The sequence below is a fragment of the Shewanella sp. SP1S2-4 genome (assembly GCF_031932075.1).
Taxonomy (GTDB): Bacteria; Pseudomonadota; Gammaproteobacteria; order Enterobacterales; family Shewanellaceae; genus Shewanella; species Shewanella baltica.
Genome location: NZ_JAUOET010000027.1, coordinates 1 through 57,671, shown reverse-complemented (window position 1 = coordinate 57,671; position 57,671 = coordinate 1). Strand labels below are relative to the sequence as shown.

General features: G+C 46.5%; 47 protein-coding genes (1 of these 47 running past the window's edge). 28 read left to right on the top strand and 19 right to left on the bottom strand.

What is annotated here, in order from left to right:
* From Q4Q52_RS18665 to Q4Q52_RS18650, 4 genes are all read right to left on the bottom strand, one after another.
* Positions 1–177: part of a hypothetical protein coding region (locus tag Q4Q52_RS18665; RefSeq protein WP_311991322.1), annotated on the bottom strand (this coding region is incomplete at its 3' end). The annotated region extends 472 nt beyond the left edge of the window; the window shows 177 of its 649 annotated nt.
* Between the two features lie 390 nt (positions 178–567).
* Positions 568–1,296, bottom strand: a complete 729-nt coding sequence (locus Q4Q52_RS18660; RefSeq protein WP_311991321.1) for a 23S rRNA pseudouridine(2604) synthase RluF — start codon at positions 1,294–1,296, stop codon at positions 568–570.
* Positions 1,297–1,304: 8 nt separating this feature from the next.
* Complete coding sequence (locus Q4Q52_RS18655) at positions 1,305–2,147, bottom strand: hypothetical protein (RefSeq protein ID WP_311991320.1); 843 nt, start codon at positions 2,145–2,147, stop codon at positions 1,305–1,307.
* Positions 2,148–2,185: 38 nt separating this feature from the next.
* Positions 2,186–3,520 carry a Na+/H+ antiporter NhaC family protein gene (locus Q4Q52_RS18650; RefSeq protein WP_063884109.1) on the bottom strand — a complete coding sequence of 445 codons (1,335 nt, stop codon included), beginning with the start codon at positions 3,518–3,520 and terminating at the stop codon, positions 2,186–2,188.
* A gap of 724 nt (positions 3,521–4,244) precedes the next feature.
* Between Q4Q52_RS18650 and Q4Q52_RS18645 the strand changes: the two genes are divergently transcribed.
* A complete protein-coding gene (locus tag Q4Q52_RS18645; RefSeq protein ID WP_311991323.1) occupies positions 4,245–5,090 on the top strand; it encodes an FAD:protein FMN transferase in 846 nt (281 codons plus the stop codon).
* A gap of 287 nt (positions 5,091–5,377) precedes the next feature.
* Here Q4Q52_RS18645 and Q4Q52_RS18640 read toward each other — a convergent pair whose 3' ends face one another.
* Complete coding sequence (locus Q4Q52_RS18640; protein WP_311991319.1) at positions 5,378–7,009, bottom strand: methyl-accepting chemotaxis protein; 1,632 nt, start codon at positions 7,007–7,009, stop codon at positions 5,378–5,380.
* 163 nt (positions 7,010–7,172) lie between these two features.
* Positions 7,173–8,063 carry a DMT family transporter gene (locus Q4Q52_RS18635; protein ID WP_311991318.1) on the bottom strand — a complete coding sequence of 297 codons (891 nt, stop codon included), beginning with the start codon at positions 8,061–8,063 and terminating at the stop codon, positions 7,173–7,175.
* Between the two features lie 348 nt (positions 8,064–8,411).
* On the opposite strand from Q4Q52_RS18635, the gene Q4Q52_RS18630 reads away from it, so the two are divergent.
* The gene (locus Q4Q52_RS18630; RefSeq protein ID WP_311991317.1) at positions 8,412–9,188 is read left to right on the top strand and encodes a helix-turn-helix transcriptional regulator; all 777 of its coding nucleotides are present in this window, start codon (positions 8,412–8,414) and stop codon (positions 9,186–9,188) included.
* Between the two features lie 777 nt (positions 9,189–9,965).
* On the opposite strand, the gene Q4Q52_RS18625 is transcribed toward Q4Q52_RS18630, so the two are convergent.
* The 4 genes from Q4Q52_RS18625 to Q4Q52_RS18610 form a co-directional block, all read right to left on the bottom strand.
* Positions 9,966–10,367: a GreA/GreB family elongation factor gene (locus Q4Q52_RS18625; RefSeq protein ID WP_311991316.1), complete on the bottom strand. Its 402-nt coding sequence runs from the start codon at positions 10,365–10,367 to the stop codon at positions 9,966–9,968.
* 728 nt (positions 10,368–11,095) lie between these two features.
* A complete protein-coding gene (locus Q4Q52_RS18620) occupies positions 11,096–11,230 on the bottom strand; it encodes a DUF2474 domain-containing protein (protein WP_311991315.1) in 135 nt (44 codons plus the stop codon).
* A 101-nt stretch (positions 11,231–11,331) separates the two neighbouring features.
* Complete coding sequence (gene cydB / locus Q4Q52_RS18615) at positions 11,332–12,339, bottom strand: cytochrome d ubiquinol oxidase subunit II (RefSeq protein WP_311991314.1); 1,008 nt, start codon at positions 12,337–12,339, stop codon at positions 11,332–11,334.
* 60 nt (positions 12,340–12,399) lie between these two features.
* On the bottom strand, positions 12,400–13,734 hold the full coding sequence (locus Q4Q52_RS18610) for a cytochrome ubiquinol oxidase subunit I (RefSeq protein WP_311991313.1): 1,335 nt from the start codon (positions 13,732–13,734) through the stop codon (positions 12,400–12,402).
* A 157-nt stretch (positions 13,735–13,891) separates the two neighbouring features.
* Between Q4Q52_RS18610 and Q4Q52_RS18605 the strand changes: the two genes are divergently transcribed.
* Both Q4Q52_RS18605 and Q4Q52_RS18600 read left to right on the top strand, forming a co-directional pair.
* Positions 13,892–15,304, top strand: a complete 1,413-nt coding sequence (locus tag Q4Q52_RS18605; protein WP_311991312.1) for a PLP-dependent aminotransferase family protein — start codon at positions 13,892–13,894, stop codon at positions 15,302–15,304.
* Between the two features lie 197 nt (positions 15,305–15,501).
* Positions 15,502–16,800, top strand: coding sequence for an O-acetylhomoserine aminocarboxypropyltransferase/cysteine synthase family protein (locus tag Q4Q52_RS18600; protein WP_012090043.1), 1,299 nt, complete (start codon positions 15,502–15,504; stop codon positions 16,798–16,800).
* 120 nt (positions 16,801–16,920) lie between these two features.
* Here the strand turns inward: Q4Q52_RS18600 and Q4Q52_RS18595 are convergent, their stop codons facing one another.
* Together Q4Q52_RS18595 and Q4Q52_RS18590 are read right to left on the bottom strand one after the other, a co-directional pair.
* A complete protein-coding gene (locus tag Q4Q52_RS18595; protein WP_311991311.1) occupies positions 16,921–20,118 on the bottom strand; it encodes a DUF2339 domain-containing protein in 3,198 nt (1,065 codons plus the stop codon).
* Between the two features lie 227 nt (positions 20,119–20,345).
* Positions 20,346–21,482, bottom strand: a complete 1,137-nt coding sequence (locus Q4Q52_RS18590; RefSeq protein WP_311991310.1) for a methyltransferase — start codon at positions 21,480–21,482, stop codon at positions 20,346–20,348.
* A gap of 184 nt (positions 21,483–21,666) precedes the next feature.
* Here Q4Q52_RS18590 and Q4Q52_RS18585 point away from each other — a divergent pair, with 184 nt between their 5' ends.
* The 17 genes from Q4Q52_RS18585 (at position 21,667) to dinB (ending at position 39,589) form a co-directional block, all read left to right on the top strand.
* Positions 21,667–22,392, top strand: coding sequence for an alpha-ketoglutarate-dependent dioxygenase AlkB (locus Q4Q52_RS18585; RefSeq protein ID WP_311991309.1), 726 nt, complete (start codon positions 21,667–21,669; stop codon positions 22,390–22,392).
* Between the two features lie 184 nt (positions 22,393–22,576).
* Positions 22,577–22,897, top strand: coding sequence for a BolA family transcriptional regulator (locus Q4Q52_RS18580; protein WP_006080458.1), 321 nt, complete (start codon positions 22,577–22,579; stop codon positions 22,895–22,897).
* A gap of 252 nt (positions 22,898–23,149) precedes the next feature.
* Positions 23,150–24,268 (top strand): TRAP transporter substrate-binding protein, encoded by a 1,119-nt coding sequence (locus Q4Q52_RS18575; RefSeq protein WP_311991308.1) that lies wholly within the window; start codon positions 23,150–23,152, stop codon positions 24,266–24,268.
* 168 nt (positions 24,269–24,436) lie between these two features.
* Complete coding sequence (gene luxS / locus Q4Q52_RS18570; RefSeq protein ID WP_311991307.1) at positions 24,437–24,946, top strand: S-ribosylhomocysteine lyase; 510 nt, start codon at positions 24,437–24,439, stop codon at positions 24,944–24,946.
* Positions 24,947–25,111: 165 nt separating this feature from the next.
* Positions 25,112–27,166 carry a TonB-dependent receptor domain-containing protein gene (locus tag Q4Q52_RS18565; RefSeq protein ID WP_311991306.1) on the top strand — a complete coding sequence of 685 codons (2,055 nt, stop codon included), beginning with the start codon at positions 25,112–25,114 and terminating at the stop codon, positions 27,164–27,166.
* A gap of 401 nt (positions 27,167–27,567) precedes the next feature.
* Complete coding sequence (locus tag Q4Q52_RS18560) at positions 27,568–28,902, top strand: Na(+)-translocating NADH-quinone reductase subunit A (RefSeq protein ID WP_006080462.1); 1,335 nt, start codon at positions 27,568–27,570, stop codon at positions 28,900–28,902.
* Complete coding sequence (locus Q4Q52_RS18555; RefSeq protein ID WP_006083936.1) at positions 28,902–30,101, top strand: NADH:ubiquinone reductase (Na(+)-transporting) subunit B; 1,200 nt, start codon at positions 28,902–28,904, stop codon at positions 30,099–30,101. Before Q4Q52_RS18560 ends, Q4Q52_RS18555 begins: the two co-directional genes overlap by 1 nt.
* Positions 30,094–30,882, top strand: a complete 789-nt coding sequence (locus Q4Q52_RS18550) for a Na(+)-translocating NADH-quinone reductase subunit C (protein WP_220590973.1) — start codon at positions 30,094–30,096, stop codon at positions 30,880–30,882. The genes Q4Q52_RS18555 and Q4Q52_RS18550 overlap by 8 nt, the downstream gene beginning before the upstream one ends.
* On the top strand, positions 30,882–31,514 hold the full coding sequence (locus Q4Q52_RS18545; protein ID WP_006080467.1) for an NADH:ubiquinone reductase (Na(+)-transporting) subunit D: 633 nt from the start codon (positions 30,882–30,884) through the stop codon (positions 31,512–31,514). The genes Q4Q52_RS18550 and Q4Q52_RS18545 overlap by 1 nt, the downstream gene beginning before the upstream one ends.
* 5 nt (positions 31,515–31,519) lie before the next feature.
* Complete coding sequence (nqrE, locus tag Q4Q52_RS18540; protein WP_006080469.1) at positions 31,520–32,128, top strand: NADH:ubiquinone reductase (Na(+)-transporting) subunit E; 609 nt, start codon at positions 31,520–31,522, stop codon at positions 32,126–32,128.
* 46 nt (positions 32,129–32,174) lie between these two features.
* Positions 32,175–33,431, top strand: a complete 1,257-nt coding sequence (gene nqrF, locus Q4Q52_RS18535) for an NADH:ubiquinone reductase (Na(+)-transporting) subunit F (RefSeq protein WP_006080471.1) — start codon at positions 32,175–32,177, stop codon at positions 33,429–33,431.
* A gap of 98 nt (positions 33,432–33,529) precedes the next feature.
* On the top strand, positions 33,530–34,576 hold the full coding sequence (locus Q4Q52_RS18530) for an FAD:protein FMN transferase (RefSeq protein WP_311991305.1): 1,047 nt from the start codon (positions 33,530–33,532) through the stop codon (positions 34,574–34,576).
* An 11-nt stretch (positions 34,577–34,587) separates the two neighbouring features.
* Positions 34,588–34,812 carry a (Na+)-NQR maturation NqrM gene (nqrM, locus tag Q4Q52_RS18525; protein WP_063884096.1) on the top strand — a complete coding sequence of 75 codons (225 nt, stop codon included), beginning with the start codon at positions 34,588–34,590 and terminating at the stop codon, positions 34,810–34,812.
* 260 nt (positions 34,813–35,072) lie between these two features.
* The gene (bfr, locus tag Q4Q52_RS18520) at positions 35,073–35,546 is read left to right on the top strand and encodes a bacterioferritin (protein ID WP_106651431.1); all 474 of its coding nucleotides are present in this window, start codon (positions 35,073–35,075) and stop codon (positions 35,544–35,546) included.
* 9 nt (positions 35,547–35,555) lie between these two features.
* The gene (gene bfr, locus Q4Q52_RS18515; RefSeq protein ID WP_006080476.1) at positions 35,556–36,023 is read left to right on the top strand and encodes a bacterioferritin; all 468 of its coding nucleotides are present in this window, start codon (positions 35,556–35,558) and stop codon (positions 36,021–36,023) included.
* Between the two features lie 296 nt (positions 36,024–36,319).
* Positions 36,320–38,323: a methyl-accepting chemotaxis protein gene (locus Q4Q52_RS18510; RefSeq protein ID WP_311991304.1), complete on the top strand. Its 2,004-nt coding sequence runs from the start codon at positions 36,320–36,322 to the stop codon at positions 38,321–38,323.
* A 189-nt stretch (positions 38,324–38,512) separates the two neighbouring features.
* Complete coding sequence (gene dinB, locus Q4Q52_RS18505) at positions 38,513–39,589, top strand: DNA polymerase IV (RefSeq protein ID WP_259573136.1); 1,077 nt, start codon at positions 38,513–38,515, stop codon at positions 39,587–39,589.
* A 43-nt stretch (positions 39,590–39,632) separates the two neighbouring features.
* On the opposite strand, the gene Q4Q52_RS18500 is transcribed toward dinB, so the two are convergent.
* A complete protein-coding gene (locus Q4Q52_RS18500) occupies positions 39,633–40,532 on the bottom strand; it encodes a LysR family transcriptional regulator (RefSeq protein ID WP_311906537.1) in 900 nt (299 codons plus the stop codon).
* A 92-nt stretch (positions 40,533–40,624) separates the two neighbouring features.
* On the opposite strand from Q4Q52_RS18500, the gene Q4Q52_RS18495 reads away from it, so the two are divergent.
* Positions 40,625–41,557, top strand: a complete 933-nt coding sequence (locus Q4Q52_RS18495; protein ID WP_311906536.1) for a DMT family transporter — start codon at positions 40,625–40,627, stop codon at positions 41,555–41,557.
* Positions 41,558–41,710: 153 nt separating this feature from the next.
* On the opposite strand, the gene Q4Q52_RS18490 is transcribed toward Q4Q52_RS18495, so the two are convergent.
* The 3 genes from Q4Q52_RS18490 to Q4Q52_RS18480 all read right to left on the bottom strand — a co-directional run bounded on the left by Q4Q52_RS18490 (position 41,711) and on the right by Q4Q52_RS18480 (position 45,725).
* Positions 41,711–43,357, bottom strand: coding sequence for a methyl-accepting chemotaxis protein (locus Q4Q52_RS18490; RefSeq protein WP_311991303.1), 1,647 nt, complete (start codon positions 43,355–43,357; stop codon positions 41,711–41,713).
* Positions 43,358–43,452: 95 nt separating this feature from the next.
* The gene (locus Q4Q52_RS18485) at positions 43,453–44,007 is read right to left on the bottom strand and encodes a cache domain-containing protein (RefSeq protein WP_006080485.1); all 555 of its coding nucleotides are present in this window, start codon (positions 44,005–44,007) and stop codon (positions 43,453–43,455) included.
* Between the two features lie 257 nt (positions 44,008–44,264).
* A complete protein-coding gene (locus Q4Q52_RS18480) occupies positions 44,265–45,725 on the bottom strand; it encodes an aminoacyl-histidine dipeptidase (protein ID WP_311991302.1) in 1,461 nt (486 codons plus the stop codon).
* Positions 45,726–45,944: 219 nt separating this feature from the next.
* On the opposite strand from Q4Q52_RS18480, the gene Q4Q52_RS18475 reads away from it, so the two are divergent.
* The 4 genes from Q4Q52_RS18475 (at position 45,945) to Q4Q52_RS18460 (ending at position 52,637) form a co-directional block, all read left to right on the top strand.
* Positions 45,945–47,483 (top strand): leucyl aminopeptidase family protein, encoded by a 1,539-nt coding sequence (locus Q4Q52_RS18475; RefSeq protein WP_311889864.1) that lies wholly within the window; start codon positions 45,945–45,947, stop codon positions 47,481–47,483.
* A gap of 1,245 nt (positions 47,484–48,728) precedes the next feature.
* Positions 48,729–50,018, top strand: a complete 1,290-nt coding sequence (locus Q4Q52_RS18470; protein ID WP_311991301.1) for an NCS2 family permease — start codon at positions 48,729–48,731, stop codon at positions 50,016–50,018.
* A 210-nt stretch (positions 50,019–50,228) separates the two neighbouring features.
* The gene (proB, locus tag Q4Q52_RS18465) at positions 50,229–51,347 is read left to right on the top strand and encodes a glutamate 5-kinase (protein ID WP_311889866.1); all 1,119 of its coding nucleotides are present in this window, start codon (positions 50,229–50,231) and stop codon (positions 51,345–51,347) included.
* Between the two features lie 12 nt (positions 51,348–51,359).
* Complete coding sequence (locus Q4Q52_RS18460; protein WP_311991300.1) at positions 51,360–52,637, top strand: glutamate-5-semialdehyde dehydrogenase; 1,278 nt, start codon at positions 51,360–51,362, stop codon at positions 52,635–52,637.
* A 132-nt stretch (positions 52,638–52,769) separates the two neighbouring features.
* Here Q4Q52_RS18460 and Q4Q52_RS18455 read toward each other — a convergent pair whose 3' ends face one another.
* The 3 genes from Q4Q52_RS18455 to Q4Q52_RS18445 form a co-directional block, all read right to left on the bottom strand.
* Entirely contained in the window at positions 52,770–53,072 is a 303-nt protein-coding gene (locus tag Q4Q52_RS18455) for a hypothetical protein (RefSeq protein ID WP_107948823.1), read from the bottom strand.
* A gap of 210 nt (positions 53,073–53,282) precedes the next feature.
* On the bottom strand, positions 53,283–53,759 hold the full coding sequence (gene ybaK, locus Q4Q52_RS18450) for a Cys-tRNA(Pro) deacylase (RefSeq protein WP_311991299.1): 477 nt from the start codon (positions 53,757–53,759) through the stop codon (positions 53,283–53,285).
* A gap of 164 nt (positions 53,760–53,923) precedes the next feature.
* Entirely contained in the window at positions 53,924–54,850 is a 927-nt protein-coding gene (locus Q4Q52_RS18445; RefSeq protein WP_311991298.1) for a DMT family transporter, read from the bottom strand.
* A gap of 288 nt (positions 54,851–55,138) precedes the next feature.
* Between Q4Q52_RS18445 and dnaK the strand changes: the two genes are divergently transcribed.
* Together dnaK and Q4Q52_RS18435 are read left to right on the top strand one after the other, a co-directional pair.
* Entirely contained in the window at positions 55,139–57,058 is a 1,920-nt protein-coding gene (gene dnaK / locus Q4Q52_RS18440; protein ID WP_311991297.1) for a molecular chaperone DnaK, read from the top strand.
* A 110-nt stretch (positions 57,059–57,168) separates the two neighbouring features.
* Positions 57,169–57,671: DnaJ domain-containing protein (locus Q4Q52_RS18435; protein WP_311991296.1), on the top strand; the 503-nt coding region annotated here is incomplete at its 3' end.

Sequence of the window (57,671 nt, the reverse complement as noted above, 5' to 3'; positions counted from 1 at the left end):
GGTGGTGCCATTACGCACCACAGTTAAGGGTTTGTTTTGGTCATCGTAAGTTAAGGTCGCCCCATCGCCAATTAACCGATTACCATTGTTATCATAAGTAAAGTTGTAGGTTGTACCGCCGCGAATAAACTGTCTTATCGCGTTGGGGCCTGCATTACCCCCTAAACCTTTACCCACATTGCCATACAGATAACCGCTGCCGTAATCATCTTTGACCAGAATATTCCCCGCGGCATCATAGTCAATATCTTTTTAGCTAAACGAGCAGCGAGGGGGTTAGTTAAGATTGGCATTGTTGCACCAGTGACCGTTGGCGGCATGGCCGCTCTTTCACATCCATGTGAACGCGGCATTTACACTTCGGTGTGCTACAGATGTCGCCGTCGAGCCTATATGGATATATTCACGGCGTGTCACTGGGGAAGCAATGTCAATTAATGCGTAATGCGCGTAGCTCAACTGTCTTGCTTTGGGGCATAAGAGAGTTAACTGCAGATGGCTGCTATTGGCTGAAACCAGAAGGTCTAATGCAGATTTTCCATCCGTAATTATCTTCGTTTTTTTAGTTTACGCTGTAACCAGTGCCGTTTTAAGCGCTGTGGTTTCCTGTGGTGTTAGTTGCCGCATTTGACCTTCTTGTAACTCACCAGATGCTAATTCGCGTAAATTCAGCGCCATTATGGCGACGCGCTCAAGATCGATAACGCGATATCCGAGTGCCTTGGCCATACGCCGAATTTGGCGATTTAGTCCCTGAGTTAGCACGATTTCAAAGCTGTCCGAACTGAGGCGGCGGACTTGGCAGGGCAAGGTTTGCACATCTTTATAACGCACTCCACTGGCCATTTGTTCAACAAACTCATCAGTGAATGGCCTATCGAGGCGCACATGGTAGGTTTTACTGTGGGCAAAACTGGGGTGCATGAGTTTATGGGTTAGCTCACCATCATTAGTTAACAGCAGTAGGCCGCGGGAATCTTTATCGAGCCTGCCGACGGGATAGAGTCTTGGCGCTTTGGGGAGCAAGTGTACAAGACTCGTTTCATCCTGCTCCAGCAGGCGGCAATCCGTGCCTACGGCTTTGTTAAATGCCCAGTAGGCGAGGGTTTCGGTTTGAGTGATAGGTGCGCCATCAAGCTCAATACGGTCGAGGCAGTTTAATAATTCGTCCAAACGGATGGGATCTGTGTGGCGGGCGATATGGCCATTGAGTGTGATGCGCCCGGCCTCAATTAAACGGCAGGCTTCACGGCGTGAGCCTATGCCACACTGGGCGAGGTATTTTGCTAAGCGCATGGATTACCCTAAAGTATTTGGCGTTCTTGGGCGCGATGATACAGTATTTTTGATAGGCGCCGCATTGCAAAGGCTAGGCTTAAACACCAAATGATACTCAAGTTAGTTTGGAGCCACATATTGGCTGAAACAGTACAAAAGTGTGTTTGGGGCACACAGGGAGGGAAATCCAATATTGTCCAATCTAATTGCAGGGTTAAACTCACGGCACTACAAAAGCTTATCAGACTTAAATAGAACAGTGGCTTTGGGCAAATAAACCGAGGCACTATTCCCGCTATAATCACAAGGCTGTGTAAGATGAGGGTGCTTAATAGATAACTCGTTGAAACTATTCTGTGTATGCTCAAAAAATTAATGGGGAATATTCCCATCAAAATCACAGAGATTCCTACCCAGGCACCTGTTAGTGCTATCCATTGGCTAAACGTATCTAGTTTTAGTAAGTAGAGTCCAGCCATTGAAATAAGTATGCAAAGCCCTGCGGCTAATAAGCTTAAATTAAACACATAAGCGAGAGGTGAGTTGATATAGTTACCTAAAAAATCAGCGCGTATTTGTAAGACTTGAACTCCAACGTTTTGATATTCAGCATAAATAGCAATTAAAACTCCAGAAGTACTAATAAAGGCTGCGCCTACAATCAACCATGTAATAAGACGATGTAGATCGTATTGACTTGGTTCTTGGTGATAAAGAGGATTCATGGAGACTAAAACATACTGATGGGAAATGACCACACTGAATGCGGTAACTTGCCTGAATTGTTTAATGAAGGCAAGCGAGTTTATGCTTTGTTGCCAAAAGAGAGCTTTAAAATGATCAGGAACGCCTAGTGCGTTCCTGATCATAAAGGTTAGATTTTACTCGTACGACTCAAACACATTGTTTAGTGTCGTTTGCGGAAAATCACAATCGCAACGGCCACGACGGCTAAAATCATACAGTACCAAGCGTGTGATACCGCAGCCAATGGGGTGATGCTAAAGGTCGAGGCGATCAGCAAGGCTTGTGCGCCATACGGGATCAAACCTTGGATAATACAGGCGAAAATATCGAGGACGCTGGCGGCACGTTTTGGGCTCACGCCATGTTTCTCGGCTAAGTCTTTGGCAATATCACCGGTCACAACAATAGAAACCGTATTGTTGGCCACACAAGTGTTAGTCACTGCGACTATGCCAGCCATACCCAGTTCTGCGGCGCGGCATGAGGCTTCACCTTGTGCCTTTGAAAAACGCGTGATCAGCTTTTCAATCTGTTTGCTCACAAAGGCGAGACCACCTTGTTGCTGCATAAGTGCCGCTAAACCACCGACCAGCATAGACAGAATGAAAATCTCCTGCATATTGCTAAAGCCAGCATAAATATCTTTACCAAATTGGATTACGCCGTAATCCATGGTAAACAGACCCGTAGCGCCCGCTAATAAGATACCTAAGGTCAAGACCACAAATACGTTCAGACCCGCCACAGCTAAGATCAAAATGGTCAGATAAGGAATGACCTTAATGAGATCTATGTTCTGCGACGCTAATTCTGCTTGGCCTTGGCCTGCAAATACAAAGGCAATCAAGGTTAGCAGTGATGCGGGAATAGCGAAAATCAGGTTTTCACGGAATTTATCTTTCATATCACAGCCTTGAGTGCGCGTAGCTGCAATCGTGGTATCGGAAATAATCGATAAGTTGTCACCGAATAGGGCGCCAGACATCACAGCACCTGCCATCAGGGCATAGTCGATTTGCGCTTGGTCGGCCACGCCGAGGGCGATGGGTGCGACAGCAGCTATGGTGCCCATTGAGGTTCCCATGGCTGTTGCGATAAAGGCCGCAATCACGAAGAAACCGGGTAACAACAAGTTTGATGGGATCAGTGATAAACCCAGAGCAACAGTGGCATCGACACCGCCTGTGGCTTTAGCGACCGCTGCGAAGGCGCCTGCTAATAAATAAATCAAACACATAGCAATAATGTTGCTGTGACCAATACCGCCAATGAAGGTATCAATCGATTGATTCAATTTCTGTTTTGATAAAATCAACGCCAGAATAATCGCAGGTAAAATGGCGATAACACTCGGTAATTGATAGAAGGCGAAGTCGACACCTTGGCTTTGGAAATACACACCCGCGCCAATGAAAAGACCAAGGAAAACAAATAATGGCAACAGGGCAATGAAAGATGCCGGGCTGTGCTGTGTTGCTGGTGTTGGATTGCTCAAATGTTATCTCTCTTTCGCTTAGAGTTCTTTCCGCAGGTTCCTTAGCAGTCAAACTCGCTTAAATTTAGTGTCACTTCGGCATCGTATCCTAGCAACTTGAGGCAAAGCATATTTGATCCCCGCCAACCTGTCAATTTAGACGTCTAGATGTTTTTACTTCCGTTGTGATCGCTAGGTTATTAATAGGTTGTATAAGATGAAGCTCAGTCTACATTTGAATTTATAATCAATGTTTTATCAGTTTGCATTCAGGTTAAGTTAGCGGGTTTTTATCTGATTTAGAGTGTATTGCAACAGAATGGAATAGCGTGAAATTTAAGCTAATGACTGGTGTGATGGAGTAAGCTGGCTATTTATCGCCCCATTGAGCTTGAGTTGTTGATGGGTAAGTCAGCATAAATAACGTAAATGATGAGTGGCATTAATCAATAGGGCTCATTTGAGGACGTATTGACTGAGTTCGCTTGTGTAGCTTTGCTATAGCAATTGCACGTCAAATAACTTTAACAAAGCCTTAATAAGCAATCTATTGTTTTTAAATGTAAAACGGTGTTAACCATCTAAAATCCCCATAAAAAATAATGATAACAATTTGTATTGAAGTAGAGACTTTAATAGAATCCGCACAAATTATGTTAATTACTCTTAGTGCTTTGTTTAAATTTAACGGGATGAAGTGTTTATTGCTGATCCCTCAGATCTTCCTACTACAGTGGGTTTTATCATGATACGTCGCGCTAAGCCATTACTCGGAACACTGGTGGAAATTGCCGCCGAGTCACTGCCAGATCAAGGCGGTGTGATCCCACTTGGGGATAAAACCTTAGAAGCCGCGATCACAGCGGCTTTTTCGCGTGTGGCGCATATTGGGCGGTTGCTGAGTTTTCATCAGCAGGACAGTGAGTTAAATCAGTTAAATCGCCAGCCGGGAACATGGATTAGTGTAAGCCAAGACAGTTTACGGGTGCTCAAGTTAGCTAAGTGGCTAGGCAAGGCGAGTAATAATTTGTTCAATTGTACTGTCGGCGGGGAAATGATGTCCCGCGGCGCTTTGCCTGCTTATCTTGGTATGCCTTTACTGTTGCAAGGCGAGTGGCAGGATATTGAAATAAAAGGCAATCAAGTGCGATTAGCTAGACCACTCATTTTAACCTTAGATGGTATAGCCAAAGGTTATGCGGTCGATATGGCGGTGAGTGAGTTGCGCCGCGCGGGCGTTGGCGGTGGTTGGGTCAATGCCGGTGGGGATTTAAAAGTCTTTGGCAGTGCCTCTTTAAATGTACTCTGCCGCGGCCAAAAGGGATTGAGCCAAAAGATCTGCGTGAGCAATATGGCGCTGGCAAGCTCGCGAGTATCACAAACTTTAAGCCATGATTATCCGGCGTTATTACTGCCAACGGGCAATGTTACTGATGTAAATGTCGATACTGAAACTGAGCGCATTGTCAGTGTGAGTGCGCCCTTTGCTTGGCGTGCCGATGCCTTGACTAAGGTTGCGGGTTACTTAAGTTCTGACTCCGTCACTGATAGAATTGCCCACTTAGGTGGTCGATTAGTCAGTTTTGAGTGATGTATCTTTTGGCTGTTTTACAGCTTTTGCAGATGATTGAATTAGAAATTCAATCATTACTGTGAATTAACATTAAACAGTTAGTACTGTTATTCGCACTTTAACGGGTGAATCGATACAACTTGGGTTCAGTATCGTTACCGTTATTTGCAATTTGCATACGGCAGTGGAGCTTTTATTATCTTCAGGCTTTGTTTTGCAGGATTCCTATTAAATTGTTTCTATTAAAAAGAGTGCCTTTATTGGGCACTCTTTTCGTTTCAATAGCTTATCGCTAACCATTTATCTTAAGCGACTTTAAATCGCGCCACTTCTTTTTGTAGATTGTTGCAAATAGCCTTAGTGTTGACGACGATTTGCTGAGTCTCTTGAATGACTAAGTTGCAGTATCTTGTTTTATCGGATAATTCAGTCAAGTTACGGTTAATTTCTTCGGTTACATGGGTTTGCTCTTCGGTCGCCGTTGCCGTTTGAGTGGACATCTCGCTGACCTTAGAGGTGGAGTTTAGGATTTCATCCAATGCATCTTGGGTTTGGCTGGCGAGGGTGACGGTTGATGTGGTCAGGCTGGCGCCCGATTCAATGCTTTTAACCGCGTCATTTACGCCGCGTTGTAACTCTTCAATCATACGCTGAATATCTTGGGTCGAGGTTTCGGTGCGACTCGCTAGTGTACGCACTTCGTCGGCGACCACGGCAAAGCCGCGGCCCTGTTCACCAGCGCGCGCCGCTTCAATTGCTGCGTTAAGGGCGAGCAGGTTAGTTTGCTCGGCAATAGAGCGGATCACATCGAGCACTGAGGCAATATTGGCTGAATTGACTGAGAGCTTTTCGATAACCGTTACGGCATTCTTAACCGATTCAGACAGTTGCTGAATATGATTAACGGACTGGGCGAGGATATTTTTACCTTCCACCGTTTGGTCGTTCACCTTAGTGATTTCGGTTGCCGTGTGCAGGGCATTGCTGGCGACTTCTCTTACGGCCGCACTCATTTCATTGACTGCTGTGACTATGGTATCGACAAACTGCTCTTGTTCATGGCTGATGTTGATTGTGGTGGTGGACTTAGTCGCAAGGCTTTCAACGGTTTGGCTTACATCCTTGGTTTGACCAATAATCGAGATCACCATCTGCTGCAGTTGTTCCACAAACAAGTTAAAGGCCTCGGCAAGCTCACCGATTTCATCCTGACGTTTGATGGGGATCCGCTGAGTTAAGTTACCGTCACCATCAACAATGTCATTGATCCTGCTGGTGATATCTTTAATCGCGTTAACGATGATTTTAGGGCCAAAGTAGGCAATCAACAGGGCGACTATGGCCACTAAGCTGGCTATGGTGAGGGATATTTGGGTTTGGGTGGTTGCCTGTTCAGTTGCTTGTAAGTCTAGCTCTTTTACGCGGTTATCGGCCGCTTCCCCCGCCGCATTGTAGATGCTTCTTAAAGCTTTAAATTCTTGCTTGGATTTGGTCTCGTGAAGCTGTTTCGCCCGTTCAAAGTCATTACTTTTGACGGCATTAATGACTTCAGATGAGGCTTGATACCAAAGGGAAAATTGCGCTTCAAAGCCATTGGTGGATTGCAGTACCAGCAGATGGTCTTTAAGGATTTTTTTAAACTCGCCCATTCGGTCACGGGCTTGGTCGACGTTTTCTTGCCAGTTATCAATCTCACTCTTGCGATTCTCGGCTGATAATTCTTCCCTTAATAACACTTCTTCACTGAGCTGTGCTTGGTAAAGATCGCGGTCTGCATTGAGAATTGCCGAAATCGCAGGATTAAATAACTGACTGAACTCTTGCATCTGTTTTACCGTCGCACGGCTTTGCATGGCGTCGGTGACGGCCATAACAATGAGCGCAGTCGCCATAATGGCAAACATCAGTGAAAACTTAACGCGAATACTGTTAAACATAGGAGTATCTCCATTAATAACCTAATAAATAGCTTAGCCGTTATTTATAGAATTGCTTTTACATGCAGTAAATTGCGATGGGATTCTGGGCGAAGTTTTGTGCCCATAGAAAGAAGATGAATAGCCCCGACTGTGCAGCCAGGGCTTAGGTGTTTAGCTTAAATTATTCGGGGCAAGCTAAGGTGGAGATGGCTTTTGGCTTAGGTTTTATCTGCACTAGCATGACGCCAATAATGACCATAGAGCCGCCAATGTAATGATAAATGGCCAAGGTTTCATCTAGGATAATGGCCGCCAGTATCGCCGCAATAATCGGCATTAAATTAAAGAACACGCTGGTGCGATCGGCGCCGAGTTTGCTGATGCCATTGATCCAAGCCCACGGCGCGAGCAGCGAGGCCGCAATTGCAGCATACAGTATTAGTGGTGCCGATTGTGTGCTAATTGCCATACTCGGGCTACTGAACAGCAGTGGTGTCAGCATAAATACGGCTATGAGTCCTTGAATATAAACCGATTCCCAAGTGGGCAGTGGTAATTGCCAGCGTTTTAGTAATACACCATAGAGTGCATACACAAAGGCGCTGAACAGCAATAACAAGTCACCTTGGGTGACGCCGATGGCAAGATTCATCATATCGCCGTGACTTAACATAAAAATTAAGCCAACGAGCGAGATCAGTGTGCCACCAAAGGCTAACGGCGACAGCTTCTGTTTGAGTAAGGGAACGGCTAAAAACAGGCTGATCATAGGCACGAGTGAGGTGATCAATGCCATATTCGTCGCCGTGGTGGTGGCCGCGGCAAAATAGGCCAGACTCTGGTTGAGCACCATACCTAGCATGGCCAAAGTCGCGAACTTAGGTAACAGCGGCAAGATCACTCGGCGCTTTTGCCACACGCGATCCGCGACAAAGGGCGTTAATAGCAACATTGCAAAAAACCAACGGTAAAACGCTATGGCTTCAGGATCGATAATCCCAAATGAGAGTTTATTAACTATCGAGTTACCCGCCCAAATGAAAACGGCTAATAGGGGAAACAAATACAACATGATCTTGCCTTTCGATAATGGTTTACGTGGCTGGACATGAGTGAATAGGCATAAGCGACTGAGTCTACATGGCTAAAGCTGAGTAACTCATAATGAGACTCTGCTTACTACGTATTACTTATACATCCAGATAATCATTGCAGGCAATTATCCATGGTCGGTTATGATATAGATATCGCTTATCAGACAAGGTCAGTTCCTCGGCGGACAGAGTGCTATGGGATGGCAAAATCGCTTGAGCGCGATTAAACCAGTGCGATTAAATCTGGATTGCTTGAGTGCTATTAACCAGTTGAGTGCTATTGAATCAGAGAGTGTATTGAGCTAGAAGGCTTTAAGGACAGACAAATGCGTACGGTTTATCATCCCCTTACGGCAGAGCAAGAGCCAGTTACGGATATTTTCTTTAACTATGAAGCTTTCTTGCCAAATACGGTAACGCCAAAACATCAACATGTTTGGGGACAACTACAGTTAATCAGCGGTGGAATTATGGAATTACATGCTGCAGGGCAACGGTTTTTATCGCCATCGCAATATGCAATTTGGGTTCCTGCGGGGATAGAGCATGAAAGTTTCACTCGGCGTAGTATCCATTATTGTTCGATGAATATCGTTGCCGAGCGGGCTGCGGCGTTTCCCCTAGAGACCTGTTTGTTAGCTGTGACACCTATTGCCCAATCTATCGTAAACGATCTGCGGGAGCGGCAAGTTAGAGTGGCAAACTCGGCGGCGGATAAACGGCTTGTTGAGGTTTTGCTCGATCAGCTCACTATCGGCCAAGCTCTGCCGCAATTTTTGCCCACAGTCTCAGATAAACTGTTACAGCCGTTGTTGCTGGCACTTGAAGCCGACCCTGCGAGTCCTAAGACCTTTAAATCTTGGGCCAATGAATTACACACTACAGAGCGTACCTTAGCCCGTCGTTGCCAAGAGGCGCTGGGGATGAGTTTTACCGAGTTAAGGCAAAGGCATAAGTTTATCTATTCATTACAATTGCTGCGTCAGGGGCTAGCTATTAAAGAGGTGGCATTAACGCTCGGCTACAACCAAACCTCACCTTATATCGTTATGTTTAAAAAGTATGCCCAGTGTTCGCCGGAGCAGTATCGCCGTCGATTATGATGGCGCATAAGTTTAGTGTGATGGCATATAAGCTTAGTGTGTTGAAAAATGACCTGTTGTTAATTCGAACGCTAGCGGATGTTGTGAGGCGATAAGCGGATAAAACCGAGAAATAAAATAGGGTGCCAAAGCATTTAGCACCCTATTTTCGGCCTATTTAAAGAAAGGATTTAAGGTTTTTTTACATTGATGGATAAATTAGTCGGATGCTTTTTGGCGGTTCCGTTTATCCTGACGCTTCTCTTTTAAGGTTTTCATTGGCGGTTTTTTGTTTTTTTCTTTACTCATAGATATAGACTCCAAAGTGAAGGTCACTATCCGGTTCCGCGCCGCAATTCGGTTCCGATAGTTGGGCTCAATTTTTATTTCAGGCTTAAATTGAGTCGGTTTATTTATAAAGGACACATAAAACGTAATTTAACGATGAGGTGCCGAACCTAAACCTCTTAACCCCTTTGCTTTTTTTACCTTAAAGCGCTGCCATGACTTAGTGTAAATAGTGGCAAAAGGCGTTAATTTCAGTGTTAAATTAATTTAATGCCTGTCTTTAATAAATAACGCGGCCAGTTAATGACTTCAAAATAACATTCCTTCTTATCCTATTATGTTGAAAGTACCGCTAGAAGCCGCCGCTAATAGCGAGTTGAAGTATGTTGTCACGGAGTAGAACACACTATATCTTTAATTACGCCATCTAAAATGGCTTAACACTTGAGTAGATTCAGTCAACATAAATCACTAAAAGCCATTAGAAATAACGCTGCTTAAATCAGCTGGCTACTTAGCTTTTTTAGGTTTTTTCGCTAGACTGACATCTTTAATCATAAACAGCACTGGCTTGCCTAAAATACTCACTTCAGCCAACTCGCCCTTTGACCGCCCAAGTAGGCTAACGCCTAAATCGGATATAACAGAGAAGCGTCCTGCACTGGGTTTATGCTTTGGTGGATACACGAGCTCAATTTGATACTCCTGTTGATCCTGCAGATTAACTAAGCGGACCTCCCGCCCCACAGTCACTTTATCACTCGCCACATCATGCTTGAGCTGCTCAAGTTTGCTAATCACGCCTGCCAAAGCAGTTGGGCGCAGGGAGGCATTAAAACTGTTCTGTAAATAATAGGTTTCGGTTTTTAGTATAAAATTCTGAAATAAACCGCTAAAAAAGGAATATGCCATTTCCGCCTCTGAAATAACCAAGTAAAAGTGCAAGCAAAGAATTTAAAAAAGAGGAATAACTGGATTCAGTGCTTATTTAACAAGAGTATTAAAGTTCTGCCGAGCGCGAATGACGCTCGGCTTAGACTGGGAATTTGAGTGAGAAGCGGAATGATTTAGCCAAGCAGCAGGTTAAACTAAGAGTGCTCGCTAATACATGGGGAAATAGTGATGAAAATGCAGTGCTAAACATAGTTTTACATCTCCAGTCAAAAGTGTGTTATGGGTTGCTTTTTTAAGCGCTCAATATGGCAAATAATGTAAAGTGCTAACTAAGTAAAGTGCTAATTAAATAATTCATGTTTACTTGGTTGATACCATAGGCCAAGTGAAAAAATAATGCAAGCCCAACCAGGTTCATATTGCTGAATATACTTATCTACAGAAATATTCATTTAACACTAAATTAACTTTGTTGGTGTTGATGCCAATCTTAGTCAATTTAATCCTAGCACGCGTAAAATAAATCGAGCACTGATGGGTATAGCGATGAAATACCCATTAAGTAAATAGCGCACTAATTCACTAAAGTTGCTCATTCAAATAAAGTACTCATTCAATAATGTACACTCGAATAATCCCTTAGCTCGGTGATTATAATACTTAAGTATATTTTAACGCTATGCTATGCAAGCTAACTGAATTAAGCCTTAATGTGTGCGTTTAAATGGTAAATATCGGGTATCCACTTAGGTGGTTAATCCCGCGCCTTTCAACAGTATTTTAATGCACATGGAGACGAGGAACACGCAACTGACGCTCGTGCACCAAATGAGCACTAACCAGCCGAGTCGATAGCTGAGGGATTTAGTTGGGGTCGTCATGTTTATCTCCAGCATGTGTAAAGTTATCTAAAGTGAATTAGCGACCTAAGCCAAATTAGCTTAGGTCGCGTTTTGGGAAGCCTCTTTTACCTGAGTCATGGCTAGTGATAGCCTGCATCTTTAGTGACTTTGCCGCGGAACACGTAGTAGCTCCAAAAGGTGTAAACCAAAATCAGCGGGATGATCATCAGCGCGCCGACGAGCATAAAGCTTAAGCTGCTATCGGGCGCGGCCGCCTGCCAAAGGCTGATGTTGGGTGGAATAATGTGTGGCCAGATACTGATCCCGAGTCCACTAAAACCTAAAAAAACCAGGCATAGCGTGAGCATGGATGGCTGATAGTTATCATCGCGGTGCAAGGATTTCATCAAGGCCCAGCCGCAGGCTAATACCAGTATGGGCACTGGGGCAAAGTAGAATAAATTCGGTAAACTAAACCAGCGCAGGGCAATATTGGGCTGCACAAAAGGCGTCCATAAACTGACTAAGCCTATGGTCATAAGCAGGCATAAGGTCAGTGCTCTGCCGAGTTGTTGCATGGTCGTTTTAAGCTCGCCTTGGCATTTTTTCACCAGCCAAGTCGCGCCGAGCAAAGCATAGGCCAGCATAAGGCCAAATCCACAGAAGAGTGAAAAGGGCGATAACCAATCGAAACTTCCACCGCTAAATTGTTGGTTACTCACCGAAATACCTGAGATAAACGCCCCCAGTACTACGCCCTGTGAAAAGGTGGCAGTGATAGAGCCGAACATAAACGCTTTATCCCAGAATGGTTTAGCTTCTGCGCCCGACTTAAATCTAAACTCAAACGCCACGCCGCGAAATATCAGTGCCAGCAACATAATAAGCAGCGGTATGGTCAGCGCTTCGAGCACTATGGCGTAGGCGAGGGGAAAGGCACCGAGCAGGCTAGCGCCGCCGAGCACTAACCAGGTTTCATTACCATCCCAAACGGGGGCGACGGTATTGACCATAATGTCCCTGTCATCCTCGTCGTGGATAAAGGGAAACAGTATGCCGATGCCGAGATCAAAGCCATCCATCACGATATACATCAAGGTGGCAAAAATGATGATCCCGAACCAAATCAAGGGTAGATCGAATTCCATGGTGAGCCCTTAAATATGTTTAAGATTAAATAAGTAAAACTAGATTTATTGACTTTAAAATTAATGGCTTGTTGCTGCGATATCTGGCCCTTTGCGGATGAGTCGCATCATATAGCGATAACCCACACCGAAGATGCCGCAGTAACTGACAATGAAAATCCCTAGGCTGATACTCAGGTGGGTAACGCTATGGGAAGACACGGCATCTTGCGTGCGCATCAACCCTTGGATCACCCATGGTTGGTGCCCAAGTTCGGTGGTAAACCAGCCCGCTAGTGTCGCGAGCAGTCCTGCAGGGCCGAGCACCAGTACAAATCGCAGAAAGTGTTTGTTGCTGTAGAGCTTGCCTTTGCGTCTGAGGTAAGCGCTCCACAGTCCGGCAAAAATCATCAATAGGCCTAAGCCGACCATGACCCTAAAACTCCAAAACACTAACAACACATTGGGTCTGTCTTCCGCGGGATACTCAGTCAAGGCGGGCACTTGTTTGTTTAAATCGTGCTTTAAAATCAGACTCGCCAGCCCTGGAATTTCAAGGCTGAAGTGGTTTTTCTCTGCGTCCATATCAGGAATGGCAAACAAGATCAGCGGTGTGGGTTTATCGCCCTCATTACGCCAATGGCCTTCCATTGCCGCGACTTTTACAGGTTGATATTCAAGGGTATTTAAACCATGAAAATCACCAATCACAGCTTGCAGCGGCGCGACGATTAACGCCATCCACATCGCCATAGACAACATTTTACGAATTGCGGGCGTATCGTTCCCTTTGAGTAAATGCCACGCCGCCGATGCGCCGACAAAGAAAGCCGACGAAATAAACGCCGCCACTGTCATGTGGGCTAAACGATAGGGAAATGACGGGTTAAACACTATCTGAAACCAATCCACAGGAATGACGCGATTGTTTACAATTTCAAAACCTTGGGGCGTCTGCATCCAACTGTTTGAAGCTAAGATCCAGAAGGTCGAGATAATCGTGCCCGTGGCGACCATGCAAGTGGCGAAGAAATGTAGGTTTTTGCCGACCTTCTGCTGACCAAATAGCATGACTCCCAGAAATCCCGCTTCGAGAAAAAACGCGGTAAGCACTTCATAGGTGAGAAGTGGCCCAGTCACACTGCCGGCGAAGGCGGAAAACGCGCTCCAATGGGTACCAAATTGATAGGCCATCACTATGCCAGAGACCACGCCCATGCCGAAGTTAATCGCAAAAATCTTTGACCAAAATTGATAGAGTTGCTGGTACACCTGATTCGCCGTTTTCAGCCATAAGCCTTCTAATACCGCTAGATAAGTGGCGAGGCCGATAGTGATGGCGGGGAAAATAATGTGAAAAGAGATGGTAAAAGCAAATTGGATCCTAGCAAGTACAGTGGCATCAAAATCAAACATAATTTCCTCGAGAGATAAGAGTCTCGTTACAAAGGCATTCATTAATGCTTTGTCCGCTAAGCCCTAAATCGGCTCGACGGTGAAAGCTTGTGCGCCATTAGACCATGGGATAAGCTGGCTATAACAGACACAGAATATATTGATTTAGCTATAACAGATGGCGAAATACGAGCAGTTAGCGCAGGAATTAAAGACACGAATAGCCCAAGGCGTCTGGCAGGCGGGGGACAAGTTGCCGTCGCTGCGCCAAACGGTGGCCGATTCGGGTTTGAGTTTGATGACAGTGCTTAATGCCTATCAGCTATTGGAAAGCCAAGGCGTGATTACGGCGCAGGCAAAATCGGCTTATTTAGTGGCGCCGCAGCCAGAAACCTTTCGCTATCCCGACCGTCAGCGGCAGATTTATCTCTCTGATAAAGTGGATATTAACGAGTTCGTATTCTCTGTTTTGCAGGCGTCAAAACAGGCGGGCATAGTGCCCTTTGGCTCAGGTTTTCCCGATCCCAGTTTATTCCCGCAGCAAGCGTTGGCGCGCTCGTTAGTCAAGGTTACTCGGCACATGTCACCGTCTTTTGCTGCCGATAATTTACCGCCAGGCAATGCGGGGCTGCGTAAGGCGATTTCCCAACGTTATGCCAAATTGGGTATGAGCATTTCACCCGATGAAATCATCATTACCTCGGGCGCCATGGAGGCGCTGAACTTAAGTTTATCGACCCTAACTCAAGCGGGGGATTGGGTAGTCATTGAATCCCCGACCTTTTATGGCGCGATGCAAGCCATTGAGCGGCTTAAGCTTAAGGCGATTGCGGTCGCGACCGATCCACAACAGGGGATTGATCTCGAGGCGCTAGCGGAAGTGTTAAAAACTTACCCAGTAAAAGCCTGCTGGCTGATGAGCCAACATCAAAACCCCTTAGGTTGCAGCTTGTCAGATACTAAAAAACAGGCGCTTTATCAGTTACTAAATGAGCATAAGGTTAGTCTGATTGAAGATGATGTTTATCAAGAGCTTTATGTCGACGCTAGCGCGCCAAGGCCAGTAAAAGCCTTCGATACCGAAGGACGAGTGTTGCACTGTGGCTCATTTTCTAAGTCTTTGATTGCAGGTTATCGTGTCGGCTGGGTGGCGGCGGGGCGCTATGCACCTCAGTTACAACGATTACAGTTAATGTCGACGCTATCGACCAGCGCGCCCATGCAGCTTGCCATCGCCGACTTTATTCAGTCGGCACAATATGAGCGTCATTTGAAGCAGTTACGTAAAAAGTTAGCCGATCGCAAATTGGCCATGTACCAGTTATTGCGCGCGCATCTGCCCGAGTCTGTGGGGGTTAACTTTGCACAAGGCGGCTATTTTCTTTGGTTAGCGCTGCCAGCACACATGGATGCGACACAAATTTATTCTCAGGCGATAGCGCGCGGGATTAGTATTGCTCCCGGCAATCTCTTTAGTAATCAGGTCGAGTTCCGCCATTTTATGCGTTTGAATGCCTCATACGAGTGCTCGCCAGAGATAGTCTCTGCTGCTGTAGTGCTGGCCGAACTTATCCGCAACTATTCGCACTAGCTCATTATGCTAGCTCGTTATGTGAGCCTGTTATGTTAGCCCGCTTTGTTGTTTGAGGTATGGGGACAGAAGTTAAATGCTGAGGTTAAAAAGTTTTAGACTTCCAGATGTCTATCTGTTAGCTTGTTGAACATGCACAAATCTTGTGCAATCCTTTGGGTTCGAACAAGGACAGCACTCTGTTGAAGGAAGGCAAAATGAAGCTTGAATCACTGGCATTACACTACGGTTATGAGTCAGAAGCGACCACAAAAGCGGCCGCGGTACCTATCTATCAAACCACCTCTTATACCTTCGATGATACCCAGCATGGTGCTGATTTATTTGACTTAAAAGTCGCAGGTAACATTTATACGCGGATCATGAATCCTACTACTAGCGTGCTAGAGCAGCGACTCGCAGCTATAGAAGGCGGCATAGGTGCACTGGCCGTGGCATCGGGTATGGCGGCGATTACCTATGCGATTCAAGCCTTGACTCAAGTTGGCGATAATATTGTCAGCACCAGTCAGCTCTATGGCGGCACTTATAATCTGTTTGCCCATACGTTGCCGCGCCAAGGCGTAGAAGTGCGTATGGCGGCCTTCGATGATTTTGAAGGCCTCGATGAGCTGATCGACGACAAAACTAAGGCCTTGTTCTGCGAATCAATTGGTAATCCCGCGGGCAATATTGTCGATTTACAGCGTTTAGCCGAGATTGCCCATAAGCATGGCGTGCCTTTAATTGTCGATAATACGGTCGCAACCCCAGTGTTATGTCGCCCGTTTGAGCATGGCGCCGATATCGTTATCCACTCTTTAACCAAATACATAGGTGGCCATGGCACGACGATTGGCGGGGTGATTATCGATTCTGGCAAGTTTGATTGGGTGGCGAATAAGGAAAGATTTGCCTTGCTTAACCAAGCCGATCCTTCTTATCACGGCGTGGTTTATACCGAAGCCTTTGGTCCTGCGGCATTTATTGGTCGTTGCCGTGTGGTACCGCTGCGTAATACCGGCGCCGCACTGTCACCGCACAGTGCATTTTTACTGTTGCAAGGCCTTGAAACCTTAAGCCTTAGAATGGAGCGCCATTGCTCGAACGCGCTAGCATTAGCCGAATATTTGGTGTTGCATCCGGCGGTGAGTTGGGTGAACTACGGCGCGTTGCCGAGCAGCCCTTATCAGGATAATTGCCACAAGATCACTGGCGGAAAAGCCTCTGGGATCATTAGCTTTGGGATTAAAGCGGCCACGCCTGAAGAGGGTAAAATTGCCGGCGGACGTTTTATCGATGCGCTGCAGATGATCCTGCGTTTAGTGAACATCGGCGATGCGAAATCCTTGGCCTGTCACCCTGCGAGTACCACGCACAGACAGCTCGATGCCGATGAACTGGCACGGGCGGGCGTGTCAGAAGATCTTATCCGTATCTCGGTTGGGATTGAGCATATTGACGACATCATTAATGATGTGGCGCAGGCGCTCGATAAGGCACTGGTGAGCAAGTAGTTCTTATTAAGTAGCCCATATCGAATAGCAGATACCTCATCAATTTATTAAATCATTAACAGTAAAAAGCCGCCATCGATTCAATTCGATGGCGGTTTTTTTAGTGCTTTAAAAACGATGTTAATCTTGCTGCAATCGATTTCTCGCCTTCTGATAGAAGTAAGACACTGTCAGCAAAATAACCCCGATCAGCATAAAAGCAATGACCTTTTGCACTAGCTCGAAGGACGCCATATCCAGTAATAGCACCTTGAGGGTCGATAGGATAAATAGCCCTGCGGCGAGGCGGATCATATCGGCATTTTGTGGTTTTAAGCTGATAAACATCAACACACTGCCATGGATAACTAATAAAATCGCGCTGAGTGGGGCGGCAATCATGTTATCGAAACTATAACTCCACATGAAGTAACTCAAGGCAAGTAACAGATGCCAACCCCACTTAAGTCCTTGTAATGGCATGATACGTCTATGCAAGCGTATTGCTGCGCCGTGCTGCAAGATAAGCCTTGCTAGGAGTGCCAGCGATAAAAACTCGATTAACACAAACGAGGCATTATCACGATTAAGCCCAAGCGTGATCTCAAAATGCAACATGATGGGCAACAGGGCTAAGCCTAACGTTAGGCCGTAGGCGAGATGGTAGCTTTCCTTTATTGCGGCTTGAATTTCGGCGACTAGGATTAATTTCATGCTATGTGAGGCTTGGCTTACAGGCCTTTGGCTTACACCTCTTTGGATAAGCAAGGCAAAATAACCACTTAAGGCTAGCGCTGTCATCGCTATTCCTACTAGCTCTGAATGATTAAAGCCATAAACGATCACGGCCAATACCAGTGCAAAGTAATAAGGGCTCAGTTGCCATTGTAGCTGCAGCAAGGGGCGCCATGTCTCGGGTAATTGGCGATAACGAAGCAGGGTGAAGCCCATAAACAGGGCGCCAACGGTCAGCGCCGCGAGTCCTTGCCAAACGTGAATAAGACATAGCGAGGCGGTCATCATAACCGCTAGCCAAGTGAGGATTTTGGCCTCTATGTTCAAACTCTTATGCTTAACAAAATAGGCTAAACCTAGGCTCATAAAGGTGCTCAGCCAAAGGGCGATAGCGGTATATTCCCAATAGTTGCGGATAACTTTGGGCAGTAAAATAAGCGGCAGCAGCAAGTAACAGCAGATTTGCACGCTGTAAGCGGCTTTAGCAAATAGGGCATCTTTATAGTGGCGGCGATACCAATAATGGGCCAAAAGTAAGGCGGTAAATAACTCAATCCGTGCCAGTTTTGCCATGAGCGGCTGGGCGCTAAAGCTAAAACTGTCCGCGAGTGTTATGCCTTCAACGACCTTAAAGAGCAGCGGTAATAGCAAGATCCAAGCGGCAAATTCGCTGATAACGAGTTTGTCCTTTGCGCTTAAATACAGCAGTAATAGGCTGACCAGTGGCAAAATGGCGAGGTAGTAATCGCTGCTCAAAAGGTAAGCCGCGAGGATAATTGTCGCCACATAAAAACCGCTTAATAGTTCTTTTAGTATTCTGCAAAGCTGATGTTCTAACGCAGAAAGTGGCGCATGGGTGAATGTTAATAGTCGAATGGCAAAGACTAAGGCGGCGCAACTTAAGGCCAGCGCTATCAGCGAAAAGCCAAAGGCCGACAAAGGTGAAATCGCTAAGGCATCTAACATGCTGGATTCTAACAGTGCCATACTATCTAGCACGCTAAACGCATTCAATCCTAAACCCATCAGCAGTAATACATAGGCTTCGGCGCGCACTGAAACCAGCTCTTCCTTGGTGCCAATCCATAGCAGTAATAAGGCTTCGAGCAGTAAGACTAAGCCGAGGAAATCATGGCTGAGTAAATACAGCGCCGCGAATCCGGCAAAACTTCCAGCAAAGACTAACAATAAGCCGCTGCGGGCTTTTTCTAAGCGGCTTTTTAGCTGCCAATAGAGGGCTGCACAAATCAGAGCGTTGGCTGCAAAAATTTCCCCTGCTAACTCAGTAAATTGCGTTAATTCGAATAGCACAAAGGCGAGCAATGCTATCGGAAGGGCGAGTATTCGATGGCTCAGCGTATTGCTTGGTTGTTTATCTTGATGGGTAAATTGATGGGGAAATATTAGGCCGGTGATGCCGTAGAGATAAAAGGTCGCATTAATACTGATAAGCGCCAGCAGACTGCCGCCGCCAAAGTCGGTGAGTGGCAATGGCACAAAATAACTAAAGGCTTCGATGCAGCCAATGTGCAGCAGGGCGGTGATTTCCACTAATAGCGGCCACTTTAACTTACGACTCTGGGCAAGGGCGCCGGCACCAATAAGCAGTAAATAAGGAGGATACAGTAGCGGCGCATAGCTTTGGGATAACAGCATCATAGGCGCGGTCGAGCCGCCGACTAAGGCAATGACGGCAATGACTTTGGCATCTAAGCGCATTGACAGGCCATAACCTGCCAAAGTGATCAATAACAGTAAGATAAAACTCGCGCTATTGGGGATGATTTCAAAATATGGCCCAATAAAGTAAGCGCAGAGAAAGTTTAGGATAAGGCCTAATCCGACTATCCCTGAGCCAAAGTCCGCCATGCCCGCGCGTTTTTGGCGAATAAAAATCCCGCCGGCTATGATAGCGTTCGCACTGGCAAACCCGAGTAGGGCTTTGCCCAGTTCAGAGAACCAATGGTTGATGGAATATTGCAGTAAATAACCAAAGCCTAAGGTCAGGGTGATGATCCCTGCAACTGTCATCAAGAAGACTGGCCCTAATCCCTTAGCTTGATAATGATGGTAGAAGGATTTGATTTGTTCGGTAATTGCGCCAAAGGGCGCCATGATGGCCGCTAATCCTTGGGATAGCAGATCATCAAATTGACTCGCCACTTGCACGCTTGCCTGTAATTTGACTTCATCACTCAGTTGTTGGCCCTGCGCCTGGTATTTGGTTTTAGCGACTTGTTCTGCTGAGGTATTTTTTGTGTTTCTTTGCCAAGGGTCTTCTTGCAAAGCGTTTTGCTGCCATGGGTTGGGTTCTGCTTGAGCAGGCGCTACGGGAGCGGACTCAAGGATTGGTGTGTGTGCCGCATAGGTTAATGCGGGCGTGTTATCTGCGGCAGGGAGCACAGCCGCAATCGATACTGCATCTGCCGCCATACTGACAGTGGTATCAAAGGCGTCTTCAGTCGCAATTTGCTGACTTAAGGTATCGAGCTTAGTTGAAAATTCTGCCAATTGACGGCTGAGCGAAGATTGCTGCGATAAATGCAGCGACTGTAATTGTGCCAGCTCAGCTTTTAGTTGGGCAACGTCATCCTTTAACGGCATATCTCAATCCTAGTTAAGTGCCTAATAGCTTAAAAACATTCAGCGCTTAAAAATTTAAGGACTTAAGCGCCTTTGCAATTGGATTGTACTTGCGACAGGGGATTTCGGCTAGCCATAGCGAATGTGGAAAAATGCTGATAGTGGTGTAGAACAATATTTTAGCGGGTTTAGTTCAACAAAGAGCCAGACATTGCTGGCTCTGATTAAAGTACTAAATAGTGGCAGGGTTATTTCTTTTGCGCCTGCAGGATCACAAATTTACCGTTGGAGGCGACTGTGGTGCAGTTTTTAAATAAGCGCTGCAATTTCACATGATAAGCCAGATGGCGGTTGCCGACGATATGTAAAATACCTCCGTCTTTTAAGCGGCTGCGAGCATCTAAAAACATCTGCCAGGCGATATGATCGGTAATGGCTTCGCCTTGATGGAAGGGCGGATTACATAGCACCAGATCCGGTTGCACTTCTTCTGGCAGATGCGTCATGCAGTCATCCCAATAGAAGTGGCCTTTATCTGCTGGCAATTGATTACGCGCCCAGTTTGCCTTGGCTGATGCGACCGCCATTTCAGAATCGTCGATAAAGTGGATATCAGCTTCTGGGAATAACTGAGCGGTTCGCAATCCCAGCACGCCATTGCCACAACCTAGATCGACAATCGACTTGAAATCCCCTTTCGGCAGATTTTCGAGCATGATACGTGCGCCAATATCGAGTTTGTTGGCGGCAAACACATTACTTAAGTTGCTGATCTCAAGTTGATATTCTGGTACGGTCCAAGTCACTTCTTTGGCTAATGGTCTGGGTTTACCATCGCTGACACAGGTAATTACTCGGGTGTTTTTCCACGCTAAACTGGCGCTTGCTGGGCCTAAATGCTTAGCAAAGATATCGAGCAAGGCGCCATTTATCGATTTGGCTTTGGCTGCCACTAATACACGAATGCCAGCGGGTAACACTTGCGATAAGCGTGTTAGCTGGTGGGCAAAGTAGCTTAAGTTTTTAGGCAACTTCATCAATACTAAGGCTAAGTTTTCTGGCAAGGTATCGCGGCTGGTAAACCATTGCAGGTTATCCAGCGGCAACTGATTGCGGCCATGGTTTTGCTCTGCGCCTAAAAAGCTGGTTCTGGCATCGGTTTCAACACACAGTGGCCAACTTGGATTCAGTTTTGATACACCACAGCTTAAGGCGCCGAAACTGTCGTTGATAATGGCGGTTGGCACGGCGGCTTGCTCTGACTCAATAAGGCTTTTGAGTAAGTGTTCATCGGCGGCATCCCAAGCTTGAAGATTAGATTCCTGCTGAGCCGGATACCGTAAAAGTTCGAGTTCAACACCCGCTACTGAAAATTGTGTTGTCATGTGCCACACTGCGCCAATAAATTAAGGCGCAGATTATCGCAGATTTCATGGCGCAGTGCGACGGCTCTGCATTAAGGATGTCTAGCCCTAATATATAGGCCTAATGTATCGTCCTAAATGCAGCCCTGCTGTGGACGAAGCGATAATTAAACTGCCGGATAGGAGAGGGTGCTGAACAAGCAAGATGATGACTAAAGATAATGATCTGACTAACAATCAAGGTGGCGGCCAAAGGGTTGACTTGTTTTCTGAACTTGAGCTTGAGTTTGATGCAGCGGCGGATCATGATTTGCAGTTAAGTTTGAGCATGGTCGAACAAGGTTCGAAAAAAGCTGAGCAACCCATACCGCCCATCACCTTAGTGCGGGGTTATCTTAATGCTGAGCAGCAACTTGCGTTGATGACAGAAGCGCAGACTTATCCCTTAAGTCGCCCCGAAATCCAAGTATTTGGTCAGTTTCACGCAATTCCTCGCCAGCAAGTGTGGTTTGGCGATTTGGGCTGTGACTATTTATATTCAGGACTGTTTATCCGCGCCTTACCTTGGCCTAAATATGCCCAGAAGTTGAGGGATAAGTTAACGCGGGATTATGGTTTGGCGAGTAATGGAGTATTAGTCAATCGTTACGCCGATGGTAAAGATTGTATGGGTGCCCATAGCGATGATGAATCGGAAATTGCACGTGGCAGCCATATTGCTTCTATTAGCTTAGGCGCCACGCGGGATTTTGTGCTTAAGCATAAACACTGCCAAACCAAGCACTGCATCAGTTTGCACAGCGGTGATCTGCTAATCATGCACTGGCCTATGCAAAACGATTGGCTGCACAGCTTACCTAAACGTTTGAAAGTAAAAGAGCCCCGTTGGAATTACACCTTTAGGCAACTCATCGTAAATTTCCATGGCTAAATGCCCGTTGTTAAATGACAGCTATTCATTGCCTCCTGTTTATTACTGGTGGCGGTGAACGGCCTGCTAAATAAGATGACTTATAAAGTGGTTATTGAGCAGCAAACAGACTAAGTGAATTTGATCTTTTCTGTCTGAAGCAGTACTCTGCGGCCACTGGATTTCCCCATTCTGAGACTCGAATATGTCCAATACTCATGCGCAGGGCACAGTGGCTAACACTATCACGCAGAAGTTAACTGAAGGCTTCTCGCCGACTCACTTAGAAGTGATCAACGAAAGTAATCGTCACCATGTGCCACCGAATTCGGAAACCCATTTCAAAGTAGTGCTCGTGAGTGAGCAGTTTGATGGTTTACGTCTCTTGGCACGGCATCGATTGGTTAATACTCACTTAGCCCATGAGCTAGCGAATGGCGTGCATGCCTTGTCGATCCACACATTCACTCAAAGTGAATGGGATGCGAATGCACAAGTGCCTAATACGCCAAATTGTCGCGGTTAATTCATCGCTTTCCAATACTTTTAGCTTAGATTTCAAAGCCACTCTCCATCGAGTGGCTTTTTGTTTTAGGTCAAACTAAGGTCATTTTCTGGTTTCTGTGCCCGAGTTTCTGGTTTCCCTATAGGCGTTTCTGTGTTAACAATATGTTCTATTTTAAGGGTTTGGGTGATGCGATTGCGGAGCTCTGTCCTGAGAGCATGTTCACGTCTGTTAGAACCATGGGCTCGTTTGATGTCAGGGAGGGTATTAAAAATGCGTAAGTTTGGGAGTGTACTCGTCTTAATGCTGCTGATGGGACTGAGCGGTTGTAATCCCGCAGCCAGTGATGCGCAAAGCGTAGCCGTTTCCCATGCCGCAACGGATGACCCCCAAGCTATTCCCGCTATTGAATGGCGCCTTGCAACCTCTTGGCCGAAAAACTTCCCCGGTTTAGGCATGGCTCCTGAGAGTTTTGCCCATTTAGTCGATGAAATGTCTAACGGTCGGTTAAAGATCCAGGTTTATGGCGCGGGTGAGTTAATGCCAGCGTTTGCCGTATTTGATGGTGTGAGTCAGGGCAAAATTCAAATGGCCCATGCCGCCTCTTATTATTGGAAAGGCAAGGCACCCGCGGCGCAGTTTTTTTCATCGATTCCCTTTGGTATGACGGCGCAGGAAATGAACGGCTGGCTGCACTACGGCGGTGGCATGGCGTTGTGGGATGAAGTGTATCGCCCCTTTGGCATCATTCCCCTCGCGGGTGGCAATACTGGGATGCAAATGGGCGGCTGGTTCAATAAACGGATTAATACGATTGCTGATTTTAAGGGATTGAAGATCCGCATGCCGGGCTTGGGCGGCGAAGTATTAAAGCGTGTCGGTGCTATTCCTGTGAATATGGCGGGGCGTGAACTCTATGGTGCGCTACAAACTGGCTCGATTGATGCGGCTGAGTGGGTGGGGCCATTGAACGACCTTGCCTTCGGTCTACATAAAGTGGCGAAGTACTACTATTATCCTGGTTGGCATGAGCCGGGTTCCAATATGGAATTCTTGATTAATAAAGCCGCCTTCGAGAGTTTACCTCAAGATTTACAAGCCATAGTTAAAGTCGCGGCGAGAGCCATTAATCAAGATATGCTCGACGAATACACGACCCGTAATGTAGCCGCCCTTGAAGCCTTAGTGAATGATGAAGGGGTGGTGCTTAAAGCGTTCCCACCTAAAGTGTTGTTGGAACTTGAGAAAATCTCTAAACAAGTGATTGAAGAACAAGCCAATCAAGATCCCTTAATGCGTAAAGTGTACGCCGCCTATCACGCCTACGAGCAAGGTGTGCGCCAGTATCATAAAATATCTGAGGATGCTTACAGCCAACAGCGCCAACATTAAATGCGTGCTGTTTTTAGCACTCACTGTCACATTAACAGCTGATTTATATGAGATGATTTCATCTTAAATTATCTTGTTATCGGCGTAATTCATTTGGTGTTATGCTTGCAAGCCATAAATAGACAGTTACAGTGGCGTTGATGTCGCCCTGAGAATTTGGAGATCCCTATGCCATTACTTGATAGCTTTACCGTCGATCATACTCGAATGAATGCCCCAGCAGTTCGTGTTGCTAAGCACATGAGCACGCCAAAGGGCGATGCGATTACGGTATTTGATTTACGTTTTTGCGCACCGAATAAAGAGATCCTCAGTGAGCGTGGTATTCATACTCTAGAGCATTTATTCGCGGGTTTTATGCGTGACCATTTAAATGGCAGCGATGTTGAGATCATTGATATTTCGCCAATGGGATGTCGTACCGGTTTTTATATGAGTTTGATTGGTGAACCCATAGAGCGCCAAGTGGCCGATGCGTGGTTAGCCGCGATGGAAGATGTGCTTAAAGTGGTTGAGCAGTCTGAAATCCCTGAGCTGAACGAATACCAATGTGGTACGTATGAGATGCATTCATTAGATCAGGCACAAGATATCGCCCGTAATATTATTGCGGCTGGCGTAAGTGTGAATCGCAATGATGATTTGAAATTAAGCGACGAAATTCTAGGTAATCTGTAACGGTTTGCACTCTTACTTGTATAAGATTGCCTAGCCAGTAAATTCAGTTTCCTGAAGTTAATGAGAGAAAGCGACGAGAGTCGCTTTTTTTTTCAAACAAATTCAGCTATTTTACAAGTTAATAACAAAAACGCCGTACGCTAACAAAATTTTTGGGAGCTTGGTATGCCTAGTCGTTACTTCACAGTATCACTCTGTGCAATTTCTGTATCTCTTGCCTGTTCTAACACAACGTTCGCCGATGATTTCCACAGTCAAATGCTTGAACTGAATCAGCTCAATGACACATTCCACTCCACTGCTGACAGTTTAGCGTTAGGCCAGTTAACGGCTTTGACGGTTTTACCTGCGGATCTTAACGGAAATCCAGCAAGCATTAGTATGCGCAGCGCGAGTCAAGGCGTGGCCGTATTGCAAGATAGAGTGTATTTCTCACCTGCGCCTTATTCTGCACCGCAATTACAACTATTACCCAATCTGCTGCAACAACAGAGTGTCACTGTCACGCCAATGGCGAATATGGCGGTTGGTGGGCAAGGGGCGTTTGGGGTGGTGAGTTATCAAACCTTACCTGTAGCCGAGCAAGCGGAAAACAGTAAGGTAACGCTCGAAGGCAATACGGATGCTGACTACAGTGTCGATGTGAATTGGGGCGTGAAGCAAAAAGAATACGGCATGATACTCGCGGTTAACTACAGCGATGGTAGCGGCGCCGATCACTTGCTCAATGGTCAAGATACTGACCGCCAAACCACTGATATCTTATTTAAAATCAACGCCGCGAGTTTATTAGGTGCCCGAAGTCCGCAGGTGACTGAGTTTACCTACCAGTTCCTCGATGATGATAGCTATCGCTCCCAACTCGGCTTAACGCAGGCCGATTGGCAACAAGACCCGATGAGTTTGTATTCGGCCACGGCGGCAGATAAGCATCAAGGGCGACACCATAAGTATCAACTATCGCACCAAGTTGCGCTTAGTGGTGGGCATAAGGTTATCACTGACTTTTACTATCAATCCTATTCGCAGCAATTAAATCAACTCAATCAATTTGATGGGCAAATGCTCGATACCCAGAGTTTAGCAGCGCTGGCCGCATTTGAACGGCAGCCGACAGTCGATGGCGTCGCGGTCGCTTCGTTACAACAAGACAATGATTTTAGCTCCTTTGGGGTACAAACTGAGTCCGTGAATCAATATGGCGCCCATCAAATTAGTTTGAGTGCCCGTTACCATACGGATAAAGCTGAGATGCACCTTGGTGAACAGCAAAGTCTATGGCAGCAGGACTTGAGTGTAGTGAGTGATGCACCCAATGCGCTGTTGGCTTATACCGATGATGCGACCGCATTCACCTCGGCCATCGATTCCTTGTTTAATTGGGACGGATTGCAGCTCAAACTCGCGCTTGCTTATGAAAAAGTGGACGTCAATCGCGAGGTCAATCTAGCCTACGCCGGACTCGAAGCGGCGGATTTTTCTGATAGCGATTGGATGCCACAGCTTGGCGTTTTATATCATGCTGGAGATTGGCGCTTTAGTACGGATATTCGACGTTCATGGACCGCCGCGAGTGCGGGGAATCTTGAGCAAGAGGCACAAGTGTCGCTGCAATATCAAGTCAGCGCCCAATATGCCAGCGAGCATTTTAGTGCTGACATCAAAACCTACGTCCAAGATTTTGATAATCTGCATGTCAATTGTGATGCGTATACCCAATGTGCCGACAGTCGTTTGTGGATTCAAGGCAATGTCGTGGATGTGCTGACCAAAGGAGTTGAGCTGAATCTTGGCTATCAGTGGGAACTGGGCAGCGTGCAGTTACCTTTAGCCTTGAATTATCAGTATTCAAATGCCGAGTATCAAACCAATAGCTGCAATGAAATCCAAGGCTGTGTTGTGGCTGGCGATAGGGTGGCATGGTTACCTGAGCGGCAACTGCAGTTGAGTGCTGGGATGAAATACGCAGAATATGAACTGCATGCGAATGTCTTTTATCAATCGGAGCGCGAAATGGGCCAATTCGGCGCCCAATTACAGCCTGTCGCCGCACAATGGCGGGTAGATTTAGCGGCGAATTATCATTTTAACCGTCACCATGAGATTTATTTTCGGATAGAAAACCTCTTAGATGAGACATTAATCACAACAGCATCAAATAGCGGAATTCGATCGGAAAATGGACGTATTAGCTATTTAGGTTATCAATGGCGCTTTTAAGTTGAATTTTATTTCGTTTGAATTTAAATCAATTGAAACAAATAAGATCGATTTAAGCCGTGTTTAGTGGATGTTTCGACTTTTTGCTAAATTAAATCTTTAATTATTAATGCTATAGTATCCAGTGGCCGTAATATTCTCTCTTTCTGATCCGTCACTAGGTCGGAAGGCGAACGCTGTAGCGCATGATTCTTTTCAATCCATTTTTTAGGTTTGAAATCACCTATAATTTTCGTGGCGATGCCAAGTCAATTGGGGTAAAATGCGCGCGACCAGCGTGATTGCGATCGCATTTCTGTGATAAATCTGCGCTAGCTCAATGCAGTAGGTTTTGTTTAAAACCTAAGTATTTAGCAGGAACGCGGCGCATTGTCTTTCCTTCAAACGTAGTGCTTGTGGATATGATTACAATTAAGAAAGGATTGGAACTGCCTATAGCAGGCGGACCAGAGCAAGTTATCCATAATGGCCCAGCCATTAAACATGTAGCTACTTTGGGTGAAGAGTATATTGGCTTACGTCCAACGATGAAAATCAAAGTGGGCGATAAAGTACAAAAAGGCCAGGTTCTTTTTGAAGATAAGAAGAATTTAGGCGTTAAATATACGGCTTTAGCCAGTGGTACTATATTAGACATTAACCGGGGCGCCCAGCGTGTTCTGCAGTCTGTTGTCATTGAAGTGGAAGGAAACGAAAGCGTTGCCTTTGCTAAATATGATGCCACTGCACTCGATACGCTCGACTCGCAGTTAGTCCGTGATAATCTGATCGAATCAGGTTTATGGACTGCTTTGCGTACTCGTCCTTTTAGCAAAGTTCCTGCTGTAGACTCTTCTGCTGCTGGTATTTTTGTAACCGCAATAGATACTCAACCTCTTGCCGCTGATCCCGTTGTGGTGATCCGTGAGCATAAAGAAGATTTTGCTAATGGTCTTAAGGTCTTAGCAAGACTTACTGACGGTAAAGTTTACCTTTGTAAAGCGCCTGGCGCTGATATTCCTGCCGCAAACGCCCAAGTTGAAGAATTTGCCGGTGTGCACCCTGCAGGATTAGTCGGTACTCATATTCACTTCTTATTGTCTGCCTCTGCAAAACGTACCGTTTGGCATATTGGTTACCAAGATGTAATAGCAATTGGTCAGCTATTTACGACGGGTGAACTCAATACCGAACGTGTTATTGCGATCGCAGGCCCTAAAGCGGCTAAGCCAAGACTCGTACGCACTGTTGTGGGCGCGAGTATGACTGAATTAACCGCAGGTGAAGCTTTAGATGGCAATGTTCGTCTGATTTCAGGCTCTGTTCTGAATGGTCGTACAGCCGTTGGCCCACAAGGGTATTTAGGTCGTTACCATGTTCAAGTAAGTCTGTTAGAAGAAGGTACAGAGAAAGAATTTTTAGGCTGGGTATTACCAGGCTCAGACAAATATTCTATCACTCGTGCATTCTTAGGACATCTTGCTCCCTCTCGTCTGTTCAGTATGACGACCAGTACAGGTGGTTCAGACCGCGCTATGGTGCCAATTGGTAACTATGAGCGTGTAATGCCATTGGACATTCTTCCTACTATGTTGTTGCGTGACTTGATTTCAGGTGACTTTGACGGTGCTGCTACGTTAGGCGCGTTAGAGTTAGATGAAGAAGATCTCGCACTGTGTACGTTCGTATGTCCAGGCAAGTATGACTACGGTTCATATCTGCGTGACTGTCTAGATACGATCGAGAGGGAAGGCTAATGAGCTTGAAAGATTTTTTCGAACGTATTGAACCCGACTTTGAAAAAGGCGGTAAATACGAAAAGTTTTATGCCCTATTCGAAGCGGCATACACAATTTTTTATACCCCAGGTAAAGTGAACAAGGGCAAAACCCACGTTCGCGATAACCTCGACCTAAAACGTATGATGATTACGGTTTGGGCTTGTGCTTTCCCTGCGATGTTCGTGGGTATGTACAACGTAGGTTTACAAGCTCAATTAGCTTTAGTGGCTGGTTTTGCTACCCCTGACGTATGGCAAGTGAGCTTGTTCAGCATGTTCGGTACCGAACTGACGGCAAACTCTGGCTGGCCTGCGCTAATGTGGTATGGCGCCTGTTTCTTCCTACCTATCTACGCGGTGACCTTCGCCGTCGGTGGTATCTGGGAAGTGCTGTTTGCCTCTATCCGCGGTCATGAAGTCAACGAAGGTTTCTTCGTTACCTCTATCCTGTTCGCTTTAACGCTGCCAGCAACTATCCCATTATGGATGGTGGCGCTGGGTATCACCTTCGGTGTGGTCGTGGCGAAAGAAGTGTTCGGTGGTACAGGGCGTAACTTCTTAAACCCAGCGCTAGCGGGTCGTGCCTTCCTGTTCTTCGCTTATCCGTTGAACATGTCGGGTGATACCTCATGGGTTGTGGCTGACGGCTACTCAGGTGCGACTGCACTGAGCCAAGCAGCAGCGGGCACATTAGATTATGCAATTAACCAAAACTGGTGGGATTCGTTCTTCGGATTCATTCCTGGTTCTGTTGGTGAAGTGTCTACATTAGCGATTCTGTTAGGTGGTTTGGTCATCATCTACACCCGTATCGCTTCATGGCGCATTGTTGGCGGTGTAATGGTCGGTATGATTGCCATTTCTACTCTGCTTAACTTTGTCGGTAGCGACACTAACCCAATGTTTGCAATGCCTTGGTACTGGCACTTAGTGTTAGGTGGTTTTGCGTTTGGCATGATGTTTATGGCGACAGACCCTGTGTCAGCGTCATTCACTAACCAAGCTAAATGGGCATACGGTATCTTGATCGGTGCAATGGCTGTGTTTATCCGCGTGATTAACCCTGCATTCCCTGAAGGCATGATGTTGGCAATTCTGTTTGCTAACTTGTTCGCGCCATTGTTCGACCACTTCGTGGTTCAGGCAAATATCAAGCGGAGGATTGCCCGTGGCTAGTAATAAAGATTCGTTCGGCAGAACCTTATTTATCGTCGTTGGCCTATGTCTGATTTGTGCGATATTTGTGTCTACTGCAGCAGTGTTACTGAGACCGACTCAAGCAGAAAATAAACTGCTCGATAAGCAAAAGTACATTCTGGAAGCCGCTGGTCTTATCGATACTAAAGCGGGCAAGGTCACCAAAGCGCAAATTCTGGATACTTACGGCAAACACATCGAAGCTAAATTGGTCGATTTAAAAACGGGTGCTTGGGTTGATGGTGTTAATGCTGACACTTTTGATCAACGTAAAGCGTCTCGTGATGTGAAAACCTCATTTGTACCTGAGAACGACATTGCTTCAGTGAAACGTGTAGCGGATAACGCTGTGGTTTATCTTGTTCGTGATGAACAAGGCAAATTAACGAGTGTGATCCTGCCAATCCATGGTTATGGCCTTTGGTCTACTATGTATGCCTTCCTTGCTATGGATGCTGATCTAAACACAGTGCAAAGCTTAGTCTACTATGAGCAAGGCGAAACGCCGGGCTTAGGTGGCGAAGTGCAAAATGCTCAGTGGAAAGCGAAATGGCATGGCAAAAAGTTATTTGATGAGCAAGGTAACATTGCTATCAGCGTAACTAAAAACCCAGCTGTTGCTAGCACTGAATACGGTGTAGACGCATTATCTGGCGCAACCTTAACGAGTAATGGTGTGCAACATTCACTGACATTCTGGTTAGGGAAAGAAGGTTTTGCGAGTTTCATTGAAAAAGCACGCAATGGAGGTCTCAACTAATGTCTGACGCTAAAGAACTGAAACAGGTTCTGACCGGACCTATAGTCAACAACAACCCGATTGCTTTACAAGTACTTGGTGTATGTAGTGCATTAGCGGTAACGAGCAAGCTCGAAACTGCACTGGTAATGGCGTTGGCGTTAACTGCGGTAACCGCGTTTTCGAACCTGTTTATCTCAATGATCCGTAATCATATTCCAAGCAGTGTGCGTATTATCGTACAGATGACCATTATTGCCTCTTTGGTAATCGTGGTTGACCAATTGCTGCAGGCTTATGCTTATCAGATCTCTAAGCAGCTGTCGGTATTCGTCGGTCTGATTATTACGAACTGTATCGTAATGGGTCGTGCCGAAGCTTACGCGATGAAAACACCGCCAATGATGAGCTTTATGGATGGTATCGGTAACGGTTTAGGTTACGGTGCGATTCTGTTAGCTGTTGGCTTCGTACGTGAACTGTTTGGTAACGGTTCTCTGTTCGGTGTTGAAATCCTGCACAAGATCTCTGATGGCGGCTGGTACCAACCAAACGGTCTGCTACTACTGCCTCCGAGTGCGTTCTTCCTGATCGGTGTTCTGATTTGGATTATTCGTACCTATAAGCCAGAGCAAGTTGAAGCAAAAGGGTAAGTGCGATGGAACATTATATTAGCCTGTTAATTCGCTCTGTTTTCATTGAAAACATGGCACTGGCCTTCTTCCTAGGTATGTGTACTTTCTTGGCTGTGTCTAAGAAAGTCACCACAGCCATGGGCCTAGGGATTGCGGTAGTTGTAGTGTTAACTATCTCTGTCCCAGCAAACCAAGTTATATATCAAGGGCTGCTAGCTCCTGGTGCACTTGCTTGGGCTGGCGCACCTGAAGCTGACTTAAGCTTCTTGAAATTCATTACCTTTATCGGTGTGATTGCGGCTTTGGTTCAAATTCTGGAAATGGCACTGGACAAGTACTTTCCACCTTTGTACAACGCATTAGGTATTTTCTTACCTTTGATCACAGTGAACTGCGCGATTTTCGGTGCGGTATCATTCATGGTTGAGCGTGACTACAAGCTAGGCGAGAGTGTGGTGTTTGGTTTCGGCTCAGGAGTGGGTTGGGCATTAGCTATCGTATTGATGGCCGGTATCCGTGAGAAGCTGAAGTATGCCGACGTGCCTAACGGCCTACGTGGTTTAGGGATTACCTTTATCACCGCTGGTTTGATGGCCTTAGGTTTCATGTCGTTTTCTGGTGTGTCTCTGTAAGAGACACATAACGGCTTCTTGAATTGGACCTTCTAAGGATAAGTTAATGGATATTCTTGGTATTTTTAAATCTACTCCGCTCGAGGTTTACCTCGGTGTGAGTATGTTTACTGCTATCGTCCTCATCTTGGTATTAGTGATTTTATTCGCTAAGTCTAAGTTAGTGGCTAGCGGTGACATCACGATCGGCATTAATGACGATCCTGAAAAAGCAATTACAACCGGTGCTGGCGGTAAGTTGTTAGGCGTTTTGGCTAACAGCGGTATCTTTGTATCGAGTGCGTGTGGTGGCGGTGGCTCATGTGGCCAATGTCGCGTAGTGATTAAGTCTGGCGGCGGTGATATTCTGCCAACAGAACTTGACCACATTAGCAAAGGTGATGCCCGTAAAGGCTGTCGTCTTTCTTGTCAGGTTAACGTTAAGAACGATATGGAAATCGAGCTTGACGAAGAAATCTTCGGTATCAAAAAATGGGAATGTGAAGTTATCTCTAACGATAACAAAGCCACTTTCATTAAAGAACTGAAGCTGCAAATTCCTGATGGCGAATCTGTACCCTTCCGTGCTGGCGGTTATATTCAAATCGAAGCACCTGCTCACCATGTTAAATATGCAGATTTCGACGTACCTGCACAATACCGTGGCGACTGGGAACACTTCGGTTTCTTCAATCTTGAATCTAAGGTTGATGAAGAAACGATTCGTGCATACTCAATGGCTAACTACCCAGAAGAGTTCGGTATTATTATGCTGAACGTGCGTATTGCTACGCCTCCACCACGTAACCTGACTCTGCCTTGCGGTAAGATGTCATCTTACATTTGGAGCTTAAAAGCTGGCGATAAAGTGACAATTTCTGGCCCATTCGGTGAATTCTTCGCGAAAGATACCGATGCAGAAATGGTGTTTATCGGCGGTGGTGCGGGTATGGCGCCAATGCGTTCGCACATCTTCGACCAACTGAAGCGTCTTCAGTCTAAACGTAAGATGAGCTTCTGGTACGGTGCACGTTCTAAACGTGAAATGTTCTACGTAGAAGATTTCGACGGCCTTGCGGCTGAGAATGATAACTTCGTATGGCATGTGGCCCTTTCAGATCCTCAACCAGAGGATAACTGGGATGGTTACACAGGTTTTATTCATAACGTATTGTATGAAAACTATCTGAAAAACCATGATGCACCAGAAGATTGTGAGTTCTACATGTGTGGACCTCCAATGATGAACGCTGCCGTAATTGGTATGTTGAAAAATCTTGGTGTCGAAGACGAAAACATCTTGTTAGATGACTTCGGCGGCTAATGTTCATTAGTCCTAGATAGAAAAGTTGCAGATGTTGAGGATAATCTCTCATCTGCAACTTTTGCATTTAAGGGCCCAAATAAGAGTAGTAGGTCACTATGTTTCAGACCTTAAAGATCAATACCTCAGTATTAAAGCATTCATTTAACTGGCTAGTCCTCGTAGGGCTGGCCTTTTTTATTTCAGCCTGCTCAAAGCAGAATGAGGTCATTTCATTAGCGGGCAGCACTATGGGGACGACTTATCACATTAAAGTCGTGCCGAATGAGCTGATGCCGACGGCGCAATTACTTCAAGCGGAAATTGATTTAGCCCTTGAGCTAGTCAATGACCAGATGTCGACGTATCGCCCAAATTCAGAATTATCCCGTTTCAACCAATTGCCATTGGAGCAAAGCGTTGAAGTTTCAGCGGATACCATCAAAGTGGTGCAAGAGGGAATACGCTTATATCAAGTGACGGATAAGGCACTTGATATTACCTTAGGTCCTTTAGTTAACCTGTGGGGATTTGGTCCTGATAAGCGCCCAACTAAGGTTCCGACTCAGGCCGATATCGATGCGGCGAAAGCCAAAACCGGTATTAGTGAGCTTTCGATAGAAGGTCATCGTTTAAGTAAGCATAATGCGCATTTGTACGTAGACCTGTCATCAATCGCCAAAGGGTTTGGGGTTGATAAAGTTGCTTCTCTTCTCGATAAATACCACGCGACTGGGTATTTAGTTGAAATTGGCGGTGAACTGAGCATTAAAGGTGCTAAAGGCGATGGTAGCTCTTGGCGCGTTGCCATAGAGCAACCGACCGATGATGGCTCTGAAGCCGTACAGCAGGTTATCTCACCAGGGACTATGGCGATGGCGACCTCGGGCGATTATCGTAATTATTATGAGGAAGACGGCCAACGTTTTACCCATATAATTGATCCACGTACCGGTTTGCCAATCAATCATAAGCTAGCATCTGTGACCGTATTGCATCAGAATTGCATGACTGCCGATGGTTTTGCGACGGCTATGATGGTTTTAGGTACAGAAGCATCATTGGAGCTTGCCAAGAAGGAACACTTGGCGATAATGCTAATTGAAAAGCAAGGCGAAGGATTTAAAGTCTATTACAGTGACGCCTTCAAGCCTTTCCTTAAGTAGTTGGAGTTAACATGAGCACTTTTATCGCGGCATTTGTAGTTTTATTACTGTTCTTTTTGCTGATGTCGATAGGTTATCTCATCAAGCGCAAAGCCGTCGAAGGAAGCTGTGGCGGTTTAGGTGTTCTAGGGATTGAGAAAGCGTGTGATTGTGATGACCCTTGTGACAAACGTAAACGTCGTATGGCCGCTGAAGAAGCGCGCCGTGAGAAGTTAACCAAAGATCGTATTATTTAATATTCTCTCAATCGTCTGTTTCGACAATAGCCTCCCATCTGGAGGCTATTTTTTGCATGAAACTTATCAAGCTAGACCATCCAATTAAATTTATCCTTGGGTTATGAGGGAGATAGCGCGTTAATCTAAGCAGGAATGAGAATGCTTTTCATCATTAAGTTGGTGAAATATAAAGATAATTTGAGTTGATGGGTAAATTGTACTAGGCTAGAAGCTTGATTTAGATCAATCTTTTTCACGCTTACCAAGGATAGTAACTTATGAAAGGTCATCCTAAAGTGGTTGGGCAACTGAATCGGGTGCTTACCTGTGAGTTGACCGCCATCAATCAATATTTCCTCCATGCCCGCATGTTTAAACATTGGGGCTTAGAGAAACTCAATCACGTCGAATACAAAAAATCCATCCAAGATATGAAGCACGCCGATAAGCTCATCGAGCGCGTGTTGTTTTTGGAGGGTCTCCCAAATTTGCAGCAACTCGAGAAACTTCGCATTGGTGAACATAGCCAAGAAATGCTCGACTGCGATCTGGCCATGGTGCAAGAGCAACTGACATTGCTGCGTGATGCCATTAACCTATGTGAAGCCGAGCAAGACTATGTGAGCCGCGATCTGCTGGAAGACATTCTCGAAGATGAGGAAGAGCATTTAGATTGGCTTGAGTCGCAGCAAGAGCTCATTACGCTAACCGGGATTCAAAATTATCTACAATCGCAAATTAGCGACCAATAGGAGCAAGATATGAAAGGCGATAAAGACGTCATCGATGCGTTAAATCGACTCCTAACGGGAGAACTCTCGGCAATGGATCAATATTTTGTCCATGCCCATATGTACGAAGATTGGGGCTTGAATGAACTCTATGAGCGCATCGCCCATGAGTCTGATGATGAAAAAGCCCATGCGGCCAAATTAGTACAGCGTATTTTATTCCTCGAAGGAACGCCTAATGTTGCCGCCCGTGAGGCGTTGAACATAGGTAAAGATGTGGAAGAGATGCTGCGTAATGATCTCGCCTACGAGTACAAGGTCGCAGATGATTTGCGCCAAGTGATTGCCCTGTGCGAGCAGAAGCAAGATTACCAAACCCGCGAGATCCTCGAAGTGTTACTCGATGATACTGAGTCTGACCACATGTATTGGCTCGAAAAACAACTCGGGCTGATCGACCGTGTTGGGCTACAAAACTACCTACAAACTAAGATGTAATCACTAAATCGAGATCAGCGGGAGTGTCTCGCTGATCCTATTTCTACCGCTTCTTATTTATCCAATCTGTATATAGTCTATCTGACTGTAAAACTCTGCCTCTACAAACTCATCCTCTGCAAAATATCTTAAATTTAGCGAATCCTGTTATAAAGCCAATATCCTTTCTTTACAAATACTTATTTACGTTTTTTATGGCGATTTCATCTGTTGTTAACAGGTAAAAATTGTTACCGTGTAAAACTATTTTTGCGAGCCATATTGTTAACTTGTTGGCCAGCCAGACGGGAAGATTGATGGGATATATGAAACGTTCTCTAAGTTTGCAGTTAGTGGTGACTATCGTTGGAGCGCTTGCTGTACTGCTTACCTTAGTCGCCGCTTTGTTGGTAACGAAAGAAAGTGATAACACGCGAAAGCAAGTCGATGCGGATATTTCGGCGTTAGTTGCCTTAAAAGCCAATGAGATCAGCGGCTACTTTATTGCTAAGGGCCAAGTGATCCATTCAGTATTTGCCGAGCCGGGTTTAGTCAAATGGTTTACTCAGTATCACGCCCGTGGCAGTCATCTCGCGGCTGATCGCCAGTATCAAGACATTATTGCTTACTTTAAGTCTTTCTCCGATCGGGATAGCGATGTTAAGTCTGTGTTTTTTGGCTCGGCCAATACCTTCGAGTACTTTGACCTTAATGGCCGCTTCGATGGCGACCCAGATTACTACACCAACAAACGACCTTGGTGGCAGGAGGCGATTGACCAGCGTGGCTTGTTTGTTGGCGATCCTGCGGTCGATGCGAACGATGGTTCAATTTCTGCCACGGTTAAAACCCCTGTTTATGCTGCCAATGGTGAGCTGATTGGGATCGGCGGCATGGATATCTTGATTGATACTATTGGTAAATCCCTGCTGGCACCGATCAAATACCGTGACTTTGGCCAAGCTTTCTTGATGACAGACGAAGGCAAGTTGGTGTATTTCCCTGGTTTTTCAGAACGTTTCCCGCCGGGTTCTTTGGCGAATCAAGTGGATACTCAGTTTAAGGATACCTCAGGGTTTTCGGCATTAAGACAACAGATGCAAAGGGAAGCGCAAGGGTTTGCTAACGTTACTTTTAATGGCGTGCCCCAACGGGTGAGCTTTGTGACTGTGGGCGGCGATTATCCCAAACAAAAGTGGCACTTAGCCTTTATGTTGCCTCACGAAGTGATTGAAGCACCAGTGACCGCTGCGTTCTGGAATGCCAGTATGGTTGCCATAGGCATCATGCTGCTAATGGGCGTGACGGTATGGTTGATGTTGCTACCCTTTAGACGTCAACTCGCTAAGTTATTGGATGCGATGGAAGATATCGCCGAAGGTGACAGTGATTTATCAAAACGTATTCTAATGGATCGAGAAGATGAGTTAGGCAAACTTGGCGATGCTTTTAACCGCTTTGCCGAGAAAGTGCAGCATATGTTGTTGGATACGCGCAGCTTAACCCAAGAGGTAGGCACGGGTGTTGTCGATGCGCGGCAGATCTGCGACTTAGCCGTGTCGTCGGTCTCATCGCAGAAGCAGCAGATAGATACGGTTGCTACCGCCGCAACGCAAATGGCGCAAACCAGTCAAGAAATGGCTGTCAGTGCCCAGCGTGCCAATGATTTTGCCCAGAAGGCGCAAACTCAAGCCCACGATGGTACACAGATTGTTTCCCGTGCGACCGAAGGGATGAAAGCGCTGTCGCAGCAAGTGATCGCCGCGGCGAAAGTGATTAAACACTTACGCAATAGCTCAGAGCAAATCGGTGAAGTTTTGAGCGTGATCCGTAACATTGCCGAACAAACTAATCTATTGGCATTGAATGCGGCAATTGAAGCGGCGCGTGCGGGTGAGCAAGGTCGTGGCTTTGCTGTGGTGGCCGACGAAGTGCGCACGTTGGCATCGCGTACCCAAGATTCTACCGCTAACATTCAAGGCATTATTCAAACCTTGCAACAAAGCGCATTGCAGGCTGAGCAAGTGATGGAATCGGGCGTTGAGCAAGCGAAAGCGGGGCAAGAGCTAACGACTCAGGTCGAAGCGGCACTGAATGATATTGCGACGGCGATTATGTCAATCCAACAGCAAACGGTTGAAATAACCGTAGCAATCGATCAGCAAGCCGTGGCAGCCGAGGAAGTGGCGCTCAATGTCGATAATGTGCGGGGGTTGTCGGATCAGTCTTTGCTGTCGAGTCAGGACTTGTCGCAAAGCTTGCAAGGGTTTGAGGATATGACTCGGGCACTTACTCGCAATATCGGCCAATTTAAGATTTAAGCCTAAGTTGGTCAGTGAACTATTTGCTCACTGACCATCAGCTCAATCACGGCATCACTCATAGTGCACTCACAAAAGGAGCTTAGGCTTCTTTTAATTTTAGGTTTCCCGCCCGATCCCCGCTAAATTGATGATGAACACTTGATTACTGTTTTTATATACAGTATTTTGGCGTTGGAGGAATTCAACGTGCGAAAAATTATTCACATCGATATGGACTGCTATTTTGCGGCAGTGGAAATGCGCGACTTTCCCGAATACCGTGGCAAGCCTTTAGCTGTGGGCGGCAGCAGCGATCGTCGTGGTGTTATCAGCACTTGCAGTTACGAAGCGCGTAAATTCGGTGTGCGTTCGGCGATGGCGACCGCCTATGCCTTTAAGTTGTGTCCCGATCTCATTTTGGTTCCTGGGCGGATGCAGGTTTATAAAGATGTGTCGCTGCAAATTCGTGAAATCTTCTCCCGTTATACCCAATTGATTGAGCCGTTGTCCTTAGATGAAGCCTATTTAGACGTGAGTGAGTGCCAACAATATAAGGGCTCGGCGACCTTGATTGCGCAGGCCATTCGCCGCGATATCTTAGCCGAAACGGGGTTAACCGCTTCGGCTGGCATAGCACCAGTGAAGTTTTTAGCTAAGGTTGCCTCGGATCTGAATAAGCCAAATGGCCAATATGTGATTACCCCAGAGACACTCCCTGATTTTGTTAAAACCTTATCGCTACGTAAAATTCCCGGTGTTGGCAAAGTCACCGCCGAAAAGCTCTCCTCGCTTGGGCTCAATACCTGTGGTGATGTGCAAGCCTACTCTAAACCTGAGTTATTGGCGCGATTCGGAAAATTTGGTGGCGTCTTGATTGAGCGTTCCCAAGGCATCGATGAGCGGGGCATTTCCGCCGACAGGGAGCGTAAATCAGTGGGTGTTGAAACTACGCTGGCAAAGGATATTTATAGCCTAGAGCAGTGCCAACAAGTGATGCCGGGATTGATCCAAGAATTAGCCCTACGTTTGAGCCGCAGCGCTAAAGAGCGCAAAATTCACAAGCAAGTGGTCAAGCTCAAGTTTAATGATTTCAAGCAAACCACCATTGAGCATCGTAGTGATGAAGTCTCGATTGTGATGTTTTATGATCTACTCGCACAGGCGATGGCAAGGCAAGAGGGGCGCGGCATTCGTCTATTGGGTATTTCGGTAGGACTCGCCGATTCTATCCTCGCAGTGCCCGAAATCCCAAATGCCCAGACTCAGCTTGATTTAGCGCTCTAGCTGTTTACTGAGTCGATACGCCGCAGACTCACGCCTGAATGGCTCAATAAGCCTCGGGTGGATTTGCCAACATAAAATCAATTAACAGTCTGACCCGTAAGGGCAGGTTGTCCCGATCGCGATACATCAAGTAGGCTGTGCGCGGAATACCTTGCCATTCTGGCAGTATTTGAACGAGCTTGCCGCTTTGTATCTGTTCACTCGCCATGCTGATGGGTAATAGTCCAATACCGAGCCCCGCCACTACAGCCTGACTGGCGATCGCCATATCATCGACGGCTAATTTGATGTTACCTCTTGGCTCAAACTCGACATTTTGCCCAGTGCTTTTGTGCTGTAAACGCCACGTTTTTGTGGGCTTAGCGATGATAACCGGATGCAGATCCAGTTCTTCTATGGATTGCAGTGTATGCCACTGGATTGCCGGTGTGCTGGCGCAAAGCACAAAGCTAATCGTGGTGAGCGGCCTTGCAATCCAATCGGGATCTTTAGGTTCACCCACTCGAAAGGCGATATCGATGGCGTTTTCACTGACATCAATATTCATGTTCGACAGACTTAAATCGATATCAATATTGGGATAATGCCGTTGGAAGGCGTTGAGTGATTCACCCAGCCAGCGATAGGTTGTATTGATGGGCGCCGAGATCCGCAATTTGCCAACCGCTTGATGTTTATCCGCATGCAACTCACCGGATACCTGGTTTAACTCGATAAACAGCGGGCCGCAGAGTTCGAGATACCGCAGGCCTGTAGCGGTAAGGTTGACTCTATGGGCGTCTCTGTGCAGTAAACGCAGGCCTAATGATTGTTCTAACAGATTGATTCGACGGCTTAAGGTTGAAGGTGGAATGCCTAAGTGCTGCGCCGCGAGCTTAAAGCTCCCTTGTTGTGCCACCACCCAAAATAAGCGCATATCGTCTAAGGAATAATTAAGTTTCATATTTGGAATTTAAGCTCTCAATCTTGTTTGTTTTAATAATATATGAAACTTATAAACTAAGCTCAATCCCAATTACCTCCCTAGAGTCCGATATGAAATCCCATACACCTTACATAACATTCGTTTGTCTACTGATTTGCGTTTTTAGCTGGGGCAGCGTGTTTCCCATTGCTAAGCGAGTGCTGGAGGAGATGTCAGGGGAATCCCTCGTATTCTGGCGTTTTACCATTGCGGCTGTGACTCTAGCGTTATATATCGCTTTTACTCGTCAGGCTTGGCCCAAATTGAGTTTGGCGCAATATATTGTCATAGCGCTAGTAGGCGTGATTGGTGTGGGCGGCTTAAATCTGGCGTTATTTAATGGCCTGCAGCATACCTCTGCCGCCAATGGTGCCTTGATTATGGCGCTTAGCCCGCTGGTGACTTCAATTGTCAATGCGCTATTACAGCGTGAATGGCTCAGCAGACAACAAGTGTTCAGCTTAGTGGGCGGTTTGGCGGGCGTATTGCTAGTGATCACTAACGGCAGTGTGCAGCAATTACTCAACTTTAGTTTTAACCAAGGTGATGTGATGATTGCCGCCGGCATGTTGGCGTGGAGTGGTTATACCATTTGTTCGCAATGGGTCGGCCATTGGTTGCCTGTGTTGCCCTTTACCTTGCTGAGTATGATAGCTGCCAGTGTGTCTATGTCCGTGGTTGGGCTTGGCCGAGGTGAGTTTCATCCTTGGCAGGAGTTGATTGGACTGTCGACGACGGCTTTGTCTAGCGTGCTCTACATAGGTTTGTTCGCCACTGTGCTCGGTTATCTGTTTTGGATTAACGGCGTTAAGGCGCTTGGTCCCGCTAAGGCATCGGTCTTTTTTAATCTCGTGCCCGTTTTTGCGGCATTAACGGCGTTAGCCATGGGGCAGGCGGTAACGGAAATTCAATTGGTGGGTATGCTGATAGTAATCCTTGCGTTGATGTTACCTATGTTAGTCAACCTACGCGCGGCAAGAGGCTTAGTGGTTAAGCGCTGCTAATCTATGCTAGCTTTGCTGTTTAAATATAAGGGAGCACCTGAATTCAGATCATCACTGCGACAGGTTTATGCTCCCTTATTCGGTAGAGGGGACTTTTCAAACATCACTGATTTACAAAAGGTAACTTATATAAAAACTTTCACTCTCGACAAATTACAGTTTAAAACGACTGACCAGCGCCGTGAGGTTACCCGCCATTGACGAGAGTTGTACGCTTGCGGCGTAGATTTCATCAGTGTTGCGTAAACTGTCTTCCGACTGTTCGGCAATGTGTTGAATATTTTGATGACTCTCATTGGCCATAGTGGTTTGCGCTTTGGCAGCGAGGGCGATTTGACTATTCATCTCGCTGATCTGGCTCACCATTTCTGCAATATGTGCTAGGGCTTCACCGGCATTACTGGCGGCTTCGACGCTCGAAATGGCCTTTTCATTACCAATATTAATTGCCGCCACAGCGCTTTGGGTGCCATTTTGCACATTGGCGATCATCAATTTAATTTCTTCGGTGGATTGGTGGGTCTTAGAGGCGAGGGAGCGCACTTCATCGGCAACCACAGCAAAGCCGCGTCCTTGCTCGCCCGCTCGCGCCGCTTCAATTGCTGCGTTAAGGGCTAATAGATTGGTCTGTTCGGCAATAGATTGGATCACCTCAAGTACGCGGCCGATATGTTGGCCTTCTTGTTCGAGTTTGTTGATTTGCATTTCTGCCGAGCCTACATCCCCCGCAAGTTCTCGAATTACATTGATGGTTTTTTTCACTCTTTCTTGGCCATCTGCGGTAAAGATATCGGCTTGTTTCGCGGCATCGGCGGCATGACTGGCACTGACTGACACTTCTTGCACAGAGGCAGCAATGTGATCACTGGCATCGGCGATTCTGTGGGTGGCCGCCTGTTGATCCATCAAGGTATGTTTTGCCGTGGCGCTGGTTTTGGCTAGTCCTTCGGCGGCGACATTAAGCTCCGAAGTAGATTGTTTAAACTGCGAGATAATGCCATGTAAGTTATCGAGAAAATGATTAAAGGCATTGGCAAGGTCGCCCAGTTCATCCTTAGAGGTTAGCTGGACCCGCTCGGTCAAATCACCATCACCATCGGTAATATCGTGGATTTTCGCCAGCAAAACTGCGAGCGGCTTACTGATGAGTTTAGGCAAGGCAACGATGAATAGAATGCAGATCAGGATACTAATCGTTAAAGCAATTAACTGCATCTGCTGCCCACGATAGGCGTCATCATCCACTTGGGTGACGGCTGCTGCCGTGTTGCTGTTTAAGTCATCGATCAGCTGATTAATATTTTGATGCAACTGCTCGAATTGCGTCGCTGCTTGGCCAAAACTCAGATCAATTGCTGTCGTGCGACCGTTACGGCCATTTTGGGTGCGCTGATTGCTGATTTCAGAGGTGGTGGTTCGCCATACCTCGAAACTGAGATTTAATTCATTGAGTTTTTCTTTTGCGAGGGGACTTGTGGTCACATCGGCAAACTGATTAAGGTGTTCTTTGACCAGAGATATACTATTAGTGTGCTGTTTTAGAAGGCTATTATAGGAGTCCGTGCCGACGTTAACGAACATCAGGCTACGTTCGGCGACTTGCGCTTGGTAAAGCTCTTTATCAGCTTGCAGCAGTTCAGATTGGCTCGGTAAGTATTCGAGTGCGAGCGTATTTGCGCTGTTATTTAATGCTTTAAGCCCTAAGATGCCAGTTGAAGAGGCGAAGATGACTACGCCAGCGAGTAGCAGACTCGGGTAAGTCAGTTTCTGGTTAACGGAAAGATCTTTATACCATTCCATAGCCACGCCCTCCTTGATTGATACACTGAAAGGTGAGGGCCGCGATAACCACTGAATAAAAGCGGATGCGGCCCATCACTGGCGTTATCCGGCAATTAGAGTCCGAATTGATCTAGGTTGATCCCTATGGTGATAGCACCAATTGCGGCATCGCCATCCATGACGGGTATCGAAATTTGTACCAGATAAGCTTGGGAGCTAGTGTCAAATTTGACTGGACCTATGTGCTTATCGCCTTTGCCATTGGCGAAGGATTTTTGCCATTTATCTTCGTCACCCTGCCAGTAGTCCGAGGTTTTACTGGTCATGGCGACGTTCGCACCTTGATTATCCATGAGGAAAATTTCTTGGTAGTAAGGTTGGCTGGCTTCGAAGGTGGTGAGAAACTTGGCCGCTTCGTTGTTCATCAAGGACGACATAAAGTCATCAATCCCTGCGGTGGCGATCCATTTTTCATCTAATGTTTTGATCGAATCTAAACTTTTGCCTTGAGCATTTTGCGCTTTAACGGCATTCACCAGCACCACTTCTTTACCTAATGGCATCAGTGAATCGGCTAGATCGATAACGGCTTGGGGAACTTCTTCGGCGAAACTGAGGTTACTGCTGAGCAGTAGTGCGGCGGCTGACAAGATTTTACCAAATTTCATGATCTCTATTCCTTAAGGTCACAGTATTGAAGGGGAAAGCGGCTATCTCTAAAAGCGCGACAAGCAAAAATACGTTCGGGTTAGACAGAACAACTATAGTAGAAAATTCAAGTTATTCAGTTCTTTCATAAAAATTTTATCAATGGCATTTCTGTACACAAATAGAAGGCGCGATAAAAAATAAGGCCACATCTGACTTGAGCAGATGTGGCCTTGAATTAGGTGCCAATTGAGTGAGCTAGGCTATCATTCGGGCGTTACGCCTTAACTGGAATACGCTCGAGTACGGCTAATAATAAGGTCCAGTATTGGCCGACTGTGGTGATGTTCACCATCTCATCTGGTCCGTGTGGATAACGAATCGTAGGACCAATCGAGACCATATCCATTTCTGGATAAGGTTTCTTGAATAGACCACACTCAAGACCCGCATGGATCACCATGATCACTGGCTCTTTTTGGTAAATGTCTTGATAGGTTTCGCGTACTATCGCCATCACAGGTGAGCTGTTATCTGGTTTCCAACCTGGGTAAGCGCCGCTTAAATCGATATCGGCTCCGGCTAAGTTAGTTAATGCAGTTAACATGCCTTCGACTTGAGTTCGGCCAGAATCAATCAGTGAGCGAATAAGACACAGGATAGTGACTTGTTCATCGTCAGTGCTGATAACGCCTACGTTGAGTGAGGTTTCAGTGACACCTTCGACTTCATCGCTCATGCGGATCACGCCGTTCGGGCACACATGCAGCAAATCGATCAGAGTATTTTGGCTGTTTTCGCTCATCACACGTTTTGGCGTGGGGATAGTGTTTAACACTAAGCGCATATCAGGATCGGCAATGGCGAGTTCAGTGCGGGTAAGCGCTTCAAACTCAGCGACTTTTTCGTTTAAGGCACTGACGTTTTCTTCTGGCAACATAAAGCTGATGTTGGCTTCACGTGGGATCGCATTACGCAATGAACCGCCGCTAAATTGGGTCAGCTCTAACGCTAAATCATCGGCATTTTCAAATAGGAAACGCGCCAGTAACTTGTTGGCGTTGCCGCGACCTAAGTGAATGTTCACCCCAGAGTGGCCGCCTTTTAAGCCAGATAAATGCAGGCTAAAGGCCGAGTAACTTTGCTCAGACGCTTGCCACACCATAGGCAGGGTGATTTGAGCATCGACGCCACCGGCGCAGCCCATGTAAATTTCACCCTCTTGCTCAGAATCTGTGTTGATCAGGATCTCTGCATCTAACATGCCCGCTTGTAAACCAAAAGCACCCGTCATGCCGGCTTCTTCATCGATCGTCAGTAGCACTTCTAATGGACCGTGCTTGATATCATCTGAGCCCAAAATGGCCAGCGCCGATGCCATGCCGATACCGTTATCAGAACCTAAGGTCGTACCTTTGGCTTTAACCCAATCGCCATCAACATAGGCTTCGATAGGATCTTTAGTAAAATCATGCACTTTGTCGGCATTCTTCTGCGGCACCATATCGATATGGGCTTGAATGACCACGATTTTACGATCTTCCATTCCGGGCGTTGCTGGTTTACGGATGATCAAGTTGCCAACGGCATCCTCAACGACGGCAAGTTGTTTGCTTTTAGCCCATGCTTGAATGTGCTGGCTTAAGGCTTGCTCATGTTTAGATGGGTGGGGAATCGCGCAGATTTGTTCAAACCATTGCCATAATGGCTGCGGGTATAACTGACTTAACGCTGTCACTAGAGTGTCCCTCATAAGGTCTTGTGGGTATAGGGCAAATTTGCGGCCATTCTAGCACATTCTGTGCAACCAATTAATCTCAGGATCTCAGGCTTTTGTTACGCTGGCAGCCAAAGTTTCCAGTTCGGACTTTTCAGGGGGGCTCAATACCACTTTTAGATTGGTAATTAGGCGATAGAGCGGGAATAATGCAGGCACAATAATGAAAAAGGATGGGTCATGTTTCAAGTTAACTTCGTTGATGTAAAAGCAGAAAATGCCATTTTTGATGGCGAAGGCTGGGATGCGGTTGTGGTGGTAACGCCCGATCTGGATGCTATCGGTTTTGATGAGATAGGTTTATTGGCCAAGCATGGTGCCCACGTGGATAAGCGCGTGGGTAAGAGCCCGACATTACTGTTCGCCCCAGGGCTTGCAGGAGGGCGTTTGATCATTGCGCCTGTCACCCAAGTGAACGATGAGTATGTGGACGTGCGAGTCTATGCCGATGCTGCAAGGGCGGCGATTGCCATCGCCAAAGAGGCGGGCGCCAAACGTCCGCTGTTATATGTAGTGCCATCGAAGGACTCACGTTTTAGTTTTGCCGCTGAAGTCGCAGCATTAGCCTGCGGTCAAGAGCTGTGGCAAACCTTAGAGCTGCGTGAAGCGACTGGCTTAACGCCTGCATTTGAGGCCATAGGGTTATTATCCTTATCAACCCATAACAGCAATTTGCTCAATGCCTTAGAAGCGGGTCGCGTATTAGCACGGGATTTATGTGGTACTGAACCCGAGCGCATGTCGGCTAAAGCTTTTGCCGATTATTGCCTGCAATCCTTAGCGGGCAGCGTGATTAAAACTGCTGTAGTGGAAGACAGAGATATTTTAGAGCGTGACTATCCGCTGCTCAGTGCAGTAGCGCGTTCCTCTTTTGCCGTCGGTCGTCATCAACCTCGGGTGGTGAAATTAGAATATCTGCCAGAAGGTGAAGTGACTCGTACTTTCCTGTTTGCGGGTAAGGGCGTGATTTACGATACCGGCGGCGCCGATCTGAAAGTCGGCGGCTCTATGGCGGGCATGAGCCGTGATAAAGGCGGCGCTTCTGCCGTGGCGGGGCTATTCAAAACCTTGTCAATGCTCAAGCCTAAGGGCATTCGAGTGATTGCCGAGTTAGGTTTAGTGCGTAACAGCATAGGCAGCGAAGCCTTCGTGACCGATGAAATCATCACCAGTCATGCGGGTGTACGAGTGCGGATTGGTAATACGGATGCCGAAGGGCGCTTAGTGCTGGCGGATTTACTGAGCCATTTACGCATCAAAGCCGTGTCGGCGGTGAAGCCTGAAATGTTTTCGGTAGCAACACTCACGGGTCACGTAGTGCGCTGTTATGGCAGTTATCCTGCGGCGGTGGAAAACTCAGTAGCGAGTGCGCAGCAATGCGCTGTCACTTTACAACAGCAGGCGACTCAATGGGGCGAACCCTTTGAAGTGTCTACATTGCGACCTGAAGACTTCGCGAAGATCCGCGATGTGTCAGGCGCTGCTGAAATGTTATCTTCAAATAATGCCCCATCATCGATCACTGCGCGCGGACATCAATATCCTGCGGCGTTTTTGCTGAAAGCGTCTGGGCTATTTGACCATGGTGTAACAGCCCCGATTCCCTTAGCTTATATGCACTTAGATATCGCTGGTAGTGCGACAGAAGGCGATCCGCTCTACGGCAAACCTACAGCGAGTCCGCTGGTGGGCTTGTATCAATATCTGATCAATCGCTAACGATTTGTGGTAACAAAAAGAAATAATTCTGTAATATCTTACTTATTAGATGGTTACAGGATTATTTCTGTTTTTCTGTGAAACAGATCGCCATTAACCCTACTATAATTGTGTAATTTAATTACATTAAAAAGCCTTAATTAAAAAAAATACAAATAAAGGTTGTAATAAAACTACAAAACCATATAATTGCTTTCGTGGATTAGGCACTAATGCCTTTCCTCTCTAGTCTATCCAGGATGGATATTTTTCTCCAAGGACCTGAGTGACAAGTCGTCTCAACGGATATGAGAATCTCTAGTTCCAGGGAACCGAGCCAAGCTTCACTAGAGTACTTAATCACAACTAATTTAGGAGTATTGACTATGTCTTATACAGGCAACAACCATTTTTATTGGCAGAACACTTGGTTTAACACTGATGTTTTGCGTGGCGGTTTATTCGCCATGAGCTTTAAGGCTTAACCCTCCTTAAAGTTTAGTTTCCATCATCCATCAACCTTTGTATCGCCTTTTTTGGCGTGTTTAGACTCAAGTAGTATATCGATGCTTTTGCATGGGTATGCCAGGTTTTTCCCGCTAGCGCGGTAATGTACTTCCCCGAAAGGGACGCTTGAAATATGTCTTTGCCTGCTCATTGAGCAGGCTTTTTTTTGCCTTTTTTTCGCTTAAGCGTTTAACTGTTTTACCAAATGGTAATGAGCATAAACGGTTAGTGTCAGAAGTGATAAAGCGCCTATTGTCAGCCCTCGCGCTTAATCGCCTCCTCAGAGGTGAGGGATTGCTTCTTTGATAAATGTGGCGTTGAGATTACTGGAGAAGAGGTTGAAGTGTATGTTGAGCCTGCGCCACTCTGGGATTATTGGTATGCACTGGGTGATCCTAAAAAATTCCAAGCGCTCCTTTCATGCGCTATGTAAACACTATCCGATGAAGTAGTTTGCTCAGGTGATAGCATTACCAATGCTAATAAATACAAGCTTAACCAAGTTGCTAAGCGCTAACTGACTCCACATATTTATCATTTTATTGAACCGCACAGTCATGGCGAGGTTTCCATCATTTGCGTTCAGAATAAATCACTCGGCCGTTTACCGAATGATTTATGGTTACTTGTGTTTATCCCTTGCCAATTTTCTGGCCTGACCAGCCTAAACTCCCTATAATCGGCTGCAAATGTCATCACGTTACATAGTGTTTACATCTAACTACCCTACATACTTAAAATAAAAAGGAACCTTGTTCCATGTTAGAAAAACTGTTCAAACTGAAACAAAATCAAACGAGCCTCAAGCAGGAAGCGGTCGCAGGTTTGACCACATTTATGACGATGGCCTACATCATTTTTGTGAATCCAATGATGTTAGCTGATGCGGGCATGGACCATGGGGCTGTATTCGTGGCGACCTGTTTGGCTGCGGCTGTCGGCTGTATAGTCATGGGCTTGATGGCGAATTATCCTATCGCGCTTGCACCCGGTATGGGACTGAACGCCTTCTTTACTTATACCGTTGTGGGTGAAATGGGTTACAGCTGGGAGACTGCACTTGGCGCGGTATTCCTGTCGGGTATTTGCTTTTTAATCTTATCTTTAGTGCGCATTCGAGAGTGGATTGTGAATAGTATTCCCATGTCGCTGCGTATTGGTATTGCCGCTGGTATTGGTTTGTTTCTTGCGCTGATCGGCCTTAAGAGCGCCGGTATTGTGGTGGCAAGCCCTGCAACCTTAGTGACCTTAGGCGATATCACTGCATTTCCGGCGGTTATGGCTGTGTTAGGTTTTTTCCTGATCATTGCTATGGTGCAACGTGGAATGAAGTCGGCGGTCATCCTAAGTATCTTGATTATCACAGCGCTGGGATTAATGTTTGGCGATGTGCAGTATCAGGGTATTGTATCTATGCCGCCGTCGATCATGCCGACATTTTTGAAGATGGATTTATCCCAAGCCTTTGAAGTGACTATGTTATCTGTGGTGTTTGCCTTCTTATTTGTCGATCTCTTCGATACCTCTGGCACTTTAGTTGCGGTTGCACAGCGCGGTGGTTTCCTCGATGAGAAGGGCCGTTTACCGCGATTAAACCGTGCCTTGACTGCTGACAGTTTAGCGACCATTGCGGGCGCGGCTTTTGGTACATCGACGACCACAAGTTATATCGAAAGTACGGCGGGTGTGAGTGCGGGAGGCCGGACTGGTTTAACGGCAGTTGTCGTGGGATTACTCTTTATTGCTGCGTTATTCCTGTCGCCATTGGCGGGCATGATCCCAGCTTATGCGACAGCGGGCACACTGTTTTATGTGGCGATTCTGATGATGTCGGGGCTCGTGCATGTCGAATGGGAAGATTTGACTGAAGCCGCACCGGTAGTTGTGGTGTGTATTTTAATGCCACTGACGTTTTCTATCGCTACAGGCATCGCCTTTGGGATGATTTCATACGCCGCAATCAAATTACTCACGGGTCGTTTTAGCGATCTCAATGTGGGCATTGTCGTCTTGGCCGCGCTGTTTGTGGCTAAGTTTATCTATGGCTAATCCTATCGATTAGTGGCTCGAGCAGTGCAAGCTCGCAACCTAGATTGTCTACAATAGACAATATTTTTTGAGGGTCATCTAACTGATGGCCCTTTTTAATGCGCTATTCTAAGCAAAATCGAAAATTTATTCGGAGTTAATAACTCCTTGCTACCAATTACCCAGCGGATTAGGTATAAGGATTGTTCGGTTATTTTTTACAAATGAATAATGAACTTAAGTGAGATTGCGTATCGCCGCGTAGTAGTGAAGTTAGGGACGAGTGTGCTGACCTCTGGCAGTAAACAGCTAGATAAAGCCCACATGGTTGAGCTTGCTCGTCAAATGGCCGCACTGATGAAGTCAGGGGTCGAAGTCGTATTATGCACTTCTGGCGCAATTGCCGCCGGGCGTGAACATCTCCAATACCCGATACTGCCCGACACTATGGCCAATAAGCAATTGTTAGCCGCTGTCGGGCAAAGTCAGTTGATCCTCGCTTGGTCACAACTCTTTAGTATTTATGGGCTGCATGTCGGCCAATTGCTGCTGACCCGCGCCGATTTGCAGGATAGGGAGCGTTACCTCAACGCCCGTGACACGCTTAATGCCTTGCTGGCCAATAATATTGTGCCGATCATCAATGAAAACGATGCCGTTGCCACTAATGAAATCAAAGTCGGTGATAACGACAATCTGTCGGCCCGTGCCGCACTGCTGTGTGATGCCGATTTATTGATTTTATTGACGGATCAAAAGGGCTTATTCGATGCCGATCCGCGCACTAACCCGAATGCTAAGTTGATCTCCCAAGTCGTCAAGATTGACGACAGCCTACGTATGTTGGCGGGCGGGTCTGTTTCTGGTTTAGGTACGGGCGGAATGTCGACTAAATTGGAAGCGGCGGATATTGCTCGCCGTGCGGGCATCGAAGTGGTTATCGCCTCTGGCCATCACCCCGATGTGATTAAAAAAGTGGTGAGTAAGGAATCTGTTGGCACGCATTTTAGTGCGATTGAAAACCCGCTAGAAAGCCGTAAACAGTGGATTTTAGCGGGACCTGCGACTCAAGGTTCTTTAGTGCTCGATGCGGGCGCGGTCAAAGCCGTGACAGACAAGGGCCGCAGCCTATTGTCTAAAGGTATCATCGGCGTTAAAGGCCAGTTTGAGCGCGGCGCAACGCTGCAATTAGTTGATCAACAGGGTAAAGTGATTGCTAAAGGGATGACACGATACTGCGGCCAAGCCCTCAGTTTGATCGCGGGCAAGCATTCCGATGAGATCGAGTCTTTACTCGGTTACGATTATGGTGACGCAATCGTGCACCGCAACGACATGGTTGTCTTATAAGCGAGGTCTGTTTTGAGTCAAATGAATCAAGAACAGTATTTACAGCAACTTGGTAATAATGCCAAACAGGCAAGTTACGCCTTAGCCAATTTAACCGCTAGCCAAAAGGCTGACTTACTCGAAGCCATCGCCGATGCGCTGACGGAAAATACAGCCGCTATTTTAGCCGCGAATGCTAAAGATGTGGCCGCTGCTAGAGCCGATGGATTAACGGATGCGATGATCGACAGACTGTTGCTCGATGATGCGCGTCTGGCGGGCATTATCGGTGATATTAGCGATGTGATCCGTCTTGCCGATCCGGTAGGTGAAGAATTTGGCAGCAAGTTATTAGATAACGGTTTAAGGCTGACTCGCCGCAGAGTACCACTTGGGGTGATCGGTGTTATCTATGAGGCTCGGCCTAATGTCACTGTTGATATCGCGGTACTTGCCCTTAAAACCGGTAATGCGGTGATCCTCCGTGGCGGTAAAGAAACCCTAGCATCGAATAAGCTTATTAGTGACGTGATCCGCGGCGCGATTGTCGCCCAAGGTTTACCGATAGATGCGGTGCAATTTATTGATTCTTCAGACAGAGCTTTAGTGACAGGTTTACTTAAGCTCGATCAATATGTCGACATGATAGTGCCGCGTGGCGGTCAAGCGCTGCAACGCTTATGTGCCGAGCAGGCGACGATTCCGGTGATCTTAGGCGGCATAGGTATTTGCCATTTATATGTCGATAAAAATGCCAATCTTGAGCGGGCTCTCGAAGTGATCGCTAACGCCAAAGTGCAGCGTCCAACTGTGTGTAATGCGCTTGATACCTTGCTGGTGGATGAGCATGTGGCGAGCACCTTTGTACCGCAAATTGCCGAGTATCTGCATCGTTTAGGTGTGCGTTTTTCAGTTTGTGATACAAGTTTTAGTTTGCTTGATGGTTTAGGGTTTGATGTGACGCACGCTAAGGCTGAGGATTTTGGCATCGAATGGTTGTCGTTAACCTTAGGCATTAAAGTGGTGAGTGATATCGATGCCGCCGTTGACCATATTCGTACTTATTCTAGCGGCCATTCGGAAGCGATTTTGACCGATGACATTCACGCTGCGGCGCATTTTATGAACCAAGTGAACTCAGCGGCTGTGTATGTGAATGCCAGCACACGTTTTACCGATGGCGGTCAGTTTGGCCTTGGCGCCGAAGTGGCAGTGAGCACGCAAAAACTCCACGCCCGCGGCCCTATGGGGCTTGAGGCATTAACCACGTATAAGTGGTTAGCTTGGGGTGATTACACAAGCCGTGTTTAGTGGTTAAAAACCATAAAATTAAAGCCGTTAACGCATTACGTTGACGGCTTTTTTGTTTGCAGAATTTGATTGTATAGTTTGATTGTAAGTACCAATTTGCAGAGTCTATTTATGGCAGTGTCTGTTTGCGCATTAATGGAGAAGCGGCGTATAAGTGGCAAGTAACCAGATACAGAAAAATAGCGTCGACATGACGGTAGTGAATCTACGAAAGGCCTTGATGTATTCCAAGGTATAAATAAAGTACTTTTCCTGCACTCTGCGGGTGAGTAATACCGAGGGCAGCATAAAACTGCAATAGAGCATGACTACCATAGTGGTAAAACTGTTTCCCCAGAAATGCTCATAAATAAATAAGGCGATGCAGAGTAGCATAGCGCACCAGCTGATTGGGCTGATGCTATTTTCTGGGTTCCATTGGGTTGATTTTTCCATCTGACTATCCTTAGTCGATTTGTACCTCAGTACAATTTATAGACGGATATCTCGGCTTTATCAAACGCTTTCTACTGTAGACCCAGTTCGCAGAGGCTAATTTGTTGTTGCTAGGGTCTTGTTTGCGAGTTATCCAACATGAGCGCGTGCTATTTAATGGAGTGGATTACTTAACGTCGAATGACCTGTGCTTAATGTGGCCTGAATAGCTTAAAGCGTCTTGATATCGGCAAATTCGCCTTTGCAAAGCTGGGCTAAGTCTGTGGCCGCTAAGCTTATCTCTAAGCCGCGTCGGCCCGCGCTGACATAAATTCTGTCGAAGCCTTGAGCACTGACATCAATTAAGGTCGGTAACTGTTTTTTCTGCGCTAAGGGACTAATGCCGCCAACCAGATAGCCCGATGATTTTTGCGCGAGTTCGGCATCGGCCATTTGCAGTTTCTTTTGTTTTAAGCATTTAGCTACGGCTTTTAGATTAAGCTGATGATCGACTGGCACAAGCGCGACGGCAATCGGCGCATGGGCTTTGTCGATGGCGACCAAGAGGGTTTTAAACACTTGTGCGGGGTCAAGCCCTAAGGTGTTGGCGGCTTCTTCGCCGTAGGCGGCGCAGTGTGGATCGTGGCTGTACTCTAGGATTTCAAACGCAATTTTGGCTTTTTTCGCCAATCGAACGGCCGGGGTCATTCTATACTCCTTCACAAAATGGGTGATATTAGCGCTTAATTTTGATGTAAAACGTTAGCCACTTCGGTTTTTACGTTCTTTAATTGGCTCATTGCAGTGAGCCAAGTTTATTTCAGGCGACGATTCAGTGATGACTCTGCCATCACTCAGCTATCTCTCAACCATCATTCAGCGAGCTTTGGCTTTGGGCTTATTTTGCTTTTACGCTCGGTATAACGGGGCCAAAGTTGTTGCAACATCATCCCTGACAGAATAAACGCTAGGCCGAGATAGGTCGCCATCGCGATCGTTTCCTGCAAAATCCACGCGATAAAACCAATCGACATCACAGGGGATAAAAACACCATAGTGCTGATGTTCGCGGTACGAGTGGCGGTTTTTAGCGCCATTAACCAGAGCACGAAGGTAATGCCCATCTCAAATAAGCCCACATACACACCTGCAAATATCGCCTTAAGACTAAAACTGGGCAGGGTATCTGTCAGTACTAAAGTGACGGCAATAAAAGGTAAGCCGATAAGAAAACTCAATAATAAACTCACCACGGGATCGCCTTGATCTTTAGTGTTGACGATCCAATATAGGCACCAGAGTAAGGTGCTGGTGAGAGCAAGGCCGATCCCGAGCGGGCTATCAAAACTAAAGCCGCTGATATCGCCGCCGGTGGCAATGATAAATACCCCAGTGTAGGCAATCAGCGCCGCAGTAATGTCGCTCTTACGCAAATGTTGTTTTAATAAAGGCGCAGCAAGTAACGGCAGCAATACCGCCCAAGTGTAATTCAGTGACAAAGCTTGCTGCGCTGGTAATAAGGAATACGCCTTAAACAGCACCACATAGTAAAGGAAGGGATTGATGAGCCCTGTGATTAGATAAAATGCAGGGCGGCGCAAAAACTGTTGCGTGAGTAAGGAAAGCTTCTTTTGCCAAGCCAGGATACCGCCAAGGGCAATAATCGACGTGAGCACGGCAACAAACACCAGTTGCAGTGGCGTGTAGTAACTCAAGGCAATCTTAAAGGCCGTGGCCACTGTAGACCAGAGGAAGACCGCCGCCATGCCATACACGTACGCTAAATTCGAAGACTTCACTCTGCTACCTTACCTGGATAAACATCCGCCAAATGTGGGCAGATTGAATAACAGCTTGGGTTGATAAGCAAGACTATTTTATCTGCTTGGATATTTTATCCCGCGGCAGATGTGAGAAAGATAAATCAGAAAATTTTTTTGTTCGCCCTTGTAATTAAATTCCCTGTCCCAATATAGGTATCAAGGCAGAGAAGGTGGCCAACGATGGACTTGATATTTCAACCATCTAGCCCCATATCAAAACCAACTAAACAAATTTAGATTGAATGAAATTTTTCGGAGGACCTCATGGGTAAAATTATTGGTATCGACTTAGGCACAACAAACTCTTGTGTAGCTGTCCTCGATGGTGGCAAAGCACGTGTGTTAGAAAACGCTGAAGGCGATCGCACAACCCCGTCAATCATCGCTTATACAGATGATGAAACCATTGTCGGTTCGCCAGCAAAACGTCAAGCTGTGACTAACCCGACTAACACATTCTTCGCGATTAAGCGTTTGATCGGTCGTCGCTTTAAAGATGACGAAGTCCAACGTGACGTGAACATCATGCCATTCAAAATCATTGCAGCCGACAACGGTGACGCATGGGTTGAATCGCGTGGCAACAAGATGGCTCCACCACAAGTTTCTGCAGAAATCTTGAAAAAGATGAAGAAAACCGCAGAAGACTTTTTAGGTGAAGAAGTAACAGAAGCGGTTATTACTGTTCCTGCTTACTTTAACGATTCACAACGTCAAGCGACTAAAGATGCGGGTCGTATCGCAGGTCTTGATGTTAAACGTATTATCAACGAACCAACGGCTGCAGCATTAGCCTACGGTATTGATAAGAAACAAGGCGACAACATTGTTGCGGTATACGATTTAGGTGGTGGTACATTCGATATCTCTATCATCGAAATCGACAGCAACGATGGCGACCAAACATTTGAAGTGTTGGCAACCAACGGTGACACCCACTTAGGTGGTGAAGACTTTGACAACCGTTTGATCAACTACTTAGCTGATGAATTCAAGAAAGAGCAAGGCTTAGATCTGCGTAAAGATCCATTAGCAATGCAACGTCTGAAAGAAGCAGCAGAAAAAGCGAAAATTGAACTTTCAAGCACCAACCACACTGAAGTGAACCTGCCATACATCACGGCAGACGCAACAGGTCCTAAGCATTTAGTGATTAAAATCACTCGTGCTAAATTGGAATCGCTGGTTGAAGACTTGATTCTCCGTACATTAGAGCCACTGAAAGTTGCCCTGGCTGATGCAGATTTATCTGTAACAGACATCAACGAAGTGATTCTAGTGGGTGGTCAAACACGTATGCCTAAGGTTCAAGAAGCAGTGACAAACTTCTTCGGCAAAGAACCTCGTAAAGACGTGAACCCAGACGAAGCGGTAGCCGTAGGTGCTGCAATTCAAGCGGGCGTACTGTCAGGCGACGTGAAAGACGTATTACTGTTAGACGTAACACCACTGTCTCTGGGTATCGAAACCATGGGCAGCGTGATGACTAAGTTGATTGAGAAGAACACCACTATTCCTACTAAGGCGCAGCAAGTGTTCTCAACAGCCGATGACAACCAAAACGCAGTGACGATTCACGTACTGCAAGGTGAGCGTAAGCAAGCGAGCGCGAACAAGTCATTAGGCCAGTTCAACTTAGACGGTATTGAGCCAGCTCCACGTGGCCAGCCACAAATTGAAGTGATGTTCGACATCGATGCCGACGGTATTCTGCATGTGTCTGCGACAGACAAGAAAACCGGCAAGAAACAAAACATCACCATCAAAGCTTCTTCTGGCTTAAGCGAAGAAGAAGTGGCGCAAATGGTACGTGATGCCGAAGCTCACGCAGATGAAGACAAGAAGTTTGAAGAGTTAGTGCAAGCACGCAACCAAGCTGACGGCTTAGTCCACGCGACTAAGAAACAAGTGGAAGAAGCGGGTGATGCATTGCCAAGCGAAGATAAAGAGAAAATCCAAGCTGCTATGGCCGCTGTTGACACTGCCAGCAAAGGCAATGATAAAGAAGCCATTGAAAAGGCAACTCAAAACTTGATCGAAGCATCTGCTAAGCTGATGGAAATCGCTCAAGCTAAGTCTCAAGCTCAAGGCGGCGACAATGCCGACGCGGGCAAACAGGCTAACGCTGCTGCCGATGACGTTGTCGATGCTGAATTCGAAGAAGTGAAAGACGACAAGAAATAATGACTTGTTTTCAATCAAATAGATTGATTTCAAAGCGTTAATTTCTAGGCGGGCGTTACGGGGCAACCCTAACGCCCGTTTGTTCAACACCAGCTGAGAAGCATGAGATTATGTCAAAGCGAGATTATTACGAAGTATTAGGTGTCAGTCGTGACACTAGCGAACGTGAAATTAAAAAGGCCTACAAACGTCTGGCCATGAAATTTCACCCAGATCGCAACCCAGGCGACAAAACCGCAGAAGCTAACTTTAAAGAAATTAAAGAAGCCTACGAGATCCTAACCGACGCCGACAAAAAAGCGGCCTACGACCAATTTGGTCACGCGGGTGTGGATCCTAATCGCGGTGGCGGTGGTTACGGTGGTGGTCAAGGCGATTTCGGCGATATTTTCGGTGATGTCTTTGGCGATATTTTCGGCGGTGGACGTCGTGGCGGTCAACGCCAAGCGGCCCGCGGTTCAGATTTACGTTACAACCTAGAGTTATCACTGGAAGAAGCCGTTAAAGGCTTAACCAAAGAACTGCGGATTCCAACGCTGGCGACTTGCGATCTGTGTGAAGGCAGCGGCGCGAAAAAAGGCACCTCTGCAACCACATGTGGCACCTGTCACGG

Bases quoted from the DNA above. Each gene is read 5' to 3' on its own strand.
- Q4Q52_RS18565 (WP_311991306.1), top strand. From the start codon at position 25,112: ATGCCTAGTCGTTACTTCACAGTATCACTCTGTGCAATTTCTGTATCT.
- Q4Q52_RS18555 (WP_006083936.1), top strand. From the start codon at position 28,902: ATGAGCTTGAAAGATTTTTTCGAACGTATTGAACCCGACTTTGAAAAA.
- Q4Q52_RS18625 (WP_311991316.1), bottom strand. From the start codon at position 10,367: ATGGCATATTCCTTTTTTAGCGGTTTATTTCAGAATTTTATACTAAAA.
- Q4Q52_RS18630 (WP_311991317.1), top strand. From the start codon at position 8,412: ATGCGTACGGTTTATCATCCCCTTACGGCAGAGCAAGAGCCAGTTACG.
- luxS (WP_311991307.1), top strand. From the start codon at position 24,437: ATGCCATTACTTGATAGCTTTACCGTCGATCATACTCGAATGAATGCC.
- Q4Q52_RS18600 (WP_012090043.1), top strand. From the start codon at position 15,502: ATGAAGCTTGAATCACTGGCATTACACTACGGTTATGAGTCAGAAGCG.
- Q4Q52_RS18530 (WP_311991305.1), top strand. From the start codon at position 33,530: ATGTTTCAGACCTTAAAGATCAATACCTCAGTATTAAAGCATTCATTT.
- bfr (WP_106651431.1), top strand. From the start codon at position 35,073: ATGAAAGGTCATCCTAAAGTGGTTGGGCAACTGAATCGGGTGCTTACC.
- Q4Q52_RS18490 (WP_311991303.1), bottom strand. From the start codon at position 43,357: ATGGAATGGTATAAAGATCTTTCCGTTAACCAGAAACTGACTTACCCG.
- Q4Q52_RS18545 (WP_006080467.1), top strand. From the start codon at position 30,882: ATGTCTGACGCTAAAGAACTGAAACAGGTTCTGACCGGACCTATAGTC.
- Q4Q52_RS18595 (WP_311991311.1), bottom strand. From the start codon at position 20,118: ATGCCGTTAAAGGATGACGTTGCCCAACTAAAAGCTGAGCTGGCACAA.
- bfr (WP_006080476.1), top strand. From the start codon at position 35,556: ATGAAAGGCGATAAAGACGTCATCGATGCGTTAAATCGACTCCTAACG.
- Q4Q52_RS18455 (WP_107948823.1), bottom strand. From the start codon at position 53,072: ATGGAAAAATCAACCCAATGGAACCCAGAAAATAGCATCAGCCCAATC.
- Q4Q52_RS18485 (WP_006080485.1), bottom strand. From the start codon at position 44,007: ATGAAATTTGGTAAAATCTTGTCAGCCGCCGCACTACTGCTCAGCAGT.
- Q4Q52_RS18610 (WP_311991313.1), bottom strand. From the start codon at position 13,734: ATGTTTGATTTTGATGCCACTGTACTTGCTAGGATCCAATTTGCTTTT.
- Q4Q52_RS18500 (WP_311906537.1), bottom strand. From the start codon at position 40,532: ATGAAACTTAATTATTCCTTAGACGATATGCGCTTATTTTGGGTGGTG.
- Q4Q52_RS18590 (WP_311991310.1), bottom strand. From the start codon at position 21,482: ATGACAACACAATTTTCAGTAGCGGGTGTTGAACTCGAACTTTTACGG.
- Q4Q52_RS18645 (WP_311991323.1), top strand. From the start codon at position 4,245: ATGATACGTCGCGCTAAGCCATTACTCGGAACACTGGTGGAAATTGCC.
- Q4Q52_RS18585 (WP_311991309.1), top strand. From the start codon at position 21,667: ATGATGACTAAAGATAATGATCTGACTAACAATCAAGGTGGCGGCCAA.
- nqrM (WP_063884096.1), top strand. From the start codon at position 34,588: ATGAGCACTTTTATCGCGGCATTTGTAGTTTTATTACTGTTCTTTTTG.
- Q4Q52_RS18655 (WP_311991320.1), bottom strand. From the start codon at position 2,147: ATGATCAGGAACGCACTAGGCGTTCCTGATCATTTTAAAGCTCTCTTT.
- dnaK (WP_311991297.1), top strand. From the start codon at position 55,139: ATGGGTAAAATTATTGGTATCGACTTAGGCACAACAAACTCTTGTGTA.
- Q4Q52_RS18470 (WP_311991301.1), top strand. From the start codon at position 48,729: ATGTTAGAAAAACTGTTCAAACTGAAACAAAATCAAACGAGCCTCAAG.
- Q4Q52_RS18660 (WP_311991321.1), bottom strand. From the start codon at position 1,296: ATGCGCTTAGCAAAATACCTCGCCCAGTGTGGCATAGGCTCACGCCGT.
- nqrF (WP_006080471.1), top strand. From the start codon at position 32,175: ATGGATATTCTTGGTATTTTTAAATCTACTCCGCTCGAGGTTTACCTC.
- Q4Q52_RS18495 (WP_311906536.1), top strand. From the start codon at position 40,625: ATGAAATCCCATACACCTTACATAACATTCGTTTGTCTACTGATTTGC.
- Q4Q52_RS18510 (WP_311991304.1), top strand. From the start codon at position 36,320: ATGGGATATATGAAACGTTCTCTAAGTTTGCAGTTAGTGGTGACTATC.
- Q4Q52_RS18580 (WP_006080458.1), top strand. From the start codon at position 22,577: ATGTCCAATACTCATGCGCAGGGCACAGTGGCTAACACTATCACGCAG.
- cydB (WP_311991314.1), bottom strand. From the start codon at position 12,339: ATGGAATTCGATCTACCCTTGATTTGGTTCGGGATCATCATTTTTGCC.
- Q4Q52_RS18575 (WP_311991308.1), top strand. From the start codon at position 23,150: ATGCGTAAGTTTGGGAGTGTACTCGTCTTAATGCTGCTGATGGGACTG.
- Q4Q52_RS18640 (WP_311991319.1), bottom strand. From the start codon at position 7,009: ATGTTTAACAGTATTCGCGTTAAGTTTTCACTGATGTTTGCCATTATG.
- Q4Q52_RS18605 (WP_311991312.1), top strand. From the start codon at position 13,892: ATGGCGAAATACGAGCAGTTAGCGCAGGAATTAAAGACACGAATAGCC.
- Q4Q52_RS18475 (WP_311889864.1), top strand. From the start codon at position 45,945: ATGTTTCAAGTTAACTTCGTTGATGTAAAAGCAGAAAATGCCATTTTT.
- ybaK (WP_311991299.1), bottom strand. From the start codon at position 53,759: ATGACCCCGGCCGTTCGATTGGCGAAAAAAGCCAAAATTGCGTTTGAA.
- proB (WP_311889866.1), top strand. From the start codon at position 50,229: ATGAACTTAAGTGAGATTGCGTATCGCCGCGTAGTAGTGAAGTTAGGG.
- Q4Q52_RS18620 (WP_311991315.1), bottom strand. From the start codon at position 11,230: ATGACGACCCCAACTAAATCCCTCAGCTATCGACTCGGCTGGTTAGTG.
- nqrE (WP_006080469.1), top strand. From the start codon at position 31,520: ATGGAACATTATATTAGCCTGTTAATTCGCTCTGTTTTCATTGAAAAC.
- Q4Q52_RS18635 (WP_311991318.1), bottom strand. From the start codon at position 8,063: ATGTTGTATTTGTTTCCCCTATTAGCCGTTTTCATTTGGGCGGGTAAC.
- Q4Q52_RS18560 (WP_006080462.1), top strand. From the start codon at position 27,568: ATGATTACAATTAAGAAAGGATTGGAACTGCCTATAGCAGGCGGACCA.